This window comes from Convivina praedatoris (genome assembly GCF_933208495.1).
GTDB lineage: Bacteria > Bacillota > Bacilli > Lactobacillales > Lactobacillaceae > Convivina > Convivina praedatoris.
The window spans coordinates 115,343-173,013 of record NZ_CAKOET010000003.1; the positions used below are offsets into that span (position 1 = coordinate 115,343).

The 57,671-nt window shown below is 39.8% G+C and carries 56 protein-coding genes, 2 pseudogenes and 1 riboswitch (2 of these 59 running past the window's edge); of the genes and pseudogenes, 43 read left to right on the top strand and 15 right to left on the bottom strand.

Going from position 1 to position 57,671, the window contains the following annotated elements:
• The 8 genes from pyk to M4974_RS03840 all read left to right on the top strand — a co-directional run.
• Nucleotides 1-459, top strand: partial view of a pyruvate kinase gene (gene pyk, locus M4974_RS03805; RefSeq protein ID WP_248706195.1) — the final stretch only. Its footprint begins 963 nt before the window's first position; only the last 459 of its 1,422 coding nucleotides appear in the window; its start codon lies beyond the left edge, outside the window; its stop codon occupies nucleotides 457-459.
• Nucleotides 460-590: 131 nt separating this feature from the next.
• On the top strand, nucleotides 591-1,601 hold the full coding sequence (locus M4974_RS03810) for a PhoH family protein (protein WP_248706194.1): 1,011 nt from the start codon (nucleotides 591-593) through the stop codon (nucleotides 1,599-1,601).
• Nucleotides 1,582-2,064 carry an rRNA maturation RNase YbeY gene (gene ybeY, locus M4974_RS03815; RefSeq protein WP_248706193.1) on the top strand — a complete coding sequence of 161 codons (483 nt, stop codon included), beginning with the start codon at nucleotides 1,582-1,584 and terminating at the stop codon, nucleotides 2,062-2,064. The genes M4974_RS03810 and ybeY overlap by 20 nt, the downstream gene beginning before the upstream one ends.
• Nucleotides 2,048-2,455 carry a diacylglycerol kinase family protein gene (locus tag M4974_RS03820; protein ID WP_248706192.1) on the top strand — a complete coding sequence of 136 codons (408 nt, stop codon included), beginning with the start codon at nucleotides 2,048-2,050 and terminating at the stop codon, nucleotides 2,453-2,455. Before ybeY ends, M4974_RS03820 begins: the two co-directional genes overlap by 17 nt.
• A gap of 39 nt (nucleotides 2,456-2,494) precedes the next feature.
• The gene (locus tag M4974_RS03825) at nucleotides 2,495-2,932 is read left to right on the top strand and encodes a diacylglycerol kinase family protein (protein WP_248706191.1); all 438 of its coding nucleotides are present in this window, start codon (nucleotides 2,495-2,497) and stop codon (nucleotides 2,930-2,932) included.
• A 16-nt stretch (nucleotides 2,933-2,948) separates the two neighbouring features.
• The gene (gene era, locus M4974_RS03830) at nucleotides 2,949-3,860 is read left to right on the top strand and encodes a GTPase Era (RefSeq protein WP_248706190.1); all 912 of its coding nucleotides are present in this window, start codon (nucleotides 2,949-2,951) and stop codon (nucleotides 3,858-3,860) included.
• Nucleotides 3,861-3,889: 29 nt separating this feature from the next.
• Nucleotides 3,890-4,678 (top strand): DNA repair protein RecO, encoded by a 789-nt coding sequence (gene recO, locus M4974_RS03835; RefSeq protein WP_248706189.1) that lies wholly within the window; start codon nucleotides 3,890-3,892, stop codon nucleotides 4,676-4,678.
• Nucleotides 4,675-5,637, top strand: coding sequence for an asparaginase (locus M4974_RS03840; RefSeq protein ID WP_248706188.1), 963 nt, complete (start codon nucleotides 4,675-4,677; stop codon nucleotides 5,635-5,637). Before recO ends, M4974_RS03840 begins: the two co-directional genes overlap by 4 nt.
• A gap of 30 nt (nucleotides 5,638-5,667) precedes the next feature.
• Here M4974_RS03840 and M4974_RS03845 read toward each other — a convergent pair whose 3' ends face one another.
• Both M4974_RS03845 and thrB read right to left on the bottom strand, forming a co-directional pair.
• Nucleotides 5,668-7,017, bottom strand: a complete 1,350-nt coding sequence (locus M4974_RS03845) for an aspartate kinase (RefSeq protein WP_248715766.1) — start codon at nucleotides 7,015-7,017, stop codon at nucleotides 5,668-5,670.
• A gap of 3 nt (nucleotides 7,018-7,020) precedes the next feature.
• The gene (gene thrB / locus M4974_RS03850; RefSeq protein ID WP_248715767.1) at nucleotides 7,021-7,902 is read right to left on the bottom strand and encodes a homoserine kinase; all 882 of its coding nucleotides are present in this window, start codon (nucleotides 7,900-7,902) and stop codon (nucleotides 7,021-7,023) included.
• 193 nt (nucleotides 7,903-8,095) lie between these two features.
• Here thrB and thrC point away from each other — a divergent pair, with 193 nt between their 5' ends.
• The 9 genes from thrC (at nucleotide 8,096) to M4974_RS03895 (ending at nucleotide 18,237) form a co-directional block, all read left to right on the top strand.
• Nucleotides 8,096-9,559, top strand: a complete 1,464-nt coding sequence (thrC, locus tag M4974_RS03855; protein WP_248706185.1) for a threonine synthase — start codon at nucleotides 8,096-8,098, stop codon at nucleotides 9,557-9,559.
• Nucleotides 9,560-9,586: 27 nt separating this feature from the next.
• Nucleotides 9,587-10,819: a serine hydroxymethyltransferase gene (gene glyA, locus M4974_RS03860; protein ID WP_248706184.1), complete on the top strand. Its 1,233-nt coding sequence runs from the start codon at nucleotides 9,587-9,589 to the stop codon at nucleotides 10,817-10,819.
• Between the two features lie 5 nt (nucleotides 10,820-10,824).
• Nucleotides 10,825-11,373 (top strand): 5-formyltetrahydrofolate cyclo-ligase, encoded by a 549-nt coding sequence (locus tag M4974_RS03865; protein ID WP_248706183.1) that lies wholly within the window; start codon nucleotides 10,825-10,827, stop codon nucleotides 11,371-11,373.
• A 71-nt stretch (nucleotides 11,374-11,444) separates the two neighbouring features.
• Nucleotides 11,445-12,773 carry a Y-family DNA polymerase gene (locus tag M4974_RS03870; RefSeq protein WP_248706182.1) on the top strand — a complete coding sequence of 443 codons (1,329 nt, stop codon included), beginning with the start codon at nucleotides 11,445-11,447 and terminating at the stop codon, nucleotides 12,771-12,773.
• Entirely contained in the window at nucleotides 12,766-13,119 is a 354-nt protein-coding gene (locus M4974_RS03875; RefSeq protein WP_248706181.1) for a hypothetical protein, read from the top strand. Before M4974_RS03870 ends, M4974_RS03875 begins: the two co-directional genes overlap by 8 nt.
• 2 nt (nucleotides 13,120-13,121) lie before the next feature.
• Nucleotides 13,122-13,382 carry a hypothetical protein gene (locus tag M4974_RS03880; RefSeq protein WP_248706180.1) on the top strand — a complete coding sequence of 87 codons (261 nt, stop codon included), beginning with the start codon at nucleotides 13,122-13,124 and terminating at the stop codon, nucleotides 13,380-13,382.
• A gap of 313 nt (nucleotides 13,383-13,695) precedes the next feature.
• Nucleotides 13,696-15,072, top strand: coding sequence for a branched-chain amino acid transport system II carrier protein (gene brnQ, locus M4974_RS03885; RefSeq protein WP_248706179.1), 1,377 nt, complete (start codon nucleotides 13,696-13,698; stop codon nucleotides 15,070-15,072).
• 25 nt (nucleotides 15,073-15,097) lie between these two features.
• Nucleotides 15,098-16,552 (top strand): hypothetical protein, encoded by a 1,455-nt coding sequence (locus tag M4974_RS03890; protein WP_248706178.1) that lies wholly within the window; start codon nucleotides 15,098-15,100, stop codon nucleotides 16,550-16,552.
• A gap of 257 nt (nucleotides 16,553-16,809) precedes the next feature.
• Nucleotides 16,810-18,237, top strand: a complete 1,428-nt coding sequence (locus tag M4974_RS03895) for a hypothetical protein (protein WP_248706177.1) — start codon at nucleotides 16,810-16,812, stop codon at nucleotides 18,235-18,237.
• Between the two features lie 56 nt (nucleotides 18,238-18,293).
• On the opposite strand, the gene M4974_RS03900 is transcribed toward M4974_RS03895, so the two are convergent.
• A complete protein-coding gene (locus tag M4974_RS03900; RefSeq protein WP_248706176.1) occupies nucleotides 18,294-18,491 on the bottom strand; it encodes an SHOCT domain-containing protein in 198 nt (65 codons plus the stop codon).
• Between the two features lie 69 nt (nucleotides 18,492-18,560).
• Nucleotides 18,561-19,643 (bottom strand): PTS transporter subunit IIC, encoded by a 1,083-nt coding sequence (locus tag M4974_RS03905; protein ID WP_248706175.1) that lies wholly within the window; start codon nucleotides 19,641-19,643, stop codon nucleotides 18,561-18,563.
• Nucleotides 19,644-20,026: 383 nt separating this feature from the next.
• On the opposite strand from M4974_RS03905, the gene spxB reads away from it, so the two are divergent.
• Nucleotides 20,027-21,847 carry a pyruvate oxidase gene (gene spxB / locus M4974_RS03910; protein WP_248706174.1) on the top strand — a complete coding sequence of 607 codons (1,821 nt, stop codon included), beginning with the start codon at nucleotides 20,027-20,029 and terminating at the stop codon, nucleotides 21,845-21,847.
• Between the two features lie 56 nt (nucleotides 21,848-21,903).
• On the opposite strand, the gene thiM is transcribed toward spxB, so the two are convergent.
• Genes thiM through tenA form a run of 4 tightly spaced genes read right to left on the bottom strand, consistent with a single transcriptional unit; the run spans nucleotide 21,904 to nucleotide 24,821 of the window.
• Entirely contained in the window at nucleotides 21,904-22,683 is a 780-nt protein-coding gene (thiM, locus tag M4974_RS03915) for a hydroxyethylthiazole kinase (protein ID WP_248706173.1), read from the bottom strand.
• 2 nt (nucleotides 22,684-22,685) lie between these two features.
• Complete coding sequence (gene thiE, locus M4974_RS03920; protein WP_248706172.1) at nucleotides 22,686-23,327, bottom strand: thiamine phosphate synthase; 642 nt, start codon at nucleotides 23,325-23,327, stop codon at nucleotides 22,686-22,688.
• Nucleotides 23,328-23,343: 16 nt separating this feature from the next.
• Complete coding sequence (gene thiD, locus M4974_RS03925) at nucleotides 23,344-24,129, bottom strand: bifunctional hydroxymethylpyrimidine kinase/phosphomethylpyrimidine kinase (protein ID WP_248715768.1); 786 nt, start codon at nucleotides 24,127-24,129, stop codon at nucleotides 23,344-23,346.
• Nucleotides 24,126-24,821 carry a thiaminase II gene (tenA, locus tag M4974_RS03930; protein WP_248706170.1) on the bottom strand — a complete coding sequence of 232 codons (696 nt, stop codon included), beginning with the start codon at nucleotides 24,819-24,821 and terminating at the stop codon, nucleotides 24,126-24,128. Before tenA ends, thiD begins: the two co-directional genes overlap by 4 nt.
• 98 nt (nucleotides 24,822-24,919) lie before the next feature.
• Nucleotides 24,920-25,012, bottom strand: a riboswitch (TPP riboswitch).
• A 449-nt stretch (nucleotides 25,013-25,461) separates the two neighbouring features.
• Here tenA and M4974_RS03935 point away from each other — a divergent pair.
• From M4974_RS03935 to M4974_RS03975, 9 genes are all read left to right on the top strand, one after another.
• On the top strand, nucleotides 25,462-26,256 hold the full coding sequence (locus M4974_RS03935; protein ID WP_248706169.1) for a 2-keto-4-pentenoate hydratase: 795 nt from the start codon (nucleotides 25,462-25,464) through the stop codon (nucleotides 26,254-26,256).
• A 203-nt stretch (nucleotides 26,257-26,459) separates the two neighbouring features.
• Entirely contained in the window at nucleotides 26,460-29,567 is a 3,108-nt protein-coding gene (locus tag M4974_RS03940) for a GbpC/Spa domain-containing protein (RefSeq protein WP_248706168.1), read from the top strand.
• Nucleotides 29,568-29,925: 358 nt separating this feature from the next.
• Nucleotides 29,926-31,116, top strand: a complete 1,191-nt coding sequence (trpB, locus tag M4974_RS03945) for a tryptophan synthase subunit beta (RefSeq protein WP_248706167.1) — start codon at nucleotides 29,926-29,928, stop codon at nucleotides 31,114-31,116.
• Nucleotides 31,109-32,128, top strand: a complete 1,020-nt coding sequence (gene trpD / locus M4974_RS03950) for an anthranilate phosphoribosyltransferase (protein ID WP_248706166.1) — start codon at nucleotides 31,109-31,111, stop codon at nucleotides 32,126-32,128. Before trpB ends, trpD begins: the two co-directional genes overlap by 8 nt.
• Nucleotide 32,129: 1 nt before the next feature.
• Entirely contained in the window at nucleotides 32,130-32,933 is an 804-nt protein-coding gene (gene trpC / locus M4974_RS03955; protein ID WP_248706165.1) for an indole-3-glycerol phosphate synthase TrpC, read from the top strand.
• The gene (locus M4974_RS03960) at nucleotides 32,920-33,495 is read left to right on the top strand and encodes a phosphoribosylanthranilate isomerase (RefSeq protein ID WP_248706164.1); all 576 of its coding nucleotides are present in this window, start codon (nucleotides 32,920-32,922) and stop codon (nucleotides 33,493-33,495) included. The genes trpC and M4974_RS03960 overlap by 14 nt, the downstream gene beginning before the upstream one ends.
• Entirely contained in the window at nucleotides 33,492-34,262 is a 771-nt protein-coding gene (gene trpA, locus M4974_RS03965) for a tryptophan synthase subunit alpha (RefSeq protein ID WP_248715769.1), read from the top strand. The genes M4974_RS03960 and trpA overlap by 4 nt, the downstream gene beginning before the upstream one ends.
• Entirely contained in the window at nucleotides 34,255-35,619 is a 1,365-nt protein-coding gene (trpE, locus tag M4974_RS03970; RefSeq protein WP_248706162.1) for an anthranilate synthase component I, read from the top strand. The genes trpA and trpE overlap by 8 nt, the downstream gene beginning before the upstream one ends.
• Complete coding sequence (locus M4974_RS03975; RefSeq protein ID WP_248706161.1) at nucleotides 35,616-36,185, top strand: anthranilate synthase component II; 570 nt, start codon at nucleotides 35,616-35,618, stop codon at nucleotides 36,183-36,185. The genes trpE and M4974_RS03975 overlap by 4 nt, the downstream gene beginning before the upstream one ends.
• 28 nt (nucleotides 36,186-36,213) lie before the next feature.
• Here M4974_RS03975 and M4974_RS03980 read toward each other — a convergent pair.
• A pseudogene (locus M4974_RS03980) lies at nucleotides 36,214-36,324 on the bottom strand (Txe/YoeB family addiction module toxin); the annotation flags it as partial.
• A 3-nt stretch (nucleotides 36,325-36,327) separates the two neighbouring features.
• Between M4974_RS03980 and M4974_RS03985 the strand changes: the two are divergent.
• From M4974_RS03985 to M4974_RS04015, 7 genes and pseudogenes are all read left to right on the top strand, one after another.
• Nucleotides 36,328-38,262, top strand: a pseudogene (locus M4974_RS03985) (type I restriction enzyme subunit R domain-containing protein); the annotation flags it as partial.
• Nucleotides 38,263-38,416: 154 nt separating this feature from the next.
• Entirely contained in the window at nucleotides 38,417-40,105 is a 1,689-nt protein-coding gene (dld, locus tag M4974_RS03990; RefSeq protein ID WP_248706160.1) for a D-lactate dehydrogenase, read from the top strand.
• Between the two features lie 110 nt (nucleotides 40,106-40,215).
• On the top strand, nucleotides 40,216-41,064 hold the full coding sequence (locus M4974_RS03995; RefSeq protein WP_248715770.1) for an aldo/keto reductase: 849 nt from the start codon (nucleotides 40,216-40,218) through the stop codon (nucleotides 41,062-41,064).
• 21 nt (nucleotides 41,065-41,085) lie between these two features.
• Complete coding sequence (locus M4974_RS04000; protein WP_248706158.1) at nucleotides 41,086-41,742, top strand: nitroreductase; 657 nt, start codon at nucleotides 41,086-41,088, stop codon at nucleotides 41,740-41,742.
• A gap of 13 nt (nucleotides 41,743-41,755) precedes the next feature.
• Nucleotides 41,756-42,814, top strand: a complete 1,059-nt coding sequence (locus M4974_RS04005) for a zinc-binding dehydrogenase (protein ID WP_248706157.1) — start codon at nucleotides 41,756-41,758, stop codon at nucleotides 42,812-42,814.
• A 12-nt stretch (nucleotides 42,815-42,826) separates the two neighbouring features.
• Nucleotides 42,827-43,477 (top strand): SDR family oxidoreductase, encoded by a 651-nt coding sequence (locus M4974_RS04010; RefSeq protein ID WP_248706156.1) that lies wholly within the window; start codon nucleotides 42,827-42,829, stop codon nucleotides 43,475-43,477.
• Nucleotides 43,478-43,486: 9 nt separating this feature from the next.
• Nucleotides 43,487-44,167: a type 1 glutamine amidotransferase domain-containing protein gene (locus M4974_RS04015; RefSeq protein WP_248706155.1), complete on the top strand. Its 681-nt coding sequence runs from the start codon at nucleotides 43,487-43,489 to the stop codon at nucleotides 44,165-44,167.
• 23 nt (nucleotides 44,168-44,190) lie between these two features.
• Here the strand turns inward: M4974_RS04015 and M4974_RS04020 are convergent, their stop codons facing one another.
• From M4974_RS04020 to M4974_RS04030, 3 genes are read right to left on the bottom strand one after another with little or no spacing between them, the layout of a single operon-like run.
• Nucleotides 44,191-44,886: a YjjG family noncanonical pyrimidine nucleotidase gene (locus tag M4974_RS04020; protein ID WP_248715771.1), complete on the bottom strand. Its 696-nt coding sequence runs from the start codon at nucleotides 44,884-44,886 to the stop codon at nucleotides 44,191-44,193.
• Between the two features lie 52 nt (nucleotides 44,887-44,938).
• A complete protein-coding gene (locus tag M4974_RS04025; protein WP_248706153.1) occupies nucleotides 44,939-45,892 on the bottom strand; it encodes a GMP reductase in 954 nt (317 codons plus the stop codon).
• Between the two features lie 26 nt (nucleotides 45,893-45,918).
• Nucleotides 45,919-47,211, bottom strand: coding sequence for an adenylosuccinate synthase (locus M4974_RS04030; RefSeq protein ID WP_248706152.1), 1,293 nt, complete (start codon nucleotides 47,209-47,211; stop codon nucleotides 45,919-45,921).
• A gap of 226 nt (nucleotides 47,212-47,437) precedes the next feature.
• On the opposite strand from M4974_RS04030, the gene M4974_RS04035 reads away from it, so the two are divergent.
• Together M4974_RS04035 and M4974_RS04040 are read left to right on the top strand one after the other, a co-directional pair.
• Nucleotides 47,438-48,445 (top strand): YeiH family protein, encoded by a 1,008-nt coding sequence (locus tag M4974_RS04035; RefSeq protein ID WP_248706151.1) that lies wholly within the window; start codon nucleotides 47,438-47,440, stop codon nucleotides 48,443-48,445.
• A 61-nt stretch (nucleotides 48,446-48,506) separates the two neighbouring features.
• Nucleotides 48,507-48,752: a hypothetical protein gene (locus M4974_RS04040; RefSeq protein ID WP_248706150.1), complete on the top strand. Its 246-nt coding sequence runs from the start codon at nucleotides 48,507-48,509 to the stop codon at nucleotides 48,750-48,752.
• 39 nt (nucleotides 48,753-48,791) lie between these two features.
• Here the strand turns inward: M4974_RS04040 and M4974_RS04045 are convergent, their stop codons facing one another.
• Nucleotides 48,792-49,529, bottom strand: coding sequence for an SDR family oxidoreductase (locus tag M4974_RS04045; protein ID WP_248706149.1), 738 nt, complete (start codon nucleotides 49,527-49,529; stop codon nucleotides 48,792-48,794).
• Between the two features lie 51 nt (nucleotides 49,530-49,580).
• Entirely contained in the window at nucleotides 49,581-50,663 is a 1,083-nt protein-coding gene (locus tag M4974_RS04050; RefSeq protein WP_248715772.1) for a serine hydrolase domain-containing protein, read from the bottom strand.
• Nucleotides 50,664-50,821: 158 nt separating this feature from the next.
• Here M4974_RS04050 and M4974_RS04055 point away from each other — a divergent pair, with 158 nt between their 5' ends.
• The 5 genes from M4974_RS04055 to M4974_RS04075 all read left to right on the top strand — a co-directional run bounded on the left by M4974_RS04055 (nucleotide 50,822) and on the right by M4974_RS04075 (nucleotide 53,209).
• Nucleotides 50,822-51,103 (top strand): type II toxin-antitoxin system Phd/YefM family antitoxin, encoded by a 282-nt coding sequence (locus M4974_RS04055; protein ID WP_248706147.1) that lies wholly within the window; start codon nucleotides 50,822-50,824, stop codon nucleotides 51,101-51,103.
• The gene (locus M4974_RS04060) at nucleotides 51,100-51,429 is read left to right on the top strand and encodes a type II toxin-antitoxin system YafQ family toxin (protein WP_248706146.1); all 330 of its coding nucleotides are present in this window, start codon (nucleotides 51,100-51,102) and stop codon (nucleotides 51,427-51,429) included. Before M4974_RS04055 ends, M4974_RS04060 begins: the two co-directional genes overlap by 4 nt.
• 121 nt (nucleotides 51,430-51,550) lie before the next feature.
• Nucleotides 51,551-51,856, top strand: coding sequence for a PadR family transcriptional regulator (locus M4974_RS04065; RefSeq protein WP_248706145.1), 306 nt, complete (start codon nucleotides 51,551-51,553; stop codon nucleotides 51,854-51,856).
• Between the two features lies 1 nt (nucleotide 51,857).
• On the top strand, nucleotides 51,858-52,445 hold the full coding sequence (locus M4974_RS04070; RefSeq protein ID WP_248706144.1) for a DUF1700 domain-containing protein: 588 nt from the start codon (nucleotides 51,858-51,860) through the stop codon (nucleotides 52,443-52,445).
• Nucleotides 52,442-53,209, top strand: a complete 768-nt coding sequence (locus M4974_RS04075) for a DUF4097 family beta strand repeat-containing protein (protein ID WP_248706143.1) — start codon at nucleotides 52,442-52,444, stop codon at nucleotides 53,207-53,209. Before M4974_RS04070 ends, M4974_RS04075 begins: the two co-directional genes overlap by 4 nt.
• A gap of 159 nt (nucleotides 53,210-53,368) precedes the next feature.
• On the opposite strand, the gene M4974_RS04080 is transcribed toward M4974_RS04075, so the two are convergent.
• Nucleotides 53,369-54,196, bottom strand: coding sequence for an undecaprenyl-diphosphate phosphatase (locus M4974_RS04080; protein WP_248706142.1), 828 nt, complete (start codon nucleotides 54,194-54,196; stop codon nucleotides 53,369-53,371).
• Between the two features lie 1,334 nt (nucleotides 54,197-55,530).
• Here M4974_RS04080 and M4974_RS04085 point away from each other — a divergent pair.
• Together M4974_RS04085 and mazE are read left to right on the top strand one after the other, a co-directional pair.
• Nucleotides 55,531-56,382 (top strand): hypothetical protein, encoded by an 852-nt coding sequence (locus tag M4974_RS04085; protein WP_248706141.1) that lies wholly within the window; start codon nucleotides 55,531-55,533, stop codon nucleotides 56,380-56,382.
• A 1,120-nt stretch (nucleotides 56,383-57,502) separates the two neighbouring features.
• Nucleotides 57,503-57,671, top strand: partial view of a type II toxin-antitoxin system PemI/MazE family antitoxin gene (gene mazE, locus M4974_RS04090; protein ID WP_248706140.1) — the 5' portion only. The gene runs 59 nt beyond the window's last position; only the first 169 of its 228 coding nucleotides appear in the window; the start codon lies at nucleotides 57,503-57,505; its stop codon lies off the right edge, out of view.

The following is a 57,671-nucleotide window of genomic DNA, read 5'->3' on the forward strand; positions in this document are numbered from 1 at the left end:
CCAGTGGAAGCCGTAGCTACTATGGCTGCTATTGATGAAAAGGCTGAGACTGCTTTACGTGTTGATGGCCGTCACCAGTTGCTACACTTTGATGATGAGGATGCAACTGAGTCTGTTGCTGCTTCAGTTGCCCACATCGCTCAAGATGTAAATGCTAAGTTGATTGTTGTTTCAACTAAGTCAGGATATTCGGCACGTATCGTTTCTAAGTTCCGCCCAACTGCTAATATTTTGGCAGTGACGTACTCAGAACGCGTACAACGTGGTTTAACTTTAAACTATGGTGTTGTGCCAGTTGTCTACGATGCTCCTGAAACAATTGATGAAATGCTTGAATTGTCAAAGCGTGCTGCTAAGGAACAAGGACTTGTTCAAAGTGGTGACAAGATTGTGGTTGTCGCTGGTGTACCAATGAACCAGTCTGGTACAACTAACATGTTGTCAGTACAAACAATTTAATTGATTTTTAAAAACCGGTGAATAGCCGGTTTTTTTATACATATTTTTTAGAATTATCCAAGACTCAGCAAGACATTGGCGGGGTTTGTGTTAAAATTGGTAGAGTATGAATTTATTCGAGGTAACTATTTTTGGCAGAACAAACAAGTAAGAACTTCACCTTTGAAAATATTGAACAGCAAACCAAATTATCAGGGACAAACGACGCCTTTTTAAAGTTAATTGAGGAAGCTTTGCCGGTTCGATTACTTAGTCGGGGAAATATGCTCGCCATTGAAGGAGAAGCAAGCGACGTGCAATTGGCCTATCAGGTAGTGGATGCTTTAGTTACTTTAATTAAGCGTCAAATTAATATTAGTCAAGCTGATATTGCTAGTGCCACTAATATGGCCCAAAGAGGAACCTTAGAATATTTTGGTGACCTTTATACTGAGGTGTTAATTCGAGATCAAAAGGGACGCTCAGTTCGAGTTAAAAATTTTGGTCAACGACAATATGTTCAGTCGATTCAAAAAAATGATGTAACTTTTGGCATTGGTCCAGCTGGAACTGGAAAAACTTTTTTGGCCGTTGTGATGGCAATTACCGCTTTAAGACGGGGAGAAGTCGAGCGAATTATTATTACGCGACCAGCGGTTGAGGCTGGTGAATCGTTGGGATTTTTGCCGGGAGACTTAAAAGAAAAAGTCGACCCCTATATGCGTCCCATCTACGATGCCATGAATATCTTAATTGGTAGTGAACATACCCAACGATTAGTGGAACGGGGTGTAATTGAGATTGCGCCGCTGGCCTACATGCGTGGTCGGACTCTGGATGATGCCTTTATTATCCTTGATGAAGCCCAAAATACGACTAATCAACAAATGAAAATGTTCTTAACACGATTAGGATTTAGTTCGAAAATGATTGTGAATGGAGATATTTCACAAATTGATTTACCGCGTGGGGCTAAGTCGGGCTTGATTGCGGCTCAAAGAATTCTAAAAAATATAGATCATATTAGTTTTATTAATTTTAGTAGTGCTGATGTTGTACGGCATCCTGTCGTTGGTCAAATTGTCAATGCATATGAAGCGGCTGATAACCGATTAGCTGAATTGAAGAAGGAGCAAACTCGAGATGGACTTAGCCATAATTGATCAAAGTCAGCCTGGTGTAAGCCAGTACCATCGTGATTTAGTAAAATGTGTCTTGGAATATGCGGGACAATACATGAAATTACCTGATAATACTGAGATGTCAGTGACCTTTATGAATAACGAGGAAATTCATCGTTATAATCGAGAATACCGAAATATTGATAAGCCCACGGACGTGATTAGTTTTGCGATTGAAGATGATGACGATGATTTTCCCTTGCTTCCTGATGAAGAAATGGGTGAAGATTTAGCTAAAAATATTGGGGATATTCTAGTTTCAGTTGATATTATTGCGCAACAGGCTGAGTATTTAGGACATAGTTTTGAAAGAGAATTAGGCTTTTTAGTTGTCCATGGTTTCTTGCATCTCAATGGTTATGACCACATGTTAGGGGATGCCGAAGAAAAGGAAATGTTTGATCTACAAAGGAATATTTTGGATAGCTATGGTCTCAGAAGATAAAGACAAACAACCGCAAGTTACCCGTAATCGTAATTTTGCTATGGCTTTAAAAAATGCCTTGCATGGTATTTTGGTAGTGGTATTACGGGAACGTAATATGCGGATTCATATTATTTCGGCCTTTATGATTTTATTGGCTGGACTTTACTGTGGTTTACGGCGATCGGATTGGCTTTGGGTTACGATTGGGGTTTTTCTGGTTATTTATAGTGAATTTTTAAATACGATTGTTGAATCGATTGTCGACTTGATAGTTGGTCGCCGTTACCATGTTTTAGCCGGTTTAGCCAAAGATTTGGCCGCTGGGTTAGTTCTAGCTGCAGTAGGTGTTGAAATGATTATTCTATTAATCATTTTTGAACCGTATGTATATCGTTTGCTTTGGCACTAAAAATAAGAAAAGTTGAATTATAAAGGAGTATGCAAGAGTATGGCATCCAAAGAGACTAACGGGGATCCCCGCGTATCTCGTAATATTAATTTTGGGCGAGCGTTAAAGACCGCGCTACACGGAATTGGTTCGGTTATTAAAAATGAACGGGCAATGCGTTTACATTTATTTTGTGCCACGGTCTTTATTTTAGCTGGCATTTACCTTGGCCTTTCTCGTTCAGAGTGGATTTGGCTGATTATCGTTATTTTTTGGGTTTTTTATTGTGAATTTTTAAATACAGCAATTGAATTAATTGTCGATTTGATTGTTGAGAAGAAATATCATCCGATTGCTGGTTTAGCTAAAGATGTGGGTGGTGGGATTGTCGATTTGGCGATGTTCATGGGCTTGATTGTCGTTGCTTTTATTTTCCAACCTCATATCTGGCATCAATTAGGTTGGAGTACCCAGTTAGTCGCTACTTTGTTGTATTAATTGAAAGGTAAATTGTATGGTTAAAGAAGGTTTTAAGTCTGGTTTTGTGGCGATTATCGGTCGTCCTAATGTAGGAAAATCAACCCTTTTAAATCGGATTGTTGGTGAAAAAATTGCCATTATGTCTGATAAAGCACAAACAACGCGTAACAAAATTCAAGGAATCTACACGACTGATGACGCTCAGGTTGTTTTCATTGATACACCGGGCGTTCATAAGCCGCAAAATTCTTTAGGGGATTTTATGGTGAAATCAGCGTTTTCAGCTTTGCATGAAGCTGATGCCATTTGGTTTGTGGTTGATGCTAGTAAAGAGCGTGGTCGTGGTGATAATTTTATTATTGAGCGCTTAAAAGAAGTGAAATCAACACCGATTTACCTGATTATTAATAAGATTGATTTGCTTCCAAAAGATCAGTTATTTGAAGTAATTAATTCTTATCAAGAGGATGCACCGCAATGGGCTGAAGTCTTTCCAATTTCAGCCACCGAAGGCGATAATGTTCCTGAATTATTAGAGGGAGTCATTGATCAGCTAGAAGAAGGACCACAATACTTTGATTCCGATCAGTTAACGGATCATCCCGAACGGTTTATTATTAGTGAATTAATTCGTGAAAAGGTATTGCAGTTGACTCAGCAGGAAGTACCACATTCTGTTGCTGTGGTGATTGATCAAATTGAACAAGAAGAGGGCGATAAAGTTCACATTCAAGCTTCTATTATTGTTGAGCGGCCGACCCAAAAGAATATTGTGATTGGTAAACAGGGTCAGATGATCAAACAGATTGGTATTCGAGCTCGTAAAGATATTGAACGATTATTAGGTAGTAAGGTCTTTTTGGAAACATGGGTTAAGGTTGAGCCACGTTGGCGTGATCGACCTCAAGCATTGCAATCTATGGGATATCGACCAGAGGACTATTAATCTGACAGCCTAGAGGTGGAGTAGGCTAAATGGCAATTATTCAAGGGATTATTTTATATACTCGTCCATACAAAGAACGGGACCTATTGGTGCGCATGCTAACTGAAAAGGCTGGTTTGCGGACTTTTTTTGCACGTGGGGCTAAAAAAAATAACTCCTCTTTAGCGGCTGCTACCCAACCCTACACAAAATTTACTTTTGATGGTCAATTACCAAAAAATAATCAAGGATTAGGCTTTATTAACAGTGTTCAGGGTAGTACTTCTTATCGTCACATTACCGAAGACATCGGGATTAGTGCCTATGTGGCCCTAATCGTTAAGTTAATTGATGCCAGTTTTGAAGAAGGTATACCATTGCCAGATTGGTATCAAGAATTAACAGTAGCCTTAGAAAAACTTAATGATGGTTTAGATCCGCAAACTATAGCTAATATTTTTGAAATTAAGTTATTAACGCCCTTGGGAGTCGAACCCAACTGGCGGGCTGATCCCTTGGATGGTCAGATAACGGGGGTTTTTGATTATTCTGAAAAATATAATGGAATTATCGGTCAAAATCACTTTAATTTAGATGATAACCGGCTACATTTGGATCAGAAAACTATCTATTATTTACGTCAGTTTAGCCAAATCAACCTAGCTAAAGTTCATGCCATTAAGATCTCTCCGGGGACTAAAAGAAGCTTACAGCGGGTGATTGATTATATCTATGAAAAGCAAGTTGGTCTGGTTCCGAGGGAAAAACATTTTATTCAGCAAATGGCTACTTGGCAGGTAGCAGCACAAAAATTAGCACAGCAAAGGAAACAACAATGAAAAAGATTTTGGTACTACATACGGGCGGTACGATTGCCATGCACGCTGATGCCACTGGTGATGTCCAACCAGATGAAATTAATCCACTGAATGCCGTACAAATTGAATTACCAGAAGTCAAGCTTCAAGTTGAAAATATTTTTAATATTCCTAGTGAGCATATTGGTCCCATTCATATGCTACAAATTCAACAACGGATTTTAGCTGCTGGTAATGATTTTGATGGAGTGGTGGTCACTCATGGTACGGACACGCTGGAGGAAACGTCTTTTTTCTTAGATAGTACGTTAAATGTTGATTTTCCAATTGTGATGACGGGCGCCATGCGATCATCAAATGAACTTGGTGCGGATGGGTTATATAATTATCAGTCAGCCATTCGAGTGGCTATTGATGATCAGTCGGCTAACCGAGGGGTCATGGTAGTAATGAATGATGAAATCCATGCTGCTCGGTTTGTCACCAAGACGCATACGACTAATGTGGCAACTTTTGCTTCACCGATTAGTGGTGTGATGGGAATTATTACTAAGCGTCGGATTATTTATTTATATGAACTACCAGCCCATACTATTTATCCGATTAGTATGGTGAATAAGGATATCCCAGTCATTAAAGCCTACGCTGGTATGGACGGAAAATTATTAGAATTACTGGCGGCTACTAATGTTGACGGCATTATCATTGAAGCGTTGGGCGCTGGTAATTTAGGAGAAAATGCAGCTCGGGGAGTGGGCTATTTACTATCACGTAATATTCCAGTCGTGATTGTTTCCCGTAGTTTCAAGGGCATTGCTGAACCCGTCTACGATTACTTAGGTGGTGGTGTTCAATTAGAACGGGCGGGAGCGATTTTTGCTTCTAGTGTTAATGGGCAAAAAGCTCGATTGAAATTGTTGATTGGTTTGGAAAATAATCTTAGTCCACAAGAACTAAATAAATATTTACAGGAATTTTAAAAGCGCGAGTCCGTCGAGACTCGCGCTTTTTTACTGAAATAAATTGTGATAGATTGCTTGAACGGCTTCTGCGGCAAGTTCGGGTTGAATACCCAGCATAATGGAAATTTCGCTGGCTCCTTGGTTGACCATTTGTAAACTGATGCCAGCTTCCTTCAATGGGGTGACGATATCAGTCATGGCACCAACACGATTTCGCATTCCTTCCCCGACAATCATAATAATGCCATAATTGGGAATCCATTTTAGTTCATCTGGCTGAATTTGTTCTTGAATGGCGGCCAGTACATGGTCAATCTGTTCTTGATTAGTTAGCGATTTATCAAGAATAATTGTTAAATCATCAATTCCAGAAGGCATATGTTCATAGGAAAGGCCATACTGGCTCAAGATTTCTAAAATTTGCCGGGTAAAGTCTTTGTTTAAGAGATAGCGGTGTAAATAAATGGCAGCAAAGCGATTGGAATTAGCAATACCAGTCACTGGCCGTGTATTTTGAATAGCCTGCCGCGGTAATATCATGGTACCGGGATCATCTGGTCGGTTAGTATTTTTAATATTAATCGGAATTTGGCCTTGAATGGCTGGAATAATTGCCTCATCATGAAAAACAGCAAAACCAGCATAAGAAAGTTCTCGCATTTCATCATAGGTCATTTGAGCAATGGCTTGGGGATGATCAACTAATTTAGGGTTAGCCGCGTATATGGCGCTAACATCCGTGAAGTTTTCATAAAGATCAGCTTGGAAGGCGCGAGCCATGATAGCCCCAGTAATATCAGAACCTCCTCGGGAAAAAGTGGCCATATCACCATTGGTGGTATAGCCAAAAAATCCAGGAACAATTAAACGTTCCCCGACTGCTAGTTCAAATTCAGCCATGGTCTGGTATGAATCTTCTAGTAGGGTGGCATTACGAGGGTGGTCATCAACTAAAAATCCAAGTGTTTTAGGATCAACGAAACGGGCTGGTAGACCTTGATGCGTAAAAGCTTTCGCAATTAACTGTGCATTGAGGTATTCACCGTGGGCACAAAAAGCCGCGAACAGATAGTCAAAAGAGCGATAGTGTTTTTGCGCTAAATGGTCAATTTGTTGGTCAATATCGGTTAAATCAATCTCAGTTAGTTCAAAATATTTACCGATTTCGTGGTAACGACTTTTAATTTGTTGGACGATATCACGATAATCACGATCAGTAATAACGGCTCGGGCATACTCAATTAGTAGATCTGTAACCTTAGTGTCGTCTTCTTGTCGCTTGCCGGGGGCCGAAACGACGATAATCTGGCGCTGAGGGTCAGCTGATACAATTTCAAATACTCGTTTTAATTGGGGACCATCGGCTAGGGATGAACCACCAAATTTGGCAACTTTCATGATTTACTCCTTAGGTTGGATTACCAGACCGTTAAAATCGGGCTCTAAGGCCACAATTTCACCTGGTAAATCTAATGCTTGTAGTCTTGTGATTAACGCTTGTGCCTGCTGGCCGGTTGTTAGGGTCACCGTTGTCGGACCAGCTCCAGAAAGATAAGTACCATAAATACCTAGTGCATGTGCTATTTGGCGAATTTTGGCTAAATGGGGGACTAAATCAGCTCGCGCTTGTTCATGAAACTCATCGGCTTCCATTAGGCGCCGGGCTTGCTCGATATTACCGGCCTGCCAGCTGGCAATCATAACATTAGCGACGGCACTAGCGGCTACGGCTTGTGGTAGTGCTAATTCGGTAGCTAAAGCGGCTCGAGCATCCGCAGTTTTTAAAGGGTAGTTGGGAATAAAGGTGACCAATTTGAAATCTTCGGGGAATGTTAAAGGTGCTTGGTAGACATTTTTTTGGTCATAATACGCCGCTACGCCGCCGCCTAAAAGGGCCGGTGCAACATTGTCTGGATGCCCTTCTAGCTGGGTAGCAACTAATAGCATGTCAGATGGACTGAGTGCTAACTGACCTAACTCATTAGCTAAAGCAATACCGGCTAAGATGGCCGATGAAGAAGAACCTAAACCACGTGCTAGCGGAATATCTGAACTGACTATTAAATGGTGGGCTGGTAAGTTAAGGGCTAGTTTTTGAGCAATTTGGACAATTAAATTATTGTGATTATGAGGAACGCTATCGCCGAAAGGATGATCCACCACCCATTTAGAGGTGGGCTCCAAGACTTGGACTCTTAGATAACGACTAACAGCTAGGCCTAATGAGTCAAAACCAGGTCCTAAATTAGCACTACTAGCTGGTACTTGAATGGTAAATTGCAAGTTTATATCCTCACTTTTTCATAAATTTAATTGATATTTGTTTTTACTTTAATAAAGAGCACTAGTAAATATAAATAAAAAATTTATTTATGGTATACTCATTAATTTTTAACTCTATCACATCCCTCATAAAAACAAAATACTTTGTTATAATTAGACTTAACCCTGTAGGACTTGAAAAGGAGAAATGCTAATGCGCTATGTATCAACTCGTGGGCAAGCCCCAGCTGTCAGTGCCAGTCAGGCTATCTTAGCTGGCATTGCACCGGATGGAGGGCTATATGTGCCGGAACAATGGCCTCAAATTAGTCTGGAATGGCGAGCGCTTGCCAACCAGTCCTATCAAGAAATTGCGGAATTGATTTTGGCTGCTTTTCTAGATGATTTCACCCCGATGGAGATTCAGTCAGTCGTTCAAGCGGCTTATGGAGCGCAGTGGGATAGTAGTAATATTGTCAATCTACATCAAGTCGGAAACCTCCATTATATGGAACTTTTCCATGGACCAACTTTGGCCTTTAAAGATGTTGCCTTACAAGCCTTACCCCATCTATTGACGACTGCCGCTGCCAAGCAAGGCAATCATGATAAAATCGTGATTCTAACAGCGACTTCGGGTGATACCGGAACGGCTGCTATGAGTGGTTTTGGGAATGTTGACCAAACTGAAATATTGGTCTTTTATCCTGAAATTGGTGTTAGTGATATTCAAAGGCAACAAATGCAAACAGAGTCAGCTACTAATGCCCATGTAACGGCTATTACCGGTAACTTTGATGATGCCCAGCGGGCAGTTAAATCTCTCTTAGGGCAAAAAGAGCTACAGGAGCGTTTGGCCCAACATCAGCTACGCTTTTCATCAGCTAACTCGATTAATATTGGTCGGTTGATTCCACAAATTGTTTATTATATTTATGCTTATGCTCAATTAGTGAAACAAGGACAAATTCAGGCCGGCCAGATGGTTGATATTGCCGTTCCAACTGGTAATTTTGGAAATATCTTAGCTGCCTATTATGCTAGTCAAATTGGTTTGCCCGTTAATGAGTTTACTGTTGCTTCAAATGAAAACAATGTCTTAACGGACTTCTTTAATACCGGTTGTTATGATCGACGGCGTCACTTCAAGGTTACTAGTGCCCCGGCGATGGATATTTTGGTTTCTAGTAATTTAGAACGATTGATTTATTTTGCTAGTGGGCAAAATAGTCAGGAAGTTGCTGAGTATATGCAAGCTTTGGATGAAAATGGTTTTTATCAGCTTAAAGCTACTACCCAAGCTAATTTGAATCATTTTAAGGCCGGTTATGCCAATGAAGAACAAATTAAAGCTACGATTCACAGCACTTTCCAACAAGATGGCTATCTGTTAGATCCGCATACAGCAGTGGGGCGCTTTGTTATCGACCAACACAGTGATTTAAAACGACCAACCTTACTAGCCGCAACAGCTAGTCCTTACAAGTTTCCACAGGCAGTTTTAACTGCGCTGGATCAACCAGTAGTTGGTGGACAATCTGGATTAGTAGCCTTAGCAACTTGTACCAACTCAAAAATTCCTGCCCAGATTCAAACCCTATTTGATCAACCAATTTTGCATAAGCAGGTGATTCAGCCCGATCAAATTCAGACCACCATTGATCAATTACTCTTCTAACCCACACTAAAAATAACGAGGTGAATAATGTCATATCAAGATCAAGATCCACTAGTATGGAGTGCCATTCAACAAGAAGCTGCTCGTCAAAACCGTAATATTGAATTAATTGCTTCGGAAAACTTTGCCTCACAGGGCGTTCGAGCGGCTCAAGGTTCAGTTTTGACCAATAAATATGCTGAGGGTTATCCCTATAAGCGCTATTATGGTGGGACTGAATACGTCGATGTGATTGAACAAGTGGCTATTGATCGCCTAAAGGCTTTATTTGGCGCTGAATATGCTAACGTTCAACCTCATTCTGGCTCCCAAGCCAATGCCGCGGCTTATATGGCCTTTTTAAAGCCTGGAGATAAAATTTTAGGGATGGATTTAGATGCCGGGGGACATTTAACCCATGGTGCTAAAGTCAGTTTTTCTGGGAAAATCTATGAATCCCATACGTATGGGGTTGATTCTGATAGTGAACGGCTAGACTACGATGACATTGCTCGAATTGCCCGCCAAGTTAAGCCACAAATGATTGTCGCCGGTGCTTCGGCCTATTCACGGATTATTGATTTCCAAAAGTTCCGTGACATTGCCGATGAAGTTGGTGCATACTTGATGGTTGACATGGCCCATATTGCCGGTTTAGTTGCGGCTGGGTTGCATCCTAATCCCGTTGGCATTGCTGATGTTGTGACTTCGACAACGCATAAAACATTACGGGGACCGCGTGGTGGTATTATTTTGTCACAAGAAAAATATGCCAAGCAGCTTAATTCAGCTATTTTCCCAGGTTCGCAAGGGGGACCTTTGGAGCATGTGATTGCTGCTAAGGCTGTGGCTTTTGGGGAAGCTTTGCAACCAAGTTTCAAAGACTATGCCCAGCAAGTAATTAACAACGCCCAAGCTATGGCTGATGTCTTTAGTGCTAGTGCTAATATTCGTGTGGTAACTGGTGGGACTGATAATCATCTCTTTAATTTGGATTTGACGCAGACTGGTCTAAACGGTAAGCAGACGCAAGAATTGTTGGATTCGGTTTCAATTACAACTAATAAGGAAGCTTTGCCAAATGAACAGTTGAGTCCCTTTGTGACTTCCGGTATTCGAATTGGAACCCCAGCCATTACCACTCGAGGCTTTAACGAACAAGATGCCCAACAAGTAGCTCATCTTATTGAACAAGCCATCCATCAACACGATGATTCCCAAGCACTCAAAGCCATTAAACAAGAGGTTGAAACCTTGTCCATGGGTCACCGCTTTGCTTAATTACGATGGTTCAATTGAATAAAAAAGACTGGCGCGTAAAGCAAAAAAAAAGCTTAAAAAGTTATCAAGGAGTCAATCGCAGTCAAGAAGAAAGGGCATTGCGACAGCTGCTGTTACAAATGGCAAGCTGGAAAACAGCTAAGCGAGTGGCTTTGACGCTTAGTTTGCCCTTTGAACTAGATACCCAACCCTTAATTAAAGCGGCTTGGCAGGCTAACAAGCAGGTAGTTGTTCCTCAAATCAAGAACCAGCAGATGGCTTTTGTGGAAATTACGCCACAGACTAGTTATCAAGTAGGGCCTTTGGGTATTTTAGAACCCTGTGATGTAAGCATTGTTCAGTCTGAGACCATTGACTTAGTCATTACCCCCGGTCTGGCATTTACCAAAACCGGTAAACGATTAGGATTTGGGGCTGGTTACTATGACCGCTTTCTAGTCAATTATGCGGGACCGACTGTAGCCTTAGCTTTAAGTTGCCAAATTGTACCGGATTTACCGCAAGATAAATATGATCAAAGAATCATGACGATTCTTTTTAATGACCACTGCTAAAAACAGTGGTTTTTTAACTTGCTTATACGAACATTTGTTCGTATAATGAAAAGGTCATGGGGGTACGTATCATGGTTAATAAATTTCAGGCGGTATATGCGCACGAAAAACGTCGCGTTATTTTTTTGATTGATTCTAAAAGTTTTTATGCCAGCGTAGAATGTGTTGAACGGATGCTTAATCCTCTACGGGCTTTGCTAGTAGTCATGTCACATCAAGAAAATCAAAGCGGTGGTTTAGTTTTGGCAGCTTCACCCATGGCTAAAAAACGATTGGGTATTAGTAATGTAACCCGCCAAAAAGATGTGCCAGATGTACCGGGCCTGATTAAAGCTGAGCCCCGTATGAATCTGTATATTCAAAAGAATTTAGTAATTAACGATATATATCGGCAGTATGTCGATGATGATCATATGTTGCCGTATTCTATCGATGAAGTTATTTTAGATATGACCGAGTTTTGGCATCTTTTTGGAGATAGCCCGGCGGCCGTGGCTCGTCGAATTCAAACCGAAGTCCTCCAGAAAACAGGTGTTTATTTATCAGTTGGGATTGGGGATAGTCCGGTATTAGCGAAGTTAGCTTTAGATCTAGATGCTAAATCAGCACCCCATTTATTAGCCCAATGGCACTATGAAGATGTTTCTAGTCGATTATGGCCGATTCAAGATCTAGGTAAGGTATGGGGCATTGGCCATCAAACGGCCAAAAAATTACAGACTTGGGGCATTCAATCAATGGGGGATGTGGCTGCTATGGATCCTTATCAACTACGAGAGCAAATGGGACTGATGGGGGAACAATTGTATGCTACTGCCTGGGGTATTGATCGTTCTGAGTTAACAGAGGCAGTGGTGAGGCATCATCGTTCTTACAGTAATTCGCAAGTTTTACCATACGATTATCACCAATTAAGTGAGGTACAGATTGTCTTACAAGAGATGGCTGATCAAGTTGCCAGTCGCATTCGGGCGCAAAAATTGGTCACTGGCCGGGTAAATATTTACTTGGGGGCGGCTAACCAGGGCGTTAAATTTTATAATCGGCACGATCGGCGCCACAATATCCATCAGTCCTTAACTATTAGGCCGACTAATAGTAGCCAGATTTTAATGAGTATTCTAAATCAAATGTTGCGAAAAGTTTGGACAGGCCAGTCAGTGCGCTATCTTGGCGTTTCTTTTAGTGATTTACAGGATCAATCTCATCAACAATTGGATTTGTTCCAAGGCTATGAGAATGACCTTAATCAAAATCGTTTGGATACGACGATTGATCAAATTCGTCAGCGTTTTGGTAATGGGGCTTTACTACGGGGCCTTTCTCTAGCAGAAGGGGGAACGGCAATTGCTCGAGCTAATTTAGTTGGCGGTCATAACGGAGGTAATGCTTATGAATAGGGAACAGCTATTACGGGTTAAAAGCTACTTTGAAAACGATTATCGTGAGCGTGGCAAGGTAAAGTGGGATGGCTTTTTTCTATCTGATCATACCCTGCAAATGAAAAAGCACCAGCAAGAGTCTACGATTGACTCTACTGAGATGAATTTATCAATGATTATGCAGCTTAGCCAACATGCATGGGCGAATCATCGACTAGTAACGGTCCAAATTAATAGTCAAAATTTAGATGGACAGTTTTTACCACCGGTGACGGGTTTGATTGAGGAAATGACCGATCAAACCATTCAAATCGCTGGTCAAGCTTTGAATTGGGATGAAGTTTTAAATATTGTGGAGGGGTAGATATGACAATTGATCAAATAATCCATCAATTGGCACGTAGCCTTCAGCCAGTAAGTCATGGTGAACAAAATACCATATATGAAATTCACATTATTAACCAGCGTTATAGCCAGCAACTTAACGTCTTTTTTGAGTGGCATCGTTTGGGTCGTGCGACAATTTCCCGCCAAATCGGTACAATTCCTTTTGTTTATGTCCAAAATCTGGATCAAATTGCCCAGAAATTAACAAAAGAGACTCAGATGAACGTTTTGATTGATTAGTGATTTAAAATAATCTCTAATTATAATTGACATTTTTCTTTAATTTTGTTTTAATAAAAGCACCAAATATATAAGAGGCACAAGATGTATAACTATCTAGCTAACCACACAGAAATTATTATCAGCATTATTATCCCGTAGGGTAGGTGCTGATACTTTGTGGTGCCTATCATGATTCTTAGTGGTAGGCAGCTGATGGTATAGAGAAGAGACCAGCTGCAAATTTTGCAGCTGGTCTCTTTCTTTATTTCTAGCTTTGTAACAGCTTTGATAATTAGACAGTAAAGCGAACAGAAATTATGAGGAATGTAAAATGGAAAAACAAAAATTGACCCGGAAGCAGTTATTATTGGTTACTTCCTTAATCTTTGGGATGTTTTTTGGAGCGGGAAACTTAATTTTTCCGGTTCAATTGGGACAATTAGCAGGCCATAATTGGCTATTGGCTGTCCTTGGATTTCTACTGACTGGCGCACTAATGCCATTTTTAGCAATGCTAGCAGTAAGTATGACTAATAGCAAAAGTGTTTATGATTTGGCTGCCCCCGTCGCCCCATGGTTTGGCACGGTGGTCTTAGTAGCCATTCACTTTACAATTGGTCCCTTATCGGGCACGCCCAGAACAGCAGCTACAGCATTTGCAATGGGGGTTAGTCCCTTTGTAGCTCCGCAGTATCAGCAGGGGATGATGCTAATATTTTCGGCTGTATTCTTTGGGTTAGCCTACCTCTTAACGGTTAAACAAGCAGGCTTAACCAAATGGGTGGGTAAGTACTTAAATCCTCTATTTCTAATCGTTTTGGGTGTTATTTTGGTTTTAGCTTTAATATTGCCAATGGGAAATTTTAATCAAGCGGTATCAGTCACTTATCAACAAAACGCTGGTTTTCAGGGCATTTTAGATGGCTATAATACGATGGATGGTTTGGCTTTATTGGCGCTAGCTGTGTCAGTTGTCTACGCTGTTCGTGGTATGGGTTTTCATGGGCAGGCTGTTTCTAAAGTATTAGCAAAAGCTGGATTTTTAAGTATTGTTTTGGAATCTTTGCTTTATGTTGCCTTGGTTTTGTTGGGGGTATCCAGTCTCGGACAGTTTAAACCCGCTGAAAACGGTGGGGCAGCATTTAGTCAAATTGTGACTCATTATATGGGAAATTTTGGTGTCCTAATAACAGGTGTTATAGTAACTTTGGCGGTTTTCACAACCGCCATGGGATTGTTTGTTTCTTTTGCCCAAGATTTGAATCGTGTCTTCCCGAAGGTGAGCTACTTATGGTGGTTACGTGTCATTGCCTTTGGGTCCTTTGTAACGGCTAATGCAGGTCTGACTAATATTGTAAAATGGACTGTTCCTGTTTTAATGTTGCTATATCCCTATGCCTTAGCTTTGATTGCCTTATCATTACTTAGTCCTTGGATTAAACAATCTCCTACTATTTATCGCGTTGTTATGGGGTTTGTAACCCCACCTGCTTTTTTGGATGCTTTTGCTAACTCACCAATTGCTGGATGGAAACCAATTGCAGAATTAGTTGCCAGTTATCATCAGTACTTGCCTTTGGCTGCCGATGGATTTGGTTGGCTACTACCAGCACTTTTGGGTGGACTAGTTGGTATAACTTGGCAACGAGCTCAGCAAGTTCAATTACTAAAGGATTCAGAAGGTATGGCAGATCAGGCTTTGGATTAAAAAATAATAAAAAAGGTGCAGAATCATGTCAATTTATTACTCAAATTTCGGTCAAACAATTCGTTTTAATGACCTCAGTCGTCAATTAAGTCAGCTAATCATGGGCTTAGAAGTAGAAATGCATCGAGTTAATCGGCAGGATGGTCATTTATCAGATCAGGTATATCCTACTAGCTTGGGGGACCCTGTCCAACATCATGCCATTAAAAATGATTTTGGTTATACTCAGATGGAAGTTATTACGCCAGCTAATGTTAATGTCTTTGCGAGTTTAGATATGTTGGCTGCCCTCAATGACACAGTCCGAAAAAATCTAGCCGCTGATGAATCATTGTGGTTATATTCTATGCCACCAGTATTAAATCCTGGACGAACTGAATTTAAAATTGCTCCAGCTGATTCAGTTAAGACCGCTTACATGGAAACGGTCGTTGCCCGTCGCGATATTGCTCGTTCAATTACCAGTGGTGTTCATATTAATCTGGGTTTGGCTTTAGATGTCTTGCATTATGTTTATCATCAATTTTTTGAAGATCAATATCAAAATGAAGTTGACTTTACCAATTCACTCTACATGAAAATTGCCCAGGGATTGATGCATTATCGTTGGGTTTTCACACTTTTGTTTGGTGAAGCTCCTGTAGCTGATGCTAGTTTTTATGAAGGGCGTGCTTCCTTGCAAGGCTATGTTCGTTCAGTACGTAGTTCTAGTTACGGCTTTGGAAATGGTGTTACGGGATCATATCAAGATGTGGATAGCTACATTGCCAAGGTCAAAGAAGATGTTGCTGTTGGTGATTTAATTGCTGAACGCGAATTCTACGATGTGGTGCGACTCAAGGGACAGAATGAATTAGCTGATTTAGCCACGAAGGGTGTGCAATATTTAGAGTTGCGAATGTTTGATCTAGATGCCCTATCTAAAACTGGGGTTAGTGAGGTAATGGTCCAGTTCACGGAATTATTGTTTGCCTACTTGATGATGACTCAATCAGTAGTACCAGATGGACATGATGTTGATGAATTTTTGCAAGAAAGTCGACAAAGAAATGAGACGGTTGCCCTGGAAGATCCGTTTAACGTTTCTAAATACCAAGGGGAGGCCTTATCTCTACTAAGTAATTTAGAAGAATTTGCCTATGATAATCGCTTTAAGGCTGATTGGTTGCCGGAATTACGACGACGTTTAACTGATCCGCTTGAAAGTCCAGCAGCAAAGTTAATCACTTTCTTAACTGATGATTTTTACCAGGGAATGTTAGCCCTTTCTAACCAACGTCAAATTGGTCAATTACGATTAAGGGGATTAGCTGGTTTTAGCGATTTACCGCTAAACGAACAAAAACAGTTGCAGGCAGAATTAGTAGCCCACGGTGATGTGAATGTTGTTAACCGCCGATTGGGAACTTTCTTTGTCCAACATCAAAAGCAAGAATATCTACTGTCAAAAAAGGGTTTATTTCAAAAAAATGAGCAATGAATTAGATTATTGACATTTGAAACAATATTTGATTTAATATAACTAATTTATAAAAGAGGAAATTATTATGATTAAGTCAGCATCAATCAAGCTAACAGTGAGCGTCAGTTCCGTTACCCATTAGGTAGGAGCTGATCCTTGTGTTGCCTACCATTATCTAGTGATAGGCAGCTGACTTATGAATTACTAAAATCCAGCTGCAATAGTGTAGCTGGATTTTTTATTTTCTTAATATAACTCTCAAGGAGTGTGGTACTATGCTTAATCAATATTTTTTACTTGGAAAAATTATTCACTCACAAAACACGGATCAATTTATGCAGCAATTGTCTTTTGGCATTGAAGTTGAAGGTCATCGAATTAATCGTAAAACGGGGCATTTATCAAGGACTACATATCCGATTAAGTTAGGAGATCCAGTCCAACACCAGGCGATTCGCAATGATTTTGGGGATACACAAGTTGAGGTGATTACACCGAGCGGACCAAACTTGGAAGCTAATTTAGACTTATTAACCGCTTTTAATGACGTTCTTCGTAAGAATTTAGCTGCTGATGAAGCTTTGTGGCTCTATTCAATGCCGCCATACTTATCAGCTGATCGACATGAATTTAAGATTGCACCCGCTGACGAATATAAGCGCAACTATATGCAAACTGTGGCTTCGCGTCGGGATATTGCCCGAACTTTGATTAGTGGTATCCACATTAATTTAGGATTACCCTTAGCATTAATGGCTGATATTTATCAGGCTAATTTTACAGATCAATTTACTTCGCCCATTGATTTTATCAATGCCGTTTATATCAAGATTGCCCAAGGATTTATGGCTTACCGTTGGCTATTTACACTGCTTTTTGGCGAATCTCCCTGGGCTGATCAGAGTTTTTATACTAATCGAGAGAAAAGTTTAAATCATCTGGTACGTTCGGTGCGCAATTCTAGTTATGGTTTTGGTAATGGCGTTTATGGTTCGTATCAATCTGTTGAAAGCTATATCCAAAAAATAAAAAGTGATGTTCAGAAAGGGGATTTAATTGCGGAACGAGAATTTTATGATGTTGTTCGTCTAAAAGGGGGAGAGAATTTGAATGATTTAGCCCATAAAGGCGTTCAGTATTTAGAATTACGTACATTTGATTTAGATCCGTTAAATAAGACTGGCGTATCGGCTATAACAGTTAAATTCACAAAACTGTTTTTTACCTATTTACTGATGAATTTTCCGGTTATTTCTGATCAAAAACAGGTAGATCAGTTTCTATTGGCTAGTCGACAAAAGAATGAAAAAGTTGCCTTAGAAAATCCGTTTCAGGTTTCAGCTTCTCAAAGGGAGGCCTTAGCACTTTTGGATGATTTAATCAGCTTTGCCCAGGTAGAAAAAATAGCAGCTGACTGGTTACTCGATTTACGTCGTCGCTTAATTGATCCTGCTGAAATGCCTGCTGTTCAGTTATTAGCACAGTTACCAACTGATATTTATACTGGTTTAGTACAACTGGCTGATAATCGTCAACGGGTTCAATGTCAAATACCAGCCTTAAACGGTTTTGCTGATTTATCACCAATGGTATCTCATCGCTTACGTCAATCGATTGAACAGCATGGACAGATTAAGATTGTTGATCGTAAACAAGGAGTTTTTGTTTTACAAAGAAATCATAAAAGTATCACCTTAACATAAGATGGGTTATTCAGTGATTAATTAAAAAGCCGCTCTGTTTTAAACAGGGCGGCATTTTAATGATTAATGAAATCATCAGGGAAATTTTTCAAACCATTTTCGGCTTTTTTCATTTGATATTCCTCAACCGTGATGGCTCCTTGGCTTAATAATTGCTGTAATTCATGAAGCTCCCGTAGTTGACTTTGACTGGCCAGACTAAGATTAGCATAGCGTTGCTTGCTACTTTGAGCCCACCACTTAACTCGGTTCATCTCGTTCTCTCCGTTTTTTATTTATTATAACTGAAAAAAGAACTAAATCTGATTTAGTTCTTTTGAACGTTAAACAATATCTAAATGTAAATCATTTTCCTTACTTTGACCTAATTTCCGTAAAAGCCGATAAAACAATAGGCTTAAGACAGCCGGAAGGGCTGCCCCAAAGACCATCGTTAATAATAGGGCTCGCGGATTAGTCAATAAGGCGATAGGGGCGATGAAACCATTTAATCCCAAACCAGAAATTGCGTACGGCACTTTTAATTGGAAAAATCCAACTGCTAAAGTAGCAGAGAACCCAGCAATCGCAGCGGGGCCTAACCACAACCAGTAATTTTTAAGTAAGTTAGGGAATTGAACCTTGGGTGTTACCACAAATTGGGCAAAACGAGCGCCCCAATCATTTTGGGTCCAACTCATCGCTGTAAACATCACAAACCCAGCCGTAGTACCAACCAGGGCAGCTCCTGCGGAAAGGGGATCAAGCATGACCGCGATGGCTAAGGCGGCTGAAGATGCTGGAGTCATTAAAAATAGGAACCAGAAGACACCCACAATAAAGGCGCCCAAGAAAGGATTTACTTGCATGGTTTCAGCTAGTTTTTCAGAGACCCAATTTAGCATTGGGGTAGTAAAGGAGGCGAAGAATAGACCGGTTAAAGCGCCCAGTAAAGTGGCACCAAAAGGAACTAGCATCATATCAAATTTAGTCCGACCTGATAGCCAGTTTCCAACTAAGACGGCAACAATGGCAGCCAAGATGGCTGAAATTGGTTGACCGCTGGTCATCACTAGGGAACCTGCGGGTTGATTAGCCAACCAGCCAGTGGCAGTTTTGGTACCCACCACGGTAGTAGCTGAAAAGTAGACAGCGTTGGAGCCGACAGTAGCAGAAATCAGGGCAGCCCCAGTTGTTAAAACATTAGCCCGCATGGCAATGGCAATGCCAACACCTAAGGCGGGGGCTAACATTTTTTGTCCCATCAAGCCGGCCTGGACTAGCGGTTGAAAATGAATCCAGCTACCTACTGATGCCAATAATAGTCCCATTCCTAGCACGGATAGAATGGAATAAGAAATTCCCTGTGATACTTCATAGACAATTTCGGATTTAGTCTGTGGTCGAACTTTTGATGTGTTTTCCATACTTCTCTCCTATTTGATGTGACGGACCAACAAAAAAGACGCCCAAGCGGCGTCAAAATTAATTTTTACGAAAAAAATTATCAGCCAGCTTAGTAATTCTTGAGCTGGCACTCCAAAATTGACCAGCTATTTGTCAAATAATAATGACAATTGGGCTGATCACGATGATTTGATTCAATTGTGATTTTGAAAGCGTTTTCATAATCCATCTCCTAAATCAATGTAATCATCTTAACTTAATTAAAAAACAATGTCAATAACATAATATTTTAGAGAGAAATTATTAATGTAACATGTGTAATTATTGAGTTTATAAGTGTCGTATGGTGCTACAATGAGCTCGTAGCAAAAGAAATAAAAAAAGAAATATGAGGTATTTCCTAATGACAGCAAAGAAGACTGTTGCAGCAAGTGTTGCTATGTTGAAAGTTTTGGAATCATGGGGTATCGGACATGTATACGGTTATCCGGGTGGTTCATTTAACTCTACAATGGCCGCCCTTGACCTTCAAAAGGATCATATCCAGTATATTCAGGTTCGCCATGAGCAAGTTGGTGCTTTGGCTGCCGCAGCTGATGCTAAACTAACTGGCAAAATTGGTGTAGCTTTTGGTTCAGCTGGACCTGGGGCAACTAACTTGCTGACTGGTCTATATGATGCGCGTGAGGATCATGCTCCGGTTCTAGCCTTGGTTGGTCAAACACCAAGTAAGGTAATGAACTATAATTTCTTCCAAGAATTTAATGAAGGGCCAATGTTTGATGATGTTTCGGTTTATAACCGAACTGTCATGACGCCTGAAAGTTTGCCACACGTTGTTGATCAAGCTATTCGTGAGGCTTATAAGTACCAGGGCGTGGCCGTTGTTATTATTCCAAATGACTTTGGTTATGTTCAAATTCCAGACGAAATTTATTCATCACATTCAGAAACCGATAATAAGCCGGAACCACAACCAGTAGCAACCGATGCCGAAGTCGATGCTTTCTTGGCGAAGGTTGCCCAGAGCAAGCGCCCAGTTATTCATGTTGGTCGTGGTATTAAGGCCGGTGGTGAAAAACTGGCTGAGTTGTCTAAGAAGTTGCAAATTCCATTGGTAATGACTGGTTTGGCGAAGGGGATGATACCTGACGATTACGAAGGGAACGTTGGTTTTGCTAACCGTGCTGCTTCTAAGGCTGCTGATGAAATCATGGCAGCTGCCGATTTGTTAATCACTATCGGTGCTGATTTCCCATTTGCCAACTTAGTTTACCAAACTCACCAATTCGAATTTATTCAAGTTGATAATGACCGGGTAGAATTAGGTCGTCATCATAACCTTGATATGGGTATTTGGTCTGATGCGACTGCCTTTGTTGAAAAGGCTTTGGAGCGCAGTGAAACACAACCAGCTCGTCCATTCTTCCAGGCTGCCGTAGCTGATATGAAGAATTGGCAAGAATATCTTACAATGTTGGAAAACCGTGAATCTGATCCACTTCAATTTGAAGCAATTTATAAGCAAATTAATGAAGTTGCTGATGATGATGCCATCTTCTCTATTGATGTTGGTGATAACATCATTAACAGTTTCCGTCACTTGCACTTAACCCCTAAGAATAAGTGGGTCATTTCAGCCCTCTTTGCTTCAATGGGTAGTGGTGTGCCGGGTGCACTGGCAGCTAAGTTAAGCTTCCCAGATCGTCAAGCCTTTAATATCGCGGGGGACGGCGCTTTCTCAATGGTTATGCAAGATTTGCTTACTGAAAAGAAGTACAATCTTCCTATCATTAACATTATTACTTCAAATACAACTTTGAACTTTATTAAAAGTGAGCAAGATGATTTGCCAATGCACCATTCTGGTATTGATTTGGAAGATCAGGACTTCGCCATGATTGCCAAGGGAATGGGCGTCGAATCGGTAACAGTTACTAAGTCAGCTGATGTGCCAGCCGCCTTTGAAAAGGCTTTGGCGGTTACTAAGGCTGGTAAACCATTCTTGATTGATGCTAAGATTACGGCTAAGCGTGATTTGCCAGTTGAAGAGTTGATTTTGACTCCTACTGCTGATGGCATTACTGAGACTGTTAATCCTAACTATAACCAAAACTTGGACTTGCAACAGCCAGCCAACTTACGCGACTTCTTGGATAGCTATGATGGCCAGAGTTTGAAGCCTGTCACAGAATTCTTTGAAGAATACGGTGTGAAGTTTTAATTAGCATTAAGTTAAAAACCTGTAGTCCAACTGGATTACAGGTTTTTTGTTATGGTTTAATTTAATTTTATTTGCTTTTGAATTGTATCATCATCTAGCTGGTGTAATTGGTTTAGCACTGCCGGAATGAAATTCGCGGGTTGGCTAGGGAATGCTTCTCCAGCCAATTCACCTGCCAATCCAAAGATACCGGTGGCCCAGCATAAACTATTGAGAGAACTTTCAGTTGCTAAAGCGACGCCTAAAATACCATCCAACATATCGCCACTGCCGACATTAGTCTGAAAATATGGATGGCCGTTGGTAATCGTGTGTGTGACTTCTCCATCAGAAAGATAATCAGTTGGGCCGGTTAAAACACTGTAAGTATGGTAACGTTGGGCAACTTTTTGAGCAATCAAACTAAGTTGTGATAAGTCGCCCTGGCCGGCATCAATACCTTGACTATGCCAATCAATTTGAGCTAAATAGGCTAGTTCCCCAGCATTTCCTCGAATAGCTGTAAAGTTTACTTTCTCGCTCAATTGAACAAATGCCTGCTGTCGAACCTTAGTCACAGCAACGGCAACCGGGTCAACAATTACTGGGATGCCTAATTGATTGGCCACTTGTCCAGCCTTGATGGCTCTTTGTAGGCTATAGTGATCAACAGTCCCTAGATTTATAACCAATGCTTGAGCGATATTTAGTAGATCACTGGTTTCTTCAATATCAGTAAACATAATTGGCGATCCGCCAAAAAAACTGACAGCATCGGCGACGCGTTGCTGGGTAACGGTATTAGAAATGTTGAGTACAATGGGATTTTGTTGTCGGACGGTATTGATTGATAACATCTTTATGACTCCTTTAGTTTATTGATGTCTTGTTCTGGTTGGGGACTATTAAAAATTGCTGATATAACGGCTAGGCCAGCTACGCCGGTTGCACGAACTGCGCGTGCATTATCAGAGTGAATGCCACCAATGGCGACAATGGGTTTATTGGTAATTAGGTTTAACTGTTTTAGTCCTGTTAAACCAATTGGTGATTGGATTTTAGTCTTACTGTCGGTATTAAAAACTGGCCCAACACCAAGATAGTCAAGTTGATTTAAGATGTTTGTTGCCGGTAATTCTTGTTGATCGTGCACCGATAAACCCAAAATAAGATTCGAAACTTTGGGTAGCAGATCAATTAACGGCGTGTCATTTTGACCAAGGTGCAGACCGTCAGCTCCGATTTCCTGGGCTAACTGCCAGTCATCATCAACGATTAATGGAATCTGATATTGTTGGGTGATTTTACGGATCTGTTGTCCTAAAGCTATTTTTTCTTGTTCGTTTAACCTACTACCGTCTTTTTCACGATATTGAAAGGCAGTAATTCCTAATTGACAAGCTTGTTCGAGGATTTCTAAGAAGCGGGCTTGATTGCCGGCTACGTTTTGACTACCTCCGACTAAATAAAGATCTAATATTTCAGGCTCAAATTTGTACATTAGTGTGTTCTGCTCCTCAGTGATTTAATGGACCGTGTCCATGACCCACTATAATTTCATCTTGTAAAATGGTATTTAAAAATGTTTTAGCAGTTTGCAAAGTGTCAACTAATTCTTGTCCTTTGGCTAACTGCGAAACGACTAATGAAGAAAAGGTATCGCCAGTACCATGCGTTCGACGGGTATTGACCCAGTCACCAGTTAAGGTTAATTGTCGGCCGTTGGCTAATAAAACAAAGTCATGATTGACTTGATGGGTTAAATGACCACCTTTTATGACCACATTTTTAGCGCCCATTGCTTGAATATCGGTACAAGCTCGCCAAATGTCAGCTTCCGTGGTTAGTTGTCGATTGACAATCACCTGTGCCTCCGGAAGGTTTGGCGTGATGACATCGGCTAAAGGTAGTAATTCTTGCACTAAAGTGGTAATGGCTGCATCGGTTAGCAACTTAGCACCCCCCTTAGCGACCATGACTGGATCAACGACTAAGGGACCAAAATGATATTTTCGTAAATTTTCAGCTACACAAGCTACTCGCTCTTGGTCAAATAGGGCGCCAGTTTTAACGGCTTGAATTGTAAAGTCATTGGCCACAGACTGGAATTGCTGGTCAATAATGGCAGTGGGTAAGGGCAGAGCAGCTTGAACACCCAGTGTATTTTGAGCAGTAACACCAGTGACCACGCCCGTAGCAAAGACATGGCACATCTGCATAGTTTTGATATCAGCCATCATACCGGCTCCGCCCCCTGAGTCAGTACCAGCAATGGTTAACACTTCAGGTACATTTTTTGTCATGAAAAGGGCTCTCTTTCGGCTGCTGTTAAGACTTGTTTAAAACGCCAATCTTCTTGATAATAAGCTTGCTGCCAAAATTGCCACTCCAGCTCACAACTTTTTAGAAAATACTGGGTGGCTATTTTTAATTCATTGTCAGTGGCATTTTTAGCTAATTGATCAATAAATTTAAAAATTTTCTCAGTTGTAGTTGAACTGTCAGCATAAAAATTAATCCAGTCTTGATAGGGGTTTTCACTGGTTGAATTAGCCGTTAAATGCCGTCCGATTTCCAGATAAGTCCACGGACAAGGTTGCAGGGCAGCTAAGATATTTAGTAAGCTACCAGTTTTTCCGGCACGTAACATATGTGATTGGTAGAGATAGGCTTTGGGTGAGGGGATAGCATTTTTTAGCTCTGCATAATTAAGCTGGGCTGCCTGACATAAAATTTGATGAGCCTTGCTTTCCTGACCCATTAAAAAACTAATTTGCTCATTGAAAAACTGAGCAAATACTCGGTCTTGGCTACAGGAAATGGCTTGACCATAGATATGAACAAATTCATCTAAATATTGATAATCCTGTTGTACATAAAAGCTGATGGCATTTTGGGATAATTTCCCAGTTTTAATTCCTTCAACGAAGGGGTGATTCAAAATTTCTTTTAAAATTGGTTCCGCCTTTTGAATCAAGTACTCTGAGTATTGCATAGGTCCTCCAGATGATATTTGTCCAGATTAGGGAAATAAAAAAAGCACCCACAAGACTAGCTTGGAAGTGCTTACACTTTTACCAATTAAAAAAATATCAGTATACCAGTGCCACGTTCCTACGCTAGTGCTAACTAGAATCAGGTTCAATGGGTATAATCTCAGCCAAGTTGGCACCCCAGTGGACAAATACAGTATTCAATTTTGCGGCATATTTACTACGGTCTCAGTCTAGCATATTGATTTATAAATTGTCTATTTAATTTAATTATTAAAATTAAATGATAAAAGCTTGATATTTCTCATAATTAAGTTATACTTAAAACCAATTAATAAACAAAAGCAAAAATAAGAGCTGTCGCATGGATGAATCTTTAGCGAGTATTGGGTTGGTGGAACAATACGATTTTTCATGGTTTGGCAATCACTCTTTAGCAAGTGCACTGAATTAAGTAAGCGCACTCGGCTGCAACCGTTACCCTGCCAGCGTATCGCTTTATGCCGTACGTGAAGACCTTACGAGTAATAGTGAGGTAAAATAAGGTGGTACCGCGCGTTAGCGCCCTTATCTTTTCTACTTATGTAGAGGGGATGGGGCGCTTTTTGTTTATAAAAATAAATATGAGAATGGGGTAGGATTATGGCTCAAACACAATTAACAGCAAATGAAGAAAAATTGGCTCAGGCCCTGTATCAGGCCTATACCAGTCAAGTAGCTTTGGATATGGCTGAATGGGAAGACTTGGTGCATGATGATGAAACTGCATACCGTGTACAGGCGCGTTTAATGGATTTAAAAGGCCAGGCAGTTGGTGGCTATAAGGTTAGTTTAACAAGCCAACAAACGCAAGATATGTTTGATTCCAAGGAGCCACTCTTTGGTGCCCAAGTATTTCAGCACTTTGTCGCTTCTCCTGCTACACTTTCTTTAAAAGATGATTTAATGGATCCCTTGGCTGAAGTTGAACTAGTTTTTAAGGCTAAGGAAACTCTCTCTCCTAGCGATAGTTTAGCCGAATTAGCTCAAAAAACCACCGTGGCTCCTGGAATTGAGGTGCCAGACGCCCGCTTTAAAGAATGGTTTCCGTCGCTGTCCAAATATTTGGTAATGGCGGATGCAGCCGTGGGAGGTTATGTTGTTTATGGCACAGAATGCGATACAACAGATTTGAGCATGACCAATTTAACTGAAGTAACTACAACCCTCTATCATGATGGACAAGAGGTAGCCCAAGGTAATTCAGCCGAAGTATTGGGTAATCCTTTGAATTCTTTACAATGGCTAGTTAAAAAACTAGCCTCGCAAGGAAAGGAACTCACCGCAGGACAGCGTGTTTCATCAGGAACCTTCCTTTTGCCTCCACATCTAACTGTTGGAGAATGGCGTGCCAGTTTTGATCATGGATTTACGGATGTGAAATTAACAGTTGAATGATTTTGAGCTAGGAATTAGCATTTCATTTTATGAAATGCTAATTTTTTATGACGGTTTGCTCGCAAAAATAAAATAAAATTTCTCATATTAGTAAATTTTTTTTAAATATGTCAAAAAATCTGGTAGAATATGGAGAAGTAGATGGGAAATCTTAACAAAAAGTTAACAATTAGTTATTTCTTCTTACATAAAAAGGAGCGACAATGGGAAAATATATGAAGCATACCAGTCAACCAGTAGTTGACGGTCTTAATACTAAAACTAAGTTTGCTCTAGGGTTACTTTCAGTTACGGGTGTTACAGGGATTGGCCTATTTGGACAGAATCAAATCGCCTCAGCCGATAACCTAACATCCACAGCTGTAAATAATCAGGCGCAAAATATTGGTACTACGTCAACGCAAGCTAGCCAAGCAACTAAGCAGAATGAAAAAAGTAAGGTTGCAAGTCCTAATTTGGATCAAGCGGTTAAAAATGCACAAGATGCTGGTTTGAAAACACAGGAAGTAGCTGGGAATAACTATCCTGGTCGAATAGATGATTATAGTAATTTGGTCAATCAGGCCAACGCTGATTATCAAAAGCAGGTTGATACGATTAATCAACAGATTAATCAAAAGCAGCAGAATCTTGCTGACCAAAAAGCAGCCCAGCAATCGAATGGCGATGTACAAGATGCAGCACAGACAGCTCAAAAGTCTGGTGTAAATGTTATCAAGGATACCAACCAATCAGTGAAAAATTTGGTGGATGTGCAAAAGGATAATGCCGAACAAGTTAAGCAAATTAAAGAGACTACGGCACAGCAAGAACAGCAAAATCAAACTACTAGTCAGCTAAAAGAAGGTGTGACTAGGGCCAATGCTGATGTTGAAAAGGCGGCTAATGATGCTAAAAATGCTGGTGTTATTTTGAAAACGACTGATAACAAAAAAGACTTTACCTTGGCCGAATTACAGGCTGATAAAGAACAGCAACTTAACCAACTAAAAACTGCTCAGGAAAAGCAACTTGCTGCTCAAAAAGAGTACGAAATAGCTTTGGAGAAGGTTAACGCTACTAATCAAGCTAATGCTGCTGCTTATGCCAAGGCCCAAGCAGCTTACTTGGCTGCCAAGCAAAAGAATGCTGAGCTGAAGTCCGCTTATGAAAAAGCTGTAGTTGATTATGATACTAAAAAGTCTGAGCTAGTTTCTAAGACGCATGAAAAAGGCTACGCCAGCGAATTGTTGATGCAGGCACTGCACTTAGGATCAGAAGAAAATGCTAAGTCTGATTTAACTTATACGGGTAAGGTAACAAGGCCAATTGACAGTGATGCACCCAATGGACAAAAAGGCTATTATAAGACCCAATTAACCAAAGGGGATACTATTACTGTTTCCTATACCAATCTATCTAACTCAAGTTATCGTGATCAAAAGATTAGTAAAATTGTTCGTACTTTTACCTATGGTGATAACGTCAATCAAGAGCCGATTGAAATGTATATCGGTAAAAATCCGGTCCTGAATGTTTGGTATAACAGCTCGATTAACCATTCAAAACCGGGTAATGAAGTTTCGGGTGATTACAAGCGCCAAATTATTGAAACTGAAACTTTTTTTGATCAGGATGGTAAGCAGATTACCTTTGATAAGGATGCGATTATTACTGTCGGCTCTTTGAATAACTGGAGTGAAAATGCTGATAAAGCTCACATCGAAAAGGTTCGGATTGAAAATGCTCGTTTCATTCCAATCACAGGTGGTAGCATTAGCGACCAAGGTTCTGGATGGGCTTTTGCTAGCAAGGATAATAGTACTCAGGATACTCGTTGGGATGATATTTCCAGTAAGGATTTCTATGTTGGATCTTCAATTTACCAGTTAAATTCTGGTGCAACGGAGATTAAGTCTATTTTAGAAACTGATTCTGGTTCCAAGGATACTAACATCTTTACTTGGGCTCAAAGTAGTACTTTCGTACCAGTCGGGACCTTACCACAAGAGCCAGTTGAGCCAACCTATGTAGATGTACCTAAAGATGAACCAAAGGTTCCTGAAAAGGTAGCGGAACCGGTTAAGCCAACTGCTGTTCAAAGTGAATATCACCTTTATGATCAAGCTGCGGCTAAAGATCCTTTGACTGTTCATTATCATCAAAATGATTTAGTTAATAAAGAAGATCCAACGGTAGACTATCACTACAATACAGTTGAAATTAAGGATACTGGCTCTGAATCAGCTTCCGTGTCATCTTCAACTTCCAAGTCGGAAAGTACTGTTCATTCTGAGTCTACTAAGCAGTCTATTTCAAATTCAACTTCAATATCTACTAATCACTCATTATCTGATTCGATAAGCACAGTTACCTCTGAATCAACTTCTAAGAACCAATCAACTAGTAGTTCTCAGAGTACTTCGACTGTTACTTCAATGTCTCAATCAAAGTCAACTCATGATTCGATTTCTAATGAGGGATCTAACTCGGCCTCGAAGAGTAATTCGATGTCGACTTCAACAAATATTTCAACCTCTAATTCAGTTTCGAGCCATGAATCAACTTCTGAGTCAGAATACAAGTCAATTTCAACTTCGACGCAACAGTCAATTTCTGGTTCAGTATCGACGCATGTTTCAATTTCGGATTCAACTTCAATCAGACATTCAACTTCAGCGTCACAGAGTGGTTCGATCTCAGCTTCGACATCAAACTCGATTTCTAATGATCAATCTAAGTCGGTTTCAACCAGTGGTTCGACTTCAGCTTCAATTTCGAATTCGATTTCTAGCGACCAGTCGAAATCTGCTTCAATTAGTGGATCAACATCGATTTCGACGCATGTTTCAACATCAAATTCGATTTCCAACAATCAATCTAAGTCGGCTTCAACCAGTGGTTCGATTTCAGCTTCAACATCAAACTCAACATCGAGCGACCAATCAAATACAGTTTCTCAAAGTAATTCGATATCAACATCAAATTATCCATCTACTTCAACGCAACAGTCGATTTCTGGTTCGATGCTCCATTCATTGTCTGATTCTTTGTCAACGTCTAATTCACAGATTCGCTCAGAATCAAATACAAATACAAATGGATCTACTTCAGAAAGTACGATTGCTCCTAAGCCTATTTGGGATAACTTTGTACCAGTTGAACCAAAGCAGACTAGCACAGCAAAACGAACTACGGCTACTACTTTGCCAAAGACTGGTGAGAATACTAAGTCGAGTCAATCACACAGTGCGGACGTAGCCTTCTTCTTGGGCCTTAGTGCTGGTGTTGGCGCACTTGGTTTGATGGGTCGCCGTCGTAAAGATCAATAAATTATTAAAACGTATTGACAAAGCATTAAATAAAAATTAGAATATAGCTAATTTAATCGTCCAATAAACCGATGAGATGGAGATCAAACCAGTTGTGCACGCAAAGGGAGCCCGGGATACTGAGAGCTGGGACGAACGCAAATTGGCAAATGGACCATCGAGGGTCTGCTGAAAGCATTATTGCAAGTAGGTTAGAACGTTACGACATACGTCAGTTGTCAGGCCTGTGTTAGCAGGCTGTGGAGAGTGGTTATCGAAAGGTAGCTGAAAACAGGTGGCACCGCGGGAAAACCGTCCTGATTTTGTGAAAGCAATTTCTGGGCGGTTTTTTGTGTATATGTAAAAGTGAGGAAAACTTATGACAAATGATCAACGTTACTTTGGCCAATATGGTGGTCAGTTTATTCCAGAGTTACTAATGCCGGCAGTTAACGAAGTGGCGGAAGCTTTTCATCACTATCGTCAGGATCCAGATTTTCAATCTGAACTTAAAGATTTATTGATTAATTATGCCAATCGTCCTTCCCTGCTTTATCATGCTAAGAATATGTCCAAGGACCTAGGTGGGGCACAGATTTACCTTAAACGTGAAGATTTAAACCATACCGGTGCTCATAAGATTAACAATGTCTTGGGGCAGGCTCTGATTGCTAAAAAAATGGGGAAGACCCGTCTGATTGCCGAAACGGGTGCTGGTCAACACGGGGTCGCCACAGCGACGGCGGCTGCTCTCTTTGATATGGAATGTGAGATTTTCATGGGGAAGGAAGATACTGATCGTCAGGCCTTAAATGTTTATCGAATGGAACTGTTGGGTGCTAAGGTTAACGCCGTCACAACCGGTACACAGGTTCTAAAAGATGCCGTAAATGCGACTTTCCAGGATTGGACTCAGCGAATTGATGACACTTTTTATGTTTTAGGATCAGCAGTTGGCCCTTATCCATTTCCTGAAATGGTGAAATATTTCCAGTCAGTCATTAGTGAAGAGGCTCGTCAGCAGTTCTTAGATCAAACTGGTCGTTTGCCAGATGCGGTCTTGGCCTGTGTTGGTGGTGGCTCCAATGCAATTGGTTCCTTCGCTAACTTTGTCGATGATCCCGAAGTGCAGTTGATTGGGGTCGAAGCTGCTGGTAAAGGGGTTGATACCGACCAAACTGCGGCCACGATGGCCCGAGGTTCGATTGGTATTTTCCATGGGATGAAGTCAGAATTCTTACAGTCATCTGATGGACAAATTGACCCAGTTTATAGTATTTCTGCCGGCCTAGATTATCCAGGAATTGGCCCAGAACACGCATACCTGCGGGATATTGATCGCGCCCAGTATGTACCGGCTACTGATGATGAGGCCGTGGAAGCCTTTGAGTATATTGCCAAACAAGAAGGAATTATCGCTGCTATTGAAAGTTCCCATGCCTTGGCCTATGCCATGAAATTAGCGCCAACTATGCGCCCTGATCAACAGATTATGGTGACCTTGAGTGGTCGTGGGGATAAAGATGTTGCTGCCATTGCCCGCTACAAAGGAGTTGATTTACATGAGTAAAATGCAAGCTGCTTTAAAAACTTTATCGCTGCGACAAGATTTGAGTGCTCAAATGGCTCAAGCAGTTATGAACGAAATTATGTCGGGGCAGGCTTCAGACATTGAAATTGCTGCTTATTTAATGGGCTTGGCAGTGAAAAATGAATCGATTCCAGAAATAACTGGTTCAGCTCAGGCTATGATTGACCATAGTATTAAAATTCCAGCTGAACTACAGGCTATGGATATTGTCGGCACTGGCGGTGATATGTCTAACACATTTAACATTTCGACAACGGCCAGCTTTATCGTTTCGGCTGCAGGAGTCCCAGTGGTTAAGCATGGAAACCGGGCAGCGAGTTCTAAGTCGGGGACAGCTGATGCCCTAGAAGCATTGGGCATTAATATTGACCTCAATCCCGAGCAGGCTACTCAGGTGCTTAAGGAAGTTGGTCAAACTTTCTTATTTGCCCGGACGTATCACCCAGCCATGAAATATGTTGCCCAGGTTCGTAAGGCGCTTGGTTTCCGAACGGTCTTTAATGTGTTAGGTCCTTTGGTTAATCCTACTCGGCCTCAGAGCATGCTAATGGGTGTTTACTCTAAGCATCTTTTAGTGCCATTGGCTCATGTTTTAAATGAATTGGGTGTTAAAAATGCTATTTTGGTCAACGGGCAAGACGGCTTAGACGAAGTTACCCTGACAACTAAAACCGATATGGCAATTTTGCGGAATGGTCAGGTTAGTGAAGCGGTTTTTGATCCGACGGAATTTGGTTTTGAAACTTGTGATTTGACGGAATTGCAAGGGGGCGAGCCAGCCGATAATGCCCAGATTACTAATGCTATTTTGGCGGGCAAATTAGCTGGCCCAAAGACTGACGTTGTCCTAATTAACGCTGCTATGGCCCTGTTAGCCGACCAAAAAGTAGCTAACTTTAAAGAAGGTTTGGCATTAGCTCAGGGCTTGCTCTACGATGGTTCGGCCTATCAGCAACTAGCTAAGCTACGCACGGCTACTAAGGAGGCTTGATATGATTTTAGATGACCTAGTGGCCGCTACTAAAAAAAATATGGCTCGGCGCCAAGATCAAGTATCCTTAGTTGATTTAAAGGCTCAGATCGAAAAAGCAGCCAATCAACTACCAGAGTTTGTGTTAAATCAAAAGTTAGCGCAAGCACCGATTACGGTTATTGCTGAAATTAAGCAGGCTTCACCATCTAAAGGGCAAATTGTTCCTAGTGAAGCGTTTGATTATCAACAAATTGCTCGTGATTACACGCAGGCCAAAGTGGACATGATTTCGGTCTTAACCGAAGAAGATTATTTTAAAGGATCCTTGGATATTTTAAAGGCGGTCGTGGCCACAACCAATGTTCCTATTTTGCGCAAGGACTTCACCATTGACCCGTACATGATTTATGAAGCTAAAGCAGCTGGTGCCAGTGCTATTTTGTTAATTGTGGCAATTTTATCGGATCAGCAGTTAACCGATTACCTGGCTTTGGCGCAAGAATTAGGATTATCAGCGATTGTCGAAGCCCATGACCAAGATGAAATTAAACGAGCTGTGCAAGCTGGGGCGGAAATTATTGGCGTGAATAATCGTAATTTGAAGGACTTTACGGTTGATTTTGGCAATACACAACGTCTCCGTGAAAATATTCCAGCCAATATTGCTGTAATTTCTGAATCAGGGATTCAAAGTCGTAGTGATGTGTTGCAGTTAGAGCAAGCCGGGATTAACGGTATTTTAGTTGGTGAAACTTTTATGAAAGCGCCGGATAAAGTTGCTGAAATTAATCATTTACGAGGCTTTAGCCATGACCAAGATTAAGCTTTGTGGCAATTTTCGTTTGGCTGATGTGACTTATTTAAATCAAGTCCGACCTGATTTTGCTGGGATTATTTTGGCTCCCGGTTACCGGCGCAGTGTCAATCGTAACTTAGCACAAGCCATGCGACAGGACTTAGACCCAAAAATACCGTTAGTTGGGGTGTTTGTTAATCAAACTTTAGCTGAAATTTTAGCTTATCAAGGGATTATTCAGTATGTACAGTTGCATGGTCAAGAAGATGAACAATTGGTCGCTCAGCTACAAGCAGCCGGACTGCCAGTGATTCAAGTCATGCAACCAAGCCAACAGGTTACTACCCAAGCCGATTATCGTTTAGTTGATGCCGGTGCTGGTAGTGGTCAGAATTTTGATTGGCAATTATTAGAAGCCAGTCCAACGCCAACTATCTTGGCTGGTGGTTTGAACGTTGATAATTTGGTTACAGCCATTGACCAAACGCAACCAGCTGTCGTTGATATATCTTCAGGAAGTGAAGTGGCTGGTCTCAAGGACTTAGCCACCATGCAACGCTTAGTACAAATAGTAAGGGAGTTATCATGAAATCATTAACCCAAACATTACAAGACAAGGGCAACTTTATCGGCTTTACCGTCGTTGGGGACCCTGATTTTGACCATACCGTTGAGTACGTAGTGGATATGGCTCAAGCTGGTGCCGATGTGGTCGAGCTAGGCATTGCCTTTAGTGATCCCAGTGCCGATGGCCCAACCATTTTAAGCGCTGATCAACGAGCTTTAGATAATGGCTCAACGACTGCTAAAGTGTTTGAAACGGTAGCTAAAATTCGCCAAAAAACCGACGTACCGCTAGTATTTTTAACTTATACCAATATTGTTTTTAAACACGGTTATGAAAAATTTTTGGCTCAAATGCAGGCTTTTGATGTGCAAGGAATTATTTTGCCGGATTTGCCATTGGAAGAGCAGGGCGAGTTCCTAGCTTTAGCTAAGCAGTATGAACGGGATTTGATTCAGTTAGTAACTAGTCAGTCGGGCGATCGTTTGCCAGCTATCTTGAAAAATGCCTCTGGTTTCGTATATGTAGTTTCTTCGCTAGGAATTACAGGTACGCGACAAAAACTTTCAAACGAAGCCAATCAATTAATTGAGCAAATTCGCCAGTATAGTAATATTTCGGTGGCGGTCGGTTTTGGCATTAGTCAAGTTGAGCAAGCTCGTCAGTTCCCAGCGGCCAATGCCATCATCGTTGGTTCAGCAATTGTTGATATCATCGCCCAGCATCCCCATGATGCCGGTCCTTATTTGACTGAATTCATTATCAAAATGAAAGAGGCTCAAAATGCGTAAAGTAAAAATCATTGACGCCGATACCACCACGGTGGTTAGTGCCTATTTCCGCCTGCGTGGTAAGCACAGCTTCATGCTGGAATCTATGGGCCACCAAGCAGAATCATCGCGCTATTCAGTAATTGCCTTAGATCCAGTGCACGAATTTGAATCAACTGGTCATACGGTAGTGATTGACGGCCAAGCCAAAACTACCGATGATCCACTGCAGGCGTTGCAAGAATTAGTTGTTCATCAGGATGAGCCGATTGAAGGTTTGCCATTCCAGGGTGGGGCAATTGGCTATGTTGGTTTTGATACAATTGCCGTTTATGAAAAATTAGGTAAGCAGCCAGTTAATGACCTCGGTATGCCTGATACCCATTTATTCTTATATGAAACCTTTGTCGTGTTCGATCATCAAGCGCAAACCATGACCCTAGTGGCTGATAATGTTTATTCTGGTCGGACGGATTTGAACCAGGTGATTGCAAACTTGGAAGTTAAGTTGCATCAGGTTAGTCCGGATGAAGCTCAACAGGTCTATTTACATGAGTTAAAGCCAGAATCTAATATGACGCCCGCACAGTTTGAAGCGATAGTCGAACGGGCCAAGGAGCTAATTACTGATGGTGATATGTTCCAAATCGTGCCATCTCAGCGGTTCTCTTTTGATTTTGTTGACCAGCCCTTTGACTTTTATCGTCAATTACGGCGGTCAAATCCATCCCCTTATATGTATTTTCTAGACTATGGTGATTACCAGATTATTGGTGCTTCACCAGAGAGTTTGGTAACGGTTCGAGGGGATGTTGTCACAACTAATCCGATTGCCGGTACCCGTAAGCGCAGTGCTGATCCAATTGTTGACCAGGAAATGGCTGATGATTTGCTTAGCAATGAAAAGGAGTTAGCTGAGCATCGCATGTTGGTTGATCTGGGTCGTAATGATATTGGTAAGGTCAGTGAATACGGCTCCGTGCAGGTTACCCGTTTGTTGGATATTGAAAAATATCGCTACGTCATGCATTTAGTGTCAGAAGTCCAGGGGAAATTAAAGGCTGATACACCAGCGATTGCTGCTTTAAAGGCAACCTTGCCAGCTGGTACCGTTTCGGGGGCTCCAAAAGTACGGGCTTTGCAACGCTTGTATGAAATGGAACCAGTTAAACGAGGTGTTTATGCCGGGGCGGTTGGTTATTTGTCCCAGGATAATCAAATGGATTTTGCCATTGGGATTCGAACGATGGTTGTCAAGAATAAGAAGGGCTACGTCCAAGCAGGTGCCGGAATTGTCTATGACTCAATTGCGGCCAATGAATATCAAGAAACGCTCAATAAGGCTCGGGCCTTGTTGCATGTCGGAGGTTTATCATGATTTTACTTGTCGATAATTACGATTCTTTTACCTATAATCTAGCTCAAATTGTCGGTCAGTTAACTGAAGTCCAAGTTTTACGCAATGATGATCCAGAATTGGAAGCCGTTGCCCAACAGGCCGATGGCATTATCTTTTCCCCGGGTCCAGGTTCACCCGATCAAGCCGGTCAGATGGAAGCACTGATTAAAGAACATGCCGAAGATAAACCGATGTTAGGTATTTGCCTAGGCCATCAAGCAATTGGCGAAGTCTTTGGCGGTCAGGTCGCCCATGCTCCAGAAATTCGCCACGGTAAGATGTCGCAGATGAAGACTAGTCAGTCCAAGCTGTTCGATGAAGCGCCAGATGTCGATATTATGCGTTATCATTCCTTGATTGTTGATAAAAATCACTTGCCCGCTCATTTCAAAGTGACGGGCGTCGCTACTGATGATGGGGAAGTGATGGCCATTGAGCATGATAGCTTGCCAATTTATGGGGTGCAATTCCACCCAGAATCAATCGGCACACCCGCTGGTCAGGAAATGATCAAACGTTTTGTGACAGAAGTTGAAGGGAAGTAAAAAACCAGCCGAGGGGCTGGTTTTTTGATTAAATTGTAGTGTGATTGTAGTGAGCCCAACAAGAATAAATCGTAACAGTCTTTGTCGCTTTATCAATGGTGTATACCACACGATGCTGACTATTAATCCGCCTAGAATAGAAGCCGTTTCAGCTATTAATCATCAGCAAGATTTAATTAAAGTGATGGGGGATAAGGCAACTTCTAGTGATTTAGCGGAGGCCCTGGCTAGCAATACTAAAATTATTGCTACTACAATTCATAAATTTGCCCAAATTAATAAATCTGATTGGATGACTGCCGGACCAACCGCTGATAAAAATTTTGCTATTTTAATTGATGAGGCGCATAGTTCAACGACTGGTTCCTATATGAGTGCCGTTAGCCAAGTATTAACTGAAACGGATGTTGCAGATGGTAGCATTGATGAAGTTCAAGAGGTGTCAACTGGCGATGTAATTGAACAAGAAATTGCCCGTACGGGAAAACAAGACAATGTTTCGATTATCGCCTTTACAGCCACACCAAAGGCTACAACCTTACAATTATTTGGAACGACAACAGAAGATGGTATTGGTAAAGAGCCATTTGATGTTTACTCCATGAAACAAGCCATCGAAGAGGGCTTCATACTGGATGTTTTAAATAACTATGTCACTTATGAAACTTATTATAAGCTCAATAAATCGATTGAAGCAGATCCAGAATTTAAGTCCACCATTGCTAAACGTAGGATTGCTAAGTTCGTTGAATTATCAGACGAGAATATTAGAGGTAAGGTTGAAATTATCATGGATCACTTTGTGACCCACGATATTATGGCTGAGCTTGGTGGTAATGGCAAGGCAATGATTGTAACTTCTGGACGAGAGGCAGCCGTTAAGTATCAACAAGCCTTTAAACGCTATATGAAGGAACATCATATCACTAGTATTGAAGCCATTATTGCTTTTTCGGGTAAAGTTGATTTAGATAACCAAGAATTTACCGAAGCAGGCATGAACGGATTTAGTGAAGAGAGCCTTAAGGATAAGTTTGATAGTGAGCAGTACCAAGTATTAATTGTGGCTAATAAGTATCAAACTGGTTTTGACCAACCAAAATTAGTAGCCATGTATGTTGATAAGAAATTAAGAGATGTTGCTGCTGTACAGACCTTGTCACGATTAAATCGGATTGTTAAGGGCTACAATAAGAAGACTTTTATTTTAGATTTTAAAAATTCTTATGATGACATTAATAAGTCTTTTGCGCCTTACTATCGGAAAACGGTTCTATCAGAAACCATTTCACCTGCTGATATTTTAGAATTAGAGCGTAAAATTGATAGTTATGAAATTTTAGATAGTGACATAGTTCATGAATTTAATAATTTTTTGTACCAACCTAAACGTAATAGTCGAGATAAACAGAAGATGACAGCCTTGTTGAATCAAGGTTATGCTAGGGTCCAACGTTTTGATGAAAAAGAACAATTGAATATCAAAAAAGATATTCGTAGTTTCATTAGAATGTATACTTTCTTAATTCAGGCCACTGCTTATCAAAATGAAGTTCTGCACGAAAAATATAATTATCTCCAATCATTAGTTAAAATGATTGATGTACGTTTGGGTAATGATGATTTCACTATTGCGGATAAAATTGTCGTTGATTATATGCGCCATAAGCAAACTGGAGAATTTCATGTAGCTGAGATGCCCGCTGAATATCAGATTAAACTTAACAAACCAAGTATTAGTGACATTTCTGAAGATCAGGAGAAAAAACTTTCTGAAATTATCGAAGAAATTAATGAACAACTTGAATTAGATATTGATGGCACAGTAGGGGTCACAGGAGCCATAGCTGTCAGAGAATTGATGAAGAAAAATCAAAAGTTGAAACAATCGGCCCAGGTTAATTCACGAGATGATTTTAAGTTTACTTTCAATGATGAGATTGATACGGCTTTAACTGACGGTTATGCTCAAAACCAGGATTTCTTCCAGGTGTTATTAAATAACGATGATTTTAAGAAACGTGTTGCCCAAGTTTTTGTTGATGATGTTTATAGAAGTTTAAAAGAAAAAGTATGATTTTGATTAAAAAACGACCTTAACCGGTCGTTTTTCTTATTTTTCAGATAACGCTTACATTTTTCACAAAATTATCACCTAAAATCTCTCAAAAGTGGCATAATGGACTAGAGGAACCATTTTGGTACTATTGAAATTTAAAGAGGTAAATATTATGTCAGCAGTTGAAGAATTAACCAACGTTGTCGGCAAGCATCACATTATCACCGACGCATCTAAGTCATTGCGCTACCGTAAGGGATATCGTAGTGGACGGGGGGACGCTCTTGCAGTTGTCTTGCCTGGTACGTTGATGGAATTGTGGCAAGTCCTCAAAATTTTGCATGATCATAACATTATTATCATTATGCAGGCTTCTAACACCAGCCTAACTGAAGGCTCAATTCCAGCACCTGGTTACGATCGTGAATGTGTTGTGGTTAATGGTAGCCGAATTAAGGGTGTACAACTTCTCAATGAAGGGAAAGAAGTTTTGGCCTTTCCTGGAACAACTTTGTACAAATTGGAAAACACCCTTAAGACTGTCAATCGTGAGCCTCACTCTGTGATTGGCTCATCTAATTTGGGTGCTTCGGTTATTGGTGGTATTAACAATAATTCGGGTGGTGCTTTGATTCAACGTGGTCCAGCCTATACCGAATTGGCTCTGTATGCACAGATTGATAAGAATGATGAACTGCATTTGGTCAACCACTTGGGTATTGACCTAGGTAGCACACCGGAAGAGATGATTACCAATTTGGAAAATCGTAATTTTGATATCGACCATGTAGTTGATGACAAAGAACGAGTAGGCCACAACCGTGATTACGAAAAGCGTGTTCGTGATGTTGAAGCTGATACACCAACTCGTTATAACGCCGATCCAGAAGAACTTTATGAAGTTTCTGGTTCATCTGGAAAATTGGCTGCTTTTGCGGTTCGTTTGGACACTTTCCCTAAAGCTGAAGATTCTCAAGTCTTCTACATTGGAACTAATGACCCAGCTGTCTTAGAGCGCTTGCGTCGACACATTCTAACAGAGTTCAAGCATTTGCCAGTTTCTGGTGAGTACATGCATAAGGTTGCTTATGACATGGCTAAGAAGTATGGTAAAGACTCCCTAATCGTCATTGATACGATTGGTACGAATGCCTTGCCTTATCTATTTGGTATGAAGTCGACTACTGAACGGATTCTGGACCACGTGCCAACGTTTAAGCCATATTTCCCTGATCGTGTTTTGCAGCATATGGGTCAGATTTTCCCTAATCAATTGCCAAAACGGATGGATGAATATGCTGAAAGGTATGATCATTACTTGCAGTTGAAAATGGCTGGCGACGATGCTATTCAAGAAGCGCGTGAGTTCTTGAAGCCCTTCTTTGAAAAAGAAGAAGGGGACTACTTCGAGGCGACCCCTAAGGAAGCCGATCGTGTTGCCACCCACCGCTATGTGACGGCGGGGGTTGCCATTCGTTATTCGGAAGTCTTCCAAGATGATAAAATTGAAATCTTGCCTTTGGATATCGCCTTGCCACGAAATGAATTCGATTGGTTTGAGCATTTACCTAAAGAAATCGAAGACAAGATTGAATACAAGATTTATTATGGCCACTTCCTCGACCACGTTATGCACCAAGACTACATCTTGAAAAAGGGTGTTAAGGCTCATGATGTGAAGGTTGAAATGTTGAAGTTGTTGGACGAGCGTAATGCGATTTATCCAGCTGAGCATAACGTAGGTCATTTGTACCACGCTGCACCAGCCTTGGTTGAACACTATATGCGTAATGATCCAACCAACAGTTTTAACCCTGGAATTGGTTTAACTACCATGGAAAAGTACTGGGGTAAGTACTAAGCTATTTGAAAAGCGGCCAATTAGGTCGTTTTTTATTTGGTCAATTTGAAATTTATCGTGCAATGGTGCATAATGGCATTTACAAATTAATGCCAAAGGAGGGCTAGCATATGACAGTCATTGACTTTAATGGCATACAATTACCCAACATTGGTATTGGTACTTGGCATATGGGCAGTGATCATCGGCGCTTTCAAATTGAGCGTGACACTATCCAAACCGGGATTGAACATGGTGCCACAGTGATTGATACTGCTGAAATGTATGGCAATGGCGATTCTGAAATATTAGTGGGCAATGCCATTGCCCCCTATAATCGTCAGCAACTGTTTTTAATTTCTAAATTTTATCCACAACATGCATTGAAACCTTCTTTATCGCAAGCTTTAACGGCTAGTTTAGCGCGATTACAAACGACCTATTTGGATTTGTATCTCTATCATTGGCGGGGTGAGGCACCATTAAATCAGACTGTTGCTGAATTACAAGCTTTACAGGCAAGTGGTAAGATTCGGCACTGGGGTGTGTCAAATTTTGATTTGGCGGATATGCAAGAATTATTGGATCAGCCAGGTGGTAAAACAGTTTTTGCCAATGAAGATCTCTATAATTTAGGAGAACGAGGAATTGAGTATTCCCTAATTCCTTGGCAAAATCAACGGCAAATTCCTTTGATTGCCTATTCACCAATTGATGCAGGTGATTCGCGTCATCATAATTTAGCGACGAATCCCACAGTACAAACATTAGCTAGTAAATATCGGGTAACACCATATCAAATTTTACTGGCTTGGACTGTCCGTAATCAACAGACTTTAGCTATTCCGCAAACTAGCAATCCAGACCACATGTTAGAAAATATTGTGGCCGGTAATTTAACTTTAGCAGCAGATGACCTAGCCGCTTTGGATCAAGTTTTTCCCAAGCCAAATCGGAAAGAACCACTTGCAGTCATTTAAAATATTAAAGGAATGATATCCATGGAATTTCAAAAAGTGTTGGCAGAGCGTCGCGCAACTCGTGCCTTTACTGATCAACCTATTGCGCTTGATGATTTACAGCAAATTGTTCAGCTAGCCCAGCAGGCACCTTCATGGGTTAACAGTCAGCCCGTTCGAGTAACCATTGCTACCGGAGACACATTAGCTAAAATGCGAAGGCAACATGCCCAATTGAATCATAATCAAGAGGTACACAGTCATTCAGTGATTCCATACCGACCTAAAAATGAGTGGGATTCGGCCGCTCAAGCCAATATGGATGATTGGTTTGAAGGTAATATTGAGCAAGTCGGCATTGATTGGCGCCAACTTTCCACAGCCGCTGCCGACCAACTGTACAATGCCCAAGCAATTGTCTACCTGACTTTGCCTAAAAATTATTCCGAATGGTCTCTCATTGACACGGGTGCTTTTAGTCAAAATATTATGTCGGCTGCTTTGGATCGAGGAATTGCCTCAATTCCAGCCTTTGAATTTGTGAAATATGCCGATGCTTTACGTACTAATATACAGCTACCTGATGGGCAAGTGCCTATTGTAGGAATTGGTTTGGGCTATGCCGATCAAGCTGCTGCTATCAATAAGATTCATGCCAATCGAATGCCGGTGGATGAAGTCTTAACTATTTTAAAATAACGGAGAAATTTTCATGAAAGATACAATTTTTGTTAAAGCTGGTAAAGTTGAAATTCAAGATGTTGAAATGCCTAAGATACAAGCAGATGACGATGTCATTATTCATGTCTTGATGGCTTGTGTTTGTGGATCAGATTTATGGGCTTATCGTGGTCTTGATGACAAGCAAACCAATTCTCAAAATGGTGGACATGAGGCCATTGGAATTGTCGAGGCAGCAGGATCGGCTATCAATACTGTGAAACCTGGTGACTTCGTGATTGCGCCATTTGACCATGGATGTGGACACTGTGCTGCTTGCCTAGCGGGGTATGAGGGGAGCTGCCTATCTCATTCTGATAATTTTTCTTCTGGAAATCAGGCCGAATACATTCGCTATCAACATGGTAACTGGGCGCTAGTTAAAATACCCGGTCAGCCAAAAGACTATACACCAGCAATGATTGATTCTTTCTTAACTTTAGCTGATGTTATGCCTACTGGTTACCATGCTGCTCGGACTGCTCGTGTTGGACAGGGAGACACAGTCGTAGTTATTGGTGATGGTGCTGTTGGCTTGTGTGGGGTTATTGCTGCTAAAATGCGCGGTGCTAAGCGCATTATTGCCATGAGTCGCCATGCTGATCGGCAGAAGTTGGCTTTAGAATTCGGTGCAACTGATATTATTGCCGACCGTGGTGATGAAGCGGTTCAAAAAGTTATGGCACTCACTAATGGGGCTGGTGCCGATGCGGTGCTTGAATGCGTTGGAACTGAACAATCAACGGCAACTGCCTTTGCAGTTGCTCGTCCGGGCGCCACAGTTGGTCGAGTAGGACTTCCTCATGGTAAGGATCAGGATTTAAGTACAACCTTTAGAAAAAATATTGCTATTGCTGGTGGTCCCGCTTCAGTGACGACGTATGATAAGAAAGTTTTGTTACGGGCAGTTTTGAATGGTGAAATTAATCCAGGTAAAGTTTTCACCGCTTCGTTTACCTTGAACAAAATTAATGATGCTTATCAGGCCATGGTTAATCGAGAAGCCATCAAATCTGCCGTTGTGGTGAGTCCTGCTGATTTACCAAATTAAAGGAGAATTATTTTGCATACTACTTTAGTAATCGGAGCACATGGAAAAGTCGGACAGCTATTAGTCCGTGATTTGGCTCAAGCTGGTCATCACGTGTTAGCTGGTTTTCGTCATGAAAGTCAATTCGAGAGTGTCGCTAAGTTGGACAATGTGACGCCTGTTGTGTTTGACTTACAAGCGCTACCAACTGATATGGCTGATTTTTACCAAGAACATGATTTAGATGAAATTGTTTTCACTGCTGGAGCGGGTGGGGCTAGTGATGCCTTAACCACTCAAATTGATTTAGATGGTGCTATTAAGTCCATGGATGCAGCGCAGGTTTCCGGAGTTAAACGTTACATTATGATCTCTGCCGCAGGTGCTGATGATCGTAATCGTTGGGTTCGATCTGGTATCTATACCTATTTCATGATGAAGCATTATGCTGACCGCTTCTTAAAGGCTAGTGATTTAGACTACACAATTGTGCGACCAACGACGCTAACCAACGAAGCTGGTGCTGGTAAGATTGAAACGACGTTTAATTTGGATCAGTCTGGTCTTGCCATTCCACGTGCTGACGTGGCCAGCTTCGTCACGGCCATCATTGACCAGCCTCAAACACAACGTCAGGTATATGAAATTTCCGCTGGGAACCAACCCATTAATCAAGCATTTTAGAAACCAACTATGACTCAAAAAATTTTAATTGTTTTAACCAACGTCCCTACCTATGGAGAGGCTGACGATGCAACTGGGCTTTGGCTGGGCGAAGCCACTGAATTTATTGATGAATTTAAAGATAGTGAAGTTGCCTTTGATTATGTTAGTCCTCATGGTGGTTATGTGCCGGTTGATCCCCGTAGTTTAAAGTTCGCTGATGAAAATATTTTTGACTATTATCGATCAACTGATTTTCAAAATCGCGCTCTACGGAATTCCAAACGCCCAGTTGAAATTAACCCAGCTGATTATGTTGCAATTTACTATACTGGCGGACATGGTGTTATGTGGGATTTTCCTCATGATAATGGTCTAGCTCAAATCGCCCAAACAATTTACCAGCAAGGGGGTTATTTGGCATCAGTTTGTCACGGAATAGCTGGCTTATTGTTCTTACAAGATGACCAGGGACAATTCTTGATTGCTGGCAAAAAAATAACTGGTTTTACCACTACGGAAGAATATCTAAGTGGTAAATTTAAAAAAATTCCTTTTTGGAACGAAAAAGTTGCCCAAGAACAGGGGGCTAGTTTCAAAAAGGCTCGAGCTTACAAGCCTTTTGCCATTCAAGATGGTCGAATTATTACTGGACAGAATCCATTTTCACCACGACAAACGGCTCGTTTACTTCGGGCTGCTATCCAATAAAAAAAGCCACCGCAGGGTGGCTTTTATAGTATGTCCATGATTTCGTCAAGGGTATGAACTTCATAAGTGGGGTCAATGTTTTCTGGTGTGGAGGTACCATGATGGTTAATCCACAAGGTAGCGATACCGTAATTATTACCGCCCAAAATATCAGTATAGAGACCATCACCAATCATCATAGTGTTATCCAAGGTCATTTCAGGATTATCTTGAAAAATTTGATCAAAGAAACTGGCTTGTGGCTTTTTGCTGCCCATTTCTTCAGAAATATAAATCTGATCAAAATAGTGTTCGATATCAGTCTTTTTCAAGCGCATTCGTTGGAGCTCCGCCTGGCCATTCGTACCGGCAATTAATGTATACCTACGACTCAATTCATTTAAAATATGCTTAGCATGGGGGAGAATTCGATAATTATGCAAAATCATCTCATAATACTTGGATTCTAAATCCATCCCACTCCCTTCCAAGTTCAAGGCTTCCAAGGTTTTAGTAAAACGAACTTGAAAAATTTCGTTACGAGGAATTTTCCCCATCTCGTATTGATTCCAAAGCTTGCGGTTAATCCCACGATAGGTATCAATAGCCTTTGTTAGTTCGTTTCCAGTTAAGCCGATTCCTGCAAAGAGTCGTCGAATATTAACGGCTTCACCACCTGAGAAATCTAAGACAGTGTCATCTAAATCAAAAATTAAATATTTATACACGGTTGTTACCACCCTAAAATTTTTACAATCTTAGTATTAGTTTACCATGTCTAGACCTATTAGGTTAAGAGTGCAGGATAACGTAATCGACCGTACGAATAGCCGATAGATCCTTGCCACCGGCATAAGAAATTGATGATTGTAAGTCCTCTTTAATTTCAGTTAGAGTATCAGTAATTGGACCACGATAGGGCACTAACAACTGACGACCTTCAACGTTATGGCTAGAACCTTTTTGCACAGCAGACGCTGAACCCCAGTATTTTTTATATTTTTTATGATTCTCTTCGACAACTTCACCGGGTGATTCTAAATGGCCAGCTAGACGAGAGCCAATCATAACCATGGTTACGCCAAAACGAATTGACTTGGCAATATCCCCGTTTTCTCGAATACCACCGTCAGCAATAATAGGCTTAGTGGCTCCTTTAGCACACCATTTTAAAGCAGCCAGTTGCCAACCACCTGTTCCAAAGCCAGTCTTTAATTTCGTAATACAAGCCTTACCAGGGCCGATACCAATTTTAGTTGCATCAGCGCCAGCAGCTTCAATTTCCTTAACAGCCTGAGGAGTACCTAGGTTACCAACGATTAAGAAACTGTTAGGTAACTTTTCCTTAATATAATGAATCATGGCAATCACAAATTCGGAGTGCCCATGAGCCACATCAATCGTAATATATTCTGGGACCAAATTTTTAGCGGCCAAATCATCAATCAATTGGTATTCAGTCTTAGTAATACCGACACTGATTGAAGCAAATAAATTCTTAGCATGCATATCGGCCACAAAATTTAAACGCTCAGCGGGCTTAAAACGATGCATGACATAGAAATAATCGTTACTGGCAAACCAAGTAGCCAATGATTCGTCAATCACGGTCTCCATATTGGCCGCAACTAGGGGAAGTTTAAACTTACGAGAGCCTAAAACTACGCTGGTATCGGCTTCTCGACGGCTTTCAATAATACATTTATTAGGAATCAATTGAACATCATCATAATCAAATACTTGCATTAAAATTCCCCTTTATTTTTCAGCGCTTATTCAGTAACATCCCAAACGTTTTTTAATACGTGGGTTTGTTCACGATCTGGGCCAACCGCAAAGGTGTCTAATGGTAAGCCGACTAGTTCACTCACCCGCTCCAAGTAATGACGGGCATTGACTGGCAAATCATCAATAGTTTGGCAGTCAGTAATGTCTTCATCCCAGCCAGGTAACTCTTCATAAATTGGCTTACAACGAGCTAGTTCGCGATTGCTAGCAGGATAGTAATCAATCAATTGGCCATCTAATTCATATTGGGTAGCAATCTTAATGGTTTTTAGGCCACTCAAAACATCTAAGCAATTCAATGAAAGATAAGTCAAGCCAGAAACTCGCTTAGCGTGACGCAAAACAACGGCATCAAGCCAGCCAATTCGGCGGGGACGCTTAGTTACAACACCGTACTCATGGGCGACTTCACGAATGTGGCTGCCAATCTCATCAAATAGCTCAGTAGGGAAGGGACCATCCCCTACTCGAGATGTATAGGCCTTACATACACCAATGACTTGGTTAATCCGATTAGGACCAATACCAATTCCAGTCACTGCACCACCAGCAATCGGATTAGAAGAAGTTACATAGGGATAAGTCCCGTGGTCAACATCTAACATAACTCCTTGAGCACCTTCAAAGAGGACCTTCTTGTTTTGATCCAAAGCTTTGTTAATTAAATAGGAAGTATCGGTTACAAATGGCTTCATTCGTCGACCGAAATCGAGGTACTGATCATAAATAGGCTGAAATTCTAGAGGCTCTTCATCAAACAACTTAGTTAATTGAAGATTTTTAATTTTCAAGGCTTGCTCTAGCTTTTCCTTTAAACTTTCAGGATCTAAGAGATCAGCGACACGAATACCAATTCGCTCCAGCTTATCCATATAAGCTGGGCCAATTCCCTTGTGAGTTGTACCGATTTGGTTATCCTTTAGCTTTTCCTGAAGGGCATCAAATTGAATGTGATAGGGCATGATGATTTGTGCCCGACTAGAAATCCGAAGATTTTTAGTATCAACCCCGTTTTGTGCTAGATAATCAAGTTCGGCAAAGAGGGTAGCCGGATTGATTACGACACCATTTCCGATAACATTGGTAACTTGGGGTAGGAAAATACCCGAAGGAATTAACTGTACGTGTAACTTTTTACCATCGATGACCAAAGTATGGCCTGCATTGTCTCCACCGGAGTAGCGAACCACAAAATCAGCTTGGCGACTAAGAAAATCAGTGATTTTCCCTTTACCTTCGTCACCCCATTGGCTTCCGACAATTACAATTGACGACATATATTTACCTCATATCTACTATTTTTCTTTTTTGAACCAAATGAATTGTAAAGGTTTTTATGGAAGAAAGCAAGTTGAAGCCTAATAATATTCGTTTTTGATGATTTTAAAATTCGATAAAAGCTAAGATTTTATCTTTATATTTTATATTGTTCGTGTTTTAACCACAACTTCACACGAGCGCCTTAGTTTGGTAAACTAATAAGATATGGAAGGGAAGGAAAATATGCAAATCAAAAATGGACAGTGGGTTGGTATTATTTTAGCCTTGGTACTTTCGTTAGTGGCCATGGTTCTAGCGAATTATTTACCACAAATTGGGGCCGAAGGATTGGCCATGTTAATGGGGATTCTATTAGGTAATACCATTTTTAGTGGTGAAAAATATAATAGTGGCGTTAAATGGGCCGAAAAGTATCCCATTGAAATTGGAATCGCCTTATTAGGGGCAACCTTGACGCTTAAGACGATTGCTAAGTTGGGCTGGCAAGGAATCGGCTTCATCATTTTAAACATGATTTTAGTCATTACGATTGTATATGCTTTGGGTAAGTATATTTTCAAGGTGGATATCGCTGATCGATTATTGATGGGGGCCGGTAATGCGGTCTGTGGTAGTAGTGCCATTGCGGCGGTAGCTCCAGCGATTGGGGCACGGGATAATGACCGTCGGACAGCGGTTGCGACGGTATCTTTAACCGGTATGTTGCTACTATTAACATTGCCAGGTTTAAGTCAGTGGATTTTTGGTCAGAATAACCTTCTGATTGGTGCCTTAATTGGTGGCACGGTTCAATCGGTTGGACAAGTAGTCGGGACAGCAGCCTTGGTTAATAATCAGGTAGTGACTTATGCAACCCTGTTTAAATTATTGCGTGTGATTATGTTGGCTTTAGTCGTAGTTGGTATGGCTTATTGGGCTCGTAAAACTAGCCATGACGAAGAAGGTATGACCGGTAAGGCAAAAATCACTTTTTTACCTTGGTATATTCAAGCTTTCATTGTGTTAATTTTGATTAATTCTTTTATCAGTTTACCTGAGCCAATTCATCAAATATGTCACACGATTACTTCCTTCTTTGGGGTGGTTAACTTGGCTGCAATCGGCTTAAACCTAAAGTGGTCAACCATTCAAAAGAGTGGTGTGAAGTTTATTTCTTACGGGGCTTTGGTCGGTGTTATTCAAGTTATCTTAGCCTTGATTCTAATCTTTGTTTTCTTTAAAATGAAGTAAAAAAAATGCAAAATTTTTTTAATATGAGTATGAGTTGATTTAATTATCTGGGAGCGTCGGAATGAAAAATAATTTAGATTCATATTTTTTTAAAAATAAGTCTCGACGGCATTCTTCTTACTGGAGAGGTTTTCAAGAAGGTATTACTGAATCTTATATATATGACGGAAAGAAACGGCATCGTTTTCGTAGGTTAGTGTATGAATTAGGTCAAAGATGGCAAGAAGCTCATGGCAAAACTACTCAAAAAGACGATGACTACTATGCTGGCTATCACGAGGGACAAAAAAGTGAATGGAGTCATTAATAAAAAGCACGCCTGGGGTGTGCTTTTTTAGTTTAAAAATTATATGGGTAAGTATTTTTTCAAATATCTATATGCTTTTTTATAATTATATTTTTTGGCATTTAGCATAATTTGCTTACCGTTATAATCAATTAATGCATTCGTTATGCCGTTTAATTTTTTAGAAAATAGTAAGTATGAGGCAATTGGTAAAGTATTTTGGATGTTTTTTTGCGAATGGGGTCGCAGATTACTTTGAATATGGCCGGGGTAAAATCCGTTAACCGTGGATTTTCGTCCCAATTGTTGAGCCAACAAACTAACTAGTAGACTTTTATAGGTAATTTCCCAGAGTGCCCGATTAATTAAAGTGGATTGAAAATCAAGAATAGGTGCATATTTAACTACATTGGGAAAGCCGGTTACGATAAATATTCGACTGTTATCGGCTAAACATTGATTCAACTCGGTTAAAAAGAAATAATGGGACGTTAAGTTCACTGTAATATTAATTTCTTTATTTTTGGGATAAATACCAACACAATCAAATACGGTATCAATCTTTTTGTTATCTATAACTAATTGCTTGATTAATTCCTGACGTGACGATTCATCAGTGAGATCAGCCAAGTAGTAAGAAACATTAGCCGTTTTATTTTGAAGTTCGAGCATCATTATCTGGGCATGAAATGAATTTCGACCTAATAAAATTAGCTTAACTGGTTTACTGGCTAAGCTTCTAGCAATAGCTAAACCTACGCCAGAAGTACCACCAGTGATTAGTATATTATTGTCCATGATTATACCTCTTAATTATTGTATAAAAAATAGAGGCTATATCCTCTATTTTTACGACTCTTGCTGACTCAAATACTGATAAATTTTATCCGATAGTTTGCCTAAGGCCGATACTTGATCGGTATTAGTAATTAAGACAATGTAGGTTTTTCCAGTATGGGTAAAGGTGTTAATTGTGTTGAAACCACCCAAAATACCATGGCTAGAATAACTACTAGGGTTAACATAAAATCCCATGCCGTAGGTTGAACGACTCCCAGAATCAAACATTTTTGCTCGCTCTTGCTCGTTTAACAGGTCGCCTTGCATCAGAGCTTTATCAAATCGATACATATCAACGGCATTGGTATACATATCGCCAGCGCCGAACAGTTCTGACAAATCAGGAATCCGGGCCGGACTTAAATTACCATCTTTGGTGCGGTAGCTGGTCGCCAAATGATTAATCTTTTTATTAGTTGGATTAAAGCCAGAATCAACCATGCCACTCGGATTAAAGATATTTTTTTGTACGTAATCAGACAAAGGTTGCTTGCTAACCCTCTGGACAATGTCAGCTAAAATAGCATAATTACTGTCGGAGTACCGCCACAAACCGGGTTCCGGGTTAGGATTGGCATCCATGATTTGATGAACTAATTCTTTAGGCGTAACGCTTTTGCCATTCTCTTTTAATTCATTTAAGCCACTAGTGTGATTTAGCAAATTTTTTAAAGTAATGTTGACCCCATTTGGAAAATCAGAAAAGTAATGACTAATCGGTTGGTCTACTTTTAATTTTCCATGCTGTTCTAGCTGAAGGACGGCGGTGGCAATCACTGACTTTTGGGCTGAACCAATATAGTAACGGTCACTGATTTGATTGTCCTGCTTTTCTTTTTGGTCCGCATAACCATAAGCCTGATTTAAAATAATCTTATCTCGTCGATAAACCAGCGCTACGCCAGAAAACTTTGCACTTTTCAGTAAGTCAGAAAGTCCTTTATTATCTACCTTTGCTAGTTGTTGTTTGGGGGTGGAAGATTTATTAGTGGACGAATTAGGGTTAGACCATAATTTGCCAATTAGCAAGACCAACACGAGAATGACAGTTAAAACAGATCCGATTATGGGTAATATGTATCGATAAATCATTTTGATTTCCTATTATTTCAAACTTTATACATTTAAGTCTCAGTATACTACAATTCAAATTAAGATAAATTCATAATCTAAATAGCTATTAGTTTTACTAGTTACTGACTTTAAGTACATAATAATGTACAATCTAAATACAAATGGAGGTAGCATTCATGACAATTGCCTTAACTCAAAGTGATTTTCGCGAACATATTAAAGATTATTTAGATCAAGTCACCGACGATAATGAAACGGTCTATATTGCGCGCACGAATGGTCGGACTGCGACTGTTATCAGTCAAGAAAAATTAAATTGGTTGGAAAAGGCTGTTTCGGCGCGGGAAGATTCATTAGACTATGCCATCGCTCGAGACCAGTTGATTCAACAGGGTGTGATTGTGGATGATACCCAGGCGGTTGAATCAGATGATACTTATTGGAATCAATTCAAATGAAATTCAAACCTCGTAAAACTTTTGAACATGATTTAAAACGCTTGGCCAAACTGGATAGTAGCATTGTTGATGAAGTCCGGGAAGCGATTGATATTTTGTTAGAAGCCGGTCGTTTGCCAGAAGAATTTGGCGATCACCCCTTACAACGCCGTTGGAGTAGATATCAGGAATTTCATTTACGTGATACGTCTAGGGGGACTGAGTCCAATGATATCAATGATATTTTGGTTGTTTATCGTTGGGACTATGATGAATTAATTCTAGTCGGTGTGCGAGTTGGTTCTCATCAAACCTTATTTAATAATGCCAATCAAAAACATAAATAACCGCGATACAAGTCGATTTGATTTGTATCGTTTTTATTTTGGAAAAATACTTTGCATATTTTATTATATATAGTACTATATGTTGTATAGTACTATATATAATATATTGAGGGAGCAAAAAATGGCACTAAAAATACCCACGCTAGTTTTGGATGCGGTAGTACTGCAAATTTTAGACCGAGGTGAATTGTATGGCTATCTAATTTCCAAAGAAATCCAAGAAATTACACATATCTCGGATTCGACTACTTATCCAGTTTTACGCCGACTAGAAAAAGCAGAATTGCTAGAAACTCACACAGTTATCTTTGAAGAACGCAGTCGGAAATACTACAAGATAACTGACCAGGGAAAGGTTCGCTTAAAAGAGTTAAAGCAAGATTGGCACGAATTTGCCACTCAGATTAATAGTATTTTGGGAGAATAATATGAAGTATTTAGAGGAATTAAAGCGACATTTAAGGGAGCTACCACAGTCCGAGCAGAACAATATCATTAATTATTATCAGGAATATATCGAAGATGCTGGTTTTAACGAAAATGAGTTAGTTACTAAATTAGGTAGTCCCAAAAGTCTTGCTCAGAAATTAAAGTTTGATTATTTTATGGATAACGATCCACATGATGATCGACAAAGCGAACCAGTAAAACACAAAGATGTACGAGTGCTTTGGATTGTTATTTTGGGGATTCTTTCTTTGCCAATTTCTATTCCTATTCTGATAACACTTGTTTTTGTACCGTTGATAATACTTGTAACATTGATTTTTACAGTTATAGTAGTTTCGATTAGTTTAATTTTTGCTAGTTTAGTAACAATAGTTAGCGGGCTAGCAATTATTAATCAGTCTCTTTGGGGTGGACTATTTTATGTAGGAATCGGCCTAGCTATTGGAGGTTTAATGGCTGTTATTCTGTCTTTTATGCCAACAGTCATCAAACTAATTTCTTCATTAAGCCTAAAAATTGCCAAATATTTACAAACCAAGTTTAAAAAAGAGGGGTCTAGCAAATGAAAAAAGTCGTGATTGCAGGTTTAGCCACGAGTTTAATTGGTATCATCATGGCAACAACCGCTTTTTGTGTGGCTCGGCCAGGAAATATTGCCTGGGAAGATGGTAAATTTGTTTATAGTCAAAATCACAAAAAGAAGTTAACAACAATTTCCCTACCGACTGAGGTAAGTACGGATCAAATTAAAAATATAGAACTATCAGTTGCAAATACTGACGTAGTTATTAAGCATGGATCAACTTTTAAGATAGAGTCAAATGATTCCCAGTTGAAAACACCACTTATTTTTGATCAAAATTCAGGAACTTTATCACTTCAATCCCAATCCACTAAAAATAGTAATCTAAAAATCAATATTACTGGTTTTTACGATAACTCTCCACAAATTGTTATAACCATTCCGGATGGCTTTAATGATAAAAACCTTTCCATTAGCAGTACTTCTGGGGATATTCGTCTATCCGAAAGTCAACTTGCAGTCGTGACTTTAAAGAGTCAAGAAGGTGATATTATGTTGCTCGGTAATTCCATGAAAACTGCAAATGTTTCTAACAATGATGGCGATGTCATCATTAAATCCGAGATAACAGATGGCGGTAAAATTTCCAATGATAATGGTGATATTCATGTCAGTTCTAGCAAATTACCACCATACTCAGTCAAGACAGTTAACGGAGACTTCATGTCCAGCAAGAATCAAATTGATAATAACGACAATGCAACATTATTCATAAATAACAACAATGGTGATATTTCCATGTCTTAGATAATAAAAACCCCACTACATTTCGTAACGTAGTGGGGTTTTTTATTATTTAGACTTAAGTTGACTAGCCATAAAGTAAAATGGAACGGCAATAACAACCATCCAGAGGAAATGAATTTAAAAAACCACTACATTTTTGTTATGTAGTAGTTTTTGCGTTTAATGTTGAATGAAGAGGGTAATTAAAACAATAGCTCCTAAGATGATTCGATACCATCCAAACGGCTTGAAGTCATGTGATTGCACAAATTTCATCAACCACTTTATCGTTATAATCGCAACTACAAACGATACTATCGTTCCGGTTGCCAGAATTAACATTTGTTCTCCAGTAAAACTATTACCCTTGAGTAGAAATTTACCGATTTTAAGAATCGAAACACCAAACATGGTTGGAATAGCCAAGAAAAAACTAAATTCAGTGGCAATATAACGGCTAGCGCCAAGAATAATAGCCCCTAGAATCGTAGCACCAGAACGGCTAGTGCCTGGAACAATTGATAGAGCTTGGAAGGCACCAATAAATAGGGCAGTTTTATAACCAATTGAGCTAAAATTTGTAAATTGTGGCTTTTTGTTACGGTATAAATTTTCAATGACGATGAACAAAATACCATATAAAATCAGCATACTTGCTACAACAAGTGGTGTATGCAAATGCTGATCCATCCAATCGTTGAGTGGCAAACCAATAATAACAGATGGTAAACAAGCAATGGCCACTTTAAACCATAATGACCAGGTTTGTGATTTTTCAGTTGTCGTTTTTTTAGGACTAAATGGATTTAGTTTGTTGAAGTACAGAATAATCACGGCCAAAATGGCACCAAATTGAATGACATACTCAAACATCGACATAAAGTCAGCATTTTGGTTGATTTTGACAAATTGACTAACTAAATCAATATGGCCAGTAGAACTGATCGGAAGAAATTCAGTAATTCCTTCAACAATACCAATAATAATGGCCTTTAAAATATCTAACATTATTTAAATTCTCCTAAGGTAACAGCGTTTTCCAATTGTTTTGTTTCCGACTCATAAAGATCAGCAAAACCTGGGTCAGTTAATTCTTTTTCGATATAACTATCTAATGTATTAGTCATTGTATCCGCACCGTAATTTTGCTTATGTTTAATATAATACTATTCAATTATTGATATAAAAAGGAATTTATATATAAATGATAATTGAAAATAACAATACGGACGGCAGAAAAAAGACCGGCTCTTTTAATAACCGGTCAGGGTTATCACTGGTGGAACCTAATGGTTCAATTAAAGAATCAAGCCAGCACATGGTTAAGGAACTCAAAGCCCGCTCGTTGTAATATAAAAATCATAAGATGTATAGAGCCATTTGTAATGGTGCTGTAACATTCTTGTGCTTTTTCTATATATAGAGAGGCATAGGATATTCACTCAAAACTAATGCAAATGAATGCATCTTATACCTCTTTTCTTTTTGAAAAGAAAAAAACAAGCGTAGATTCAATCAGAGAGAAAAGTCTGTTCTACAATAAAAAACAATCAATGTTCATAAGTGTAATGGAGTGGCAAACCATTATGCAGACGAGGATATTTAATGCTTCCGATGCTGGTAAACTCGTGGTACATACGCTCCTTGAGGAATGGATCACGCCTTTAAGACGATTAATGAGAAAGCAGGTGCCGAGGTAGAGACTACCATTGATTGAGGCAATTTGGATTTAACATACTATTACGTATTATTGCTAGTTGTACGGAACTTACCTAGCTGTTAATAATATTATTTTAAAAAACTCCTATAATTCCATTTTAGAAATGCTATTGGCGATTATTTATATAATGGGAGCGACTGAATAATCAAAGTAAACAAAAAAGCTTTATGGTTCCTGTGAATTTTTGCTCGTGTTATGTTTCAAGTTTGTTTAAATTATTATGATTTTGTTGTAAATTAATTCAATCTTTATCTATGACTAATGAGTTTCAATTACTTTTGTCATTGATGGTATATCCGTGTTGGTCTATTGTTTCATCTTGTTATGTTCCTTAATACAATATTGAAAAAGGTTTTAAGCTTAAGTATTTTAATTCAAATTACTGTATAATTAAGAATCGTTTAGAAATGTGTACGTAACAGCCATTTGATTTAGCATGTGAAGTATCAAAATCTCTTATATGTTGGGTTGTGGGGAAGGGTTTATAGGCAGCACTAATAAACGATATGAGAGATTTAGGTGAAAGGTTTTTTACTGTCAATATTGGGTGTATGTTCGGTTCTCGCAATGCTGTCGTTAGGACTCTTTGTTCAGTCAGTTGAAATTCGGTGTAGATATAGATATGGTTAAAGATAAGTTGGAAAATATTAAGGCAAGCAATAACGTCATAGAAAATAATAATGAGGGTACTTTTAAAATTGGTATAGTGGCTCCGATTTCACAGTTAAAGGGAAGCTCTGTATACACAGAACAACATTGGAAAGATGTGCTTTTTCTTTTAAAACAATCAATTGAAATACCTATGAAATTAGTAAGTGAATCTGATGACTCTGGGATCATTATTTCAAAAATTGTTACTAACTTATCTACTTTAGATTTGGTAATTTGTGATGTGAGTTCTAAAAATCCTAACGTTATGTTTGAGTTAGGCCTGCGTTTAGCTTTTAATAAGCCAGTCATTTTAATTAAAGATGAGTTGACGGACTATTCATTTGATACCAGTCCAATAAAGCATTTGGCGTATCCTTCAAACTTGAATTATCATGGTTCTGTGAGGTTTCAAGAGGAACTTGCCCAAAAGATTCATGCAGTTAAAAATGGAAATGTTGATAAGTTTTTGGATCATTTCACGGTGAAAAATATTGATAATAAGATATCTGAGGAAAATATTTCTGATGTTGATGCTTTACGTGGGCAAATGAAGGAGCTTTCTGATTTAATTCAAAATAACAGTAAACAGAAACATTCCAATTCTCAGTCTTACGTACCAACTATGCAGGAGATGTTACCTTCTAGAAAAGCTATGAAAGAACTTCTAGAAGAGTATTTTCCTCAACAATTCAACGTGGATCCTGCAATGATTGAGGTAGTTGGACACGCGTTTCAGGTAGACTCATATTCAGATGAAGCATTGTATTCATATGTTGCGTCAGTGCTTGATGAAATGAAGCGTTATGATGATCTCCCATTTTAGTAGGCATAATTCATTATATTAAAATGACACGTTAGTATTGATTTGCTAACGTGTCATTTTTCCTTATTTTATATATTTGGCGATCTAGGCCTCCTTCAGATAAATATTCGATATGATGACTGTCAAAGTTTTTTAATGTCTTGATAGGTAATAACTCTTTAGATTTTGTTAATGGATATTTGTTGAATTCGAGTAGTGCTTTTAGTTCACCTTGTTTTAATCTTAGTGTTGGTATATTGATCAAAATTGGTTGGCGAGTTCTATTTATTTACAGATATCGTTTTAGGGTTGAAATCTGCTTTGCATTATTAACTTTCGATAATATATATTATGTAAACTAAATAAAAATTATTTTAATCATTGTTTATACTTGATTCATATTCATCCAACAGACTTTTACGTTCTTTTCTATCAAGAAAGAAATCTTTCTTCATTTTCACATACTTATTCACCTCTTGCATATACCGTGTTTGAATTTTTTTAACAATATTTGTCGTTTCCTGATTTTCTAGATTCAAAATTTTCTGATCAACAACGTTTAGATCACGAAATGGAAACACAGAAATAATATCGGCAGTCACTTGTATAAATGATAGTGTAAATTGTGCTAAACGAATAAATTTAATTTGGTTAGTATAATTAATATATTGTATTTCATGATTAATTAAATAATTAAGTGATTGCTCATTGCACCTCAATTGATCTTGAATATATTTCTTACTGCTATTATCTAAATATAGATTATCAACATAGCAAGTTTGGATCATTTTTTTAAAACATCGATATTTGTACTCAAGATAATACCAATTTAAGAGCCACACTATAAAACTCACTAGCAATCCCAAAAGAAATGGGAGCAACACGGCTAATACTTTCAAACTAAATAGGTTACACAACGTGAACATTCCTCCGTATCTGGTATAATTTTTTCACTCGTTTATTAAATTATATTATTTATTAACTCATTAGTTACGTTATTTACGAGATAAAATATTTACAAGATAAAATCTAAAAAATTAGTATTTACCCCATTTTGAAAATAAGGAACAATTTATCAATTTGCCATACATTGTATTACAATGTATAATTTAATTATTCAAAAGAAAGTGGGCCCATTTCCATGACAATTACAACAATTAGAAAATCTGGTAATTCATATGCAATTCATCTTCCTAAAGTGCTTGAACCAGAAGCTGGGAAAGAATATATCGCAGTTAAAAAGCAAAACGGTACGTTAATCTTTGTACCAAAGTTGGCAGATAAATTTCAAAATGTTGCCGATAAATCGC

Bases quoted from the DNA above. Each gene is read 5' to 3' on its own strand.
- trpE (WP_248706162.1), top strand. From the start codon at position 34,255: ATGCGTAAAGTAAAAATCATTGACGCCGATACCACCACGGTGGTTAGT.
- M4974_RS03875 (WP_248706181.1), top strand. From the start codon at position 12,766: ATGAATAGGGAACAGCTATTACGGGTTAAAAGCTACTTTGAAAACGAT.
- thiD (WP_248715768.1), bottom strand. From the start codon at position 24,129: ATGACAAAAAATGTACCTGAAGTGTTAACCATTGCTGGTACTGACTCA.
- M4974_RS03845 (WP_248715766.1), bottom strand. From the start codon at position 7,017: ATGAAAGTTGCCAAATTTGGTGGTTCATCCCTAGCCGATGGTCCCCAA.
- dld (WP_248706160.1), top strand. From the start codon at position 38,417: ATGTCAGCAGTTGAAGAATTAACCAACGTTGTCGGCAAGCATCACATT.
- era (WP_248706190.1), top strand. From the start codon at position 2,949: ATGGTTAAAGAAGGTTTTAAGTCTGGTTTTGTGGCGATTATCGGTCGT.
- M4974_RS03935 (WP_248706169.1), top strand. From the start codon at position 25,462: ATGGCTCAAACACAATTAACAGCAAATGAAGAAAAATTGGCTCAGGCC.
- brnQ (WP_248706179.1), top strand. From the start codon at position 13,696: ATGGAAAAACAAAAATTGACCCGGAAGCAGTTATTATTGGTTACTTCC.
- M4974_RS03820 (WP_248706192.1), top strand. From the start codon at position 2,048: ATGGTCTCAGAAGATAAAGACAAACAACCGCAAGTTACCCGTAATCGT.
- M4974_RS04035 (WP_248706151.1), top strand. From the start codon at position 47,438: ATGCAAATCAAAAATGGACAGTGGGTTGGTATTATTTTAGCCTTGGTA.
- M4974_RS04045 (WP_248706149.1), bottom strand. From the start codon at position 49,529: ATGGACAATAATATACTAATCACTGGTGGTACTTCTGGCGTAGGTTTA.
- M4974_RS04040 (WP_248706150.1), top strand. From the start codon at position 48,507: ATGAAAAATAATTTAGATTCATATTTTTTTAAAAATAAGTCTCGACGG.
- M4974_RS04055 (WP_248706147.1), top strand. From the start codon at position 50,822: ATGACAATTGCCTTAACTCAAAGTGATTTTCGCGAACATATTAAAGAT.
- M4974_RS04070 (WP_248706144.1), top strand. From the start codon at position 51,858: ATGAAGTATTTAGAGGAATTAAAGCGACATTTAAGGGAGCTACCACAG.
- M4974_RS03870 (WP_248706182.1), top strand. From the start codon at position 11,445: ATGGTTAATAAATTTCAGGCGGTATATGCGCACGAAAAACGTCGCGTT.
- M4974_RS04000 (WP_248706158.1), top strand. From the start codon at position 41,086: ATGGAATTTCAAAAAGTGTTGGCAGAGCGTCGCGCAACTCGTGCCTTT.
- M4974_RS03880 (WP_248706180.1), top strand. From the start codon at position 13,122: ATGACAATTGATCAAATAATCCATCAATTGGCACGTAGCCTTCAGCCA.
- M4974_RS03825 (WP_248706191.1), top strand. From the start codon at position 2,495: ATGGCATCCAAAGAGACTAACGGGGATCCCCGCGTATCTCGTAATATT.
- recO (WP_248706189.1), top strand. From the start codon at position 3,890: ATGGCAATTATTCAAGGGATTATTTTATATACTCGTCCATACAAAGAA.
- trpD (WP_248706166.1), top strand. From the start codon at position 31,109: ATGAGTAAAATGCAAGCTGCTTTAAAAACTTTATCGCTGCGACAAGAT.
- M4974_RS04005 (WP_248706157.1), top strand. From the start codon at position 41,756: ATGAAAGATACAATTTTTGTTAAAGCTGGTAAAGTTGAAATTCAAGAT.
- M4974_RS04075 (WP_248706143.1), top strand. From the start codon at position 52,442: ATGAAAAAAGTCGTGATTGCAGGTTTAGCCACGAGTTTAATTGGTATC.
- M4974_RS03975 (WP_248706161.1), top strand. From the start codon at position 35,616: ATGATTTTACTTGTCGATAATTACGATTCTTTTACCTATAATCTAGCT.
- M4974_RS04030 (WP_248706152.1), bottom strand. From the start codon at position 47,211: ATGTCGTCAATTGTAATTGTCGGAAGCCAATGGGGTGACGAAGGTAAA.
- thiE (WP_248706172.1), bottom strand. From the start codon at position 23,327: ATGTACAAATTTGAGCCTGAAATATTAGATCTTTATTTAGTCGGAGGT.
- trpB (WP_248706167.1), top strand. From the start codon at position 29,926: ATGACAAATGATCAACGTTACTTTGGCCAATATGGTGGTCAGTTTATT.
- M4974_RS04065 (WP_248706145.1), top strand. From the start codon at position 51,551: ATGGCACTAAAAATACCCACGCTAGTTTTGGATGCGGTAGTACTGCAA.
- M4974_RS04080 (WP_248706142.1), bottom strand. From the start codon at position 54,196: ATGTTAGATATTTTAAAGGCCATTATTATTGGTATTGTTGAAGGAATT.
- thiM (WP_248706173.1), bottom strand. From the start codon at position 22,683: ATGTTATCAATCAATACCGTCCGACAACAAAATCCCATTGTACTCAAC.
- M4974_RS03940 (WP_248706168.1), top strand. From the start codon at position 26,460: ATGGGAAAATATATGAAGCATACCAGTCAACCAGTAGTTGACGGTCTT.
- M4974_RS04050 (WP_248715772.1), bottom strand. From the start codon at position 50,663: ATGATTTATCGATACATATTACCCATAATCGGATCTGTTTTAACTGTC.
- M4974_RS03895 (WP_248706177.1), top strand. From the start codon at position 16,810: ATGCTTAATCAATATTTTTTACTTGGAAAAATTATTCACTCACAAAAC.
- M4974_RS04060 (WP_248706146.1), top strand. From the start codon at position 51,100: ATGAAATTCAAACCTCGTAAAACTTTTGAACATGATTTAAAACGCTTG.
- spxB (WP_248706174.1), top strand. From the start codon at position 20,027: ATGACAGCAAAGAAGACTGTTGCAGCAAGTGTTGCTATGTTGAAAGTT.
- M4974_RS03840 (WP_248706188.1), top strand. From the start codon at position 4,675: ATGAAAAAGATTTTGGTACTACATACGGGCGGTACGATTGCCATGCAC.
- M4974_RS03900 (WP_248706176.1), bottom strand. From the start codon at position 18,491: ATGAACCGAGTTAAGTGGTGGGCTCAAAGTAGCAAGCAACGCTATGCT.
- trpA (WP_248715769.1), top strand. From the start codon at position 33,492: ATGAAATCATTAACCCAAACATTACAAGACAAGGGCAACTTTATCGGC.
- glyA (WP_248706184.1), top strand. From the start codon at position 9,587: ATGTCATATCAAGATCAAGATCCACTAGTATGGAGTGCCATTCAACAA.
- M4974_RS03905 (WP_248706175.1), bottom strand. From the start codon at position 19,643: ATGGAAAACACATCAAAAGTTCGACCACAGACTAAATCCGAAATTGTC.
- M4974_RS04085 (WP_248706141.1), top strand. From the start codon at position 55,531: ATGGTTAAAGATAAGTTGGAAAATATTAAGGCAAGCAATAACGTCATA.
- tenA (WP_248706170.1), bottom strand. From the start codon at position 24,821: ATGCAATACTCAGAGTACTTGATTCAAAAGGCGGAACCAATTTTAAAA.
- M4974_RS03890 (WP_248706178.1), top strand. From the start codon at position 15,098: ATGTCAATTTATTACTCAAATTTCGGTCAAACAATTCGTTTTAATGAC.
- thrC (WP_248706185.1), top strand. From the start codon at position 8,096: ATGCGCTATGTATCAACTCGTGGGCAAGCCCCAGCTGTCAGTGCCAGT.
- M4974_RS04015 (WP_248706155.1), top strand. From the start codon at position 43,487: ATGACTCAAAAAATTTTAATTGTTTTAACCAACGTCCCTACCTATGGA.
- ybeY (WP_248706193.1), top strand. From the start codon at position 1,582: ATGGACTTAGCCATAATTGATCAAAGTCAGCCTGGTGTAAGCCAGTAC.
- M4974_RS03995 (WP_248715770.1), top strand. From the start codon at position 40,216: ATGACAGTCATTGACTTTAATGGCATACAATTACCCAACATTGGTATT.
- M4974_RS03865 (WP_248706183.1), top strand. From the start codon at position 10,825: ATGGTTCAATTGAATAAAAAAGACTGGCGCGTAAAGCAAAAAAAAAGC.
- trpC (WP_248706165.1), top strand. From the start codon at position 32,130: ATGATTTTAGATGACCTAGTGGCCGCTACTAAAAAAAATATGGCTCGG.
- M4974_RS03960 (WP_248706164.1), top strand. From the start codon at position 32,920: ATGACCAAGATTAAGCTTTGTGGCAATTTTCGTTTGGCTGATGTGACT.
- M4974_RS04025 (WP_248706153.1), bottom strand. From the start codon at position 45,892: ATGCAAGTATTTGATTATGATGATGTTCAATTGATTCCTAATAAATGT.